Genomic DNA, 57,671 nt, shown 5'->3' with positions numbered 1-57,671 from the left:
GCGTTTATGAAGTATTGGGTTTGGGTACTCTATACCATTTTATTCATGTTTGTATCGGCGAATGCGGCGCTTACGTTGCATATTCAGTCTCCTTGGCGTGATGATGCCTCCAAGGCCGATTATTTCTTGCATGTTCTTGGGGGTGCTGGTGGCGGTTATAACCCCTCGTTTGGTGCAGGTTCCACGACAATCATGACTGACGAAGGTGACGGCTGGTTCAGCTACACCTGGAACAAGAATGTGTCCGATTTTCAGGACTGGGAATCCTTTACGGTAAGCATTTATCCGAATACAGCCGACAACAACTACAACAACAATAATGGCGAGCAGTGGAAGGCCGGTGGCGAATTCAAGATGGGTACGCTCTTCGGTACCGATGTAGAAGTCTGGCTTTATACTGATCTGTCCGACAAGAGCTATACCAAATCTTTTGTGGCTCCGGGTTCCAAGATGGTGTGGTTCAAGAGCCCGTGGGGTAATCATGCGCTTCCGCAGATGATTTTCGGGACCGATTCTGTGATGATGCGCTATGCAGTCGATGACAAGTCGAACTGCGGTTGGTTCTATGGTGCGATTTCGCCGGCGATGATTGCTCGCAATCCCGTGCAGTCTGCGCACTTTATTCGTTTGAATACGCCTTACATGGCATACCCCGCGCAGGGTGTAGTTGAACTTGGCAATTACTTTGCCGTCATGGATACCGTTTTTGTGGATGGTACGGTTGCAAATTCTGAAGTAGGCGACAAGCTCGGTTCGCTTGGCGAATGTTTTGATTCTACCCGCGTGCTGCACATTTACCATCCGTGGCGTACGAATTCCACGTTCAAGGACAGCACGATTTTTATTACGGTTGGCAACAATATTATCAATAATCCTGTTGCAACCGAAAAGGATGCGTACCCGTACTGGTACCATTATGATTTTGCGCCTGCAACGGTGAATTCGGCGAACTGGAATTCTACGATGGCCCAGTTTAACATTTACCGCCGTCAGAATGAATGGCCTCAGGTCACTTATTTTGCCGAAGACAAGCGTCCGCTTGCATCTAAGCTGTTCCCGACGGGTGTCTACGAGACTTGGCTGTTTACCAATAGCAATGGAGAGCTCGATCTTTCGTTCAGCCCGCTGGAACCGAAGACGATTCGCTTGATGAGCCCGTGGGACAATATGTCTCCTTCGATGATTGTGGCCGGCGAATTGGTGCGCATGGGCCCAATTTCGGCAAGTCCGTTTGATTCGACCCAGAGCGATACTTGCGGCTGGTACCAGGGCACGTATTACAAGCATACCGATGATTGGAGCGTTCAGTTCAGGCAGTCCTTCGGTACGGATTACTATAGCCTTGAGGGCCTGATGGGCGAAGGCAAGGAAGCCGGTACTCCGATTTCTCTCGATTCCATGGTCGCGCTTTATGACACGGTGTGGGTTTACCCCTACCCGCTTTCGAGCAGTACGCCCAAATTCAGCGAAACATTCCCAGGTCGCCTGGGGATTTGCCCGACTATGAAGATTTCGGCGATGATTCTTGATTGGGCGGGCGAATCGTATGCTGATGCAATCGATATTGACTTTGGCGGAATTTACGGCGGTAACGAATATACGACGGTTGTCCATAATGGTTCTGAATACAAGACTTGCGGCGGTCATGTGCTTGGCATGGTGCAGGATACCTTGAGTGAACTCGGGCTCCCGCTGCGTGTGGATTCGCTTGCTTTCCCGTGGGAACAGTGCTCTGCAGGCCGCGAAATCGACAAGTGGTTTATTCCCGAGGTCCTGGCGACCGATCCCGCTACTGGGCGCGAATACACGAATGCGACTTGCCGCGATATCGACTTGGTGCTCGATGCCGAAGGATTCTGGCTGGCCGATGTGACGGAATCTCCGAACGGCTGTAACGACCCCGTGAATCCGGGATTCTACCCGATTGATGACTTCCAGTATCTTGATTCGGCAAAGACTATCAAGAACCCGAAATACGACTGGGATATTCAGGGTTGCAAGCACAACTACAGTTTCTCGATGAAGATCAATGCGCAGTTCAAGTACGTGAAGGGACAGTTCTTCGAATTCCGCGGCGATGACGATGTGTGGGTGTTTATCAATAACCGACTGGTCGTCGACATTGGCGGCTGCCACAGCCCGGTGGAAGGAGCTGTCGACCTCGATACGCTTGGCCTTACCGAAGGCAAGGAATATCCGTTCCAGATTTTCTTCTCGGAACGTAACGCCACGGGTTCTAACTTCAAGATGCGCACTTCGATTAACTTGCAGACGCAAAAGACGTATTTCCCGGTCGAGAAACAGAATTCGAAGGGCGTTATCGAATACGAACTATTGCAGTTGCTTGTCGATGAATCCCTGAGCTGCGACGTGTCGAGTGTGTCCAAGATCGATACGACTTACGCGCAGTCCGTGTTCCGCCTGGTTGGTGGCGGACTCCCTGCCGACGGAGAGCTGCTTGAACCGGGCCTGAATTACGGTGGTATTTTCATTAGCGAAAACATGGCGGGTTTCACGATTGATACTTCGGCCTTCGTGAATTCGCGCACGCTTAGCCCGGGTCAGTATGTGCTGATTTGCTACTTGGCCGCAGATGAAAGCCAGTATCAGATGATTCCGTTTACGGTGCCTGAATACCCGCTTCCGGACATTGCGTTTGTCGATGTGTTCCATGTGACCGATTCATTGGTGTTTGACCCGAAGGGCTATACGCTGCGTGGCGATGTACTTGGGCTCGATGGCGGCAAGAACGACACATTGCTTGCGCATGTGACTTACCCGGATACGGTGCCGTTAAAAGTGGTGCTGTTGTATGGTTCGACGCCGTGTGGCAACATGCTTGCAAGCTCGAATGTCAATTGCTTGGCCACATTGAATTTGAAGACGAAGTATCCGCTCAGTTTCTTGGATGCCGACAACCAGCGAGTCACTTCGATTACGACCGATTCTACGGGGTATGCAAGTTTCTATGTAGTGGGTGATTCTGCAACAGTCGATGCCTTCTTTACCATTGAAGGCGAAGGCGTTGCAAACAAGATTCACTGGACTGATATTCATTTCAAGGAACCGCCTGTACCGTTTGCGGTAAAGGCTGCCATGTTCGATGTGAATGGCGACGGCATTCCGGATAGTCTTTCGGTTCCGTTCAGCAAGGCGTTTGACAAGGTCGTGCCCGATACGGTTTCGTGGGCGTTTGGCGGTACGCAATTCCATACGATAGCGGGTCAAGAAAATATCTGGCCGCTGGTAGAACAGGAATCGATTATCACCTTGTTCAATCCGGAAGGGCTTCGCGAAGATGTATTCACGGGTTTATCTGACCAAGTTTATTCGGGCTCGCTCTTGTACCACTACACTTATACCGACGAAGATTCTTTCGAAGAAGTCAAGCTTTCGATGAACACCTTGGTCGAGGACCATGTGGCTCCGATTATTCTGAGTGCATCGGTCGAGCCGAAATCCGAAGACGTGAGCGTGGTGACTATCAATTTGAGCGAAGGCTCGAACATCAAGGCGCTTGATGCGAAGAACGCCTTCGTGTTCTACCGCGATTCTGCAGTCTTTATGGATTCGCTCAATATCGTGAGCTGCGACAAGAATGCACAGGGCAATGTGTTCAGATTGTACTTCCAGCGTACAGCGCAGATGGCGCTTCCGGAAGTGGGCGATTACGTAAGGCTGTTGCCGGGCGAACTCAAGGACCGCAGCGAAAATGCGGCCCACGTGAACAACCCGAAGGTCCGTATTGTTGGCGACCAGAGAACCGATGTCAAGGCCCCTGGCGTGGTGACGATTTCGGGCGATGCCGAAGAATGGCCCTACAGTGAACCGGTCGTTCCTGTGGTGGTGCCGATGAACAAAACGGTCAAGGAAATCATCGACAGCATCGGTAAACCGGGCTTGTTGCTGAGCTTTAACCTGGGTGAACTCGCCACTTCGGCAATCATGAACTTGCCGAGCGGGGCCAACAAGGATTCCGCCCTTGCGCTGATCAAGATTAACTGGGAAAACTACTACTACTCGCACTTGGGTAGCTTTGTGAACAAGGCCGGCGGAAGCATTGCCTGTAACGATGCGACCGTGTTCTACAATGCCGCAGACCCGAGCAAATCGAACTGTTACGACAATCCGGGCAACCTGTTCTTCGAATGGGGCGCTCGTAGCGACAAGGGCCGCCTCGTAGGCACGGGTGCCTACATTTCCAAGATGAAGGTGAAAATCAGGAGTGGAAAAGAACAGGCCGGCAGTAGCGACAACACCTTCGTGATCGGCATTCGCCGCAGCAAGAATTAATTCTTGCTGGCGGAGTTGTACAGCTCAAGCGTTTCCTTGAGCTTGGTGGCAACGCCGTTGATGGTGTTGAAAATATCGCTCAGGTCTGCCTGAATCTTGTCGAAGATTTCGAGATTGCAGAACAGGTCGTTTCGGAAAGTCTTGTTCGACTGGTAAAGATCGCGCAGCGAGCGCAGAATCTTTGCCTGTTGTTCCATTTGCGTCTGCGCTTCTTTTTGGCAAGCCTCAAGCTCAATGCGTTTTTTCTTGGCGACTTCAGGGTCGTTTTCGCGAAGAATGTACGTCGGAAGAGTTGCGAAATCTTCGAACTTGGCCGGCGCGGAATTCTCGTTTCTGGAATTGTTGTTACGAAGGCCCACGCTCTTGACGGTGGAATTGATGGAGATTGTGCAGCTCGACGTTCCGTGGAAGTTGCAGCGCACGTTCTTTTCGATTTTGCGAAGTTCGTTGTACGGGTTGAAATCTTCGACGGTTTCTACATAATGCAACGGAACGTAGAGCGGAGTCTGTTCGCCTGCCACCGTAATGCGGTAACTGATGCAGGGCTCGCCGTTGAATTCCTTTGTTTCGTACAAATTATTTGAACTGTTCAGCATGCCCTTGACTTTGCGGTAAAGGGTGTCTGCATCGTAGGTCGTGGCGATGACGTTTGCAAGGTCTTTGAGGATTACGCTCTTGACAATATCGATAAAGCTTTCCATGATGGAGTTGTTCGATGTAGAACGGCCCCAAATCGGAGTGCCGAGGAAGAGCGTGTCAGAGAATGTCGTTTGGTTGCGCCCGTTAAAGAAGGCGATGGTGCGCGCGATATTGGCAAGCGAGAGCCACTTGCTGATAGGTACGTAGATGGCGCTTTGAATGCAGAGGTCCGAGAGTTTCCCGATGATTGCCATGGTTTCGGCGGAAAGGGCGACCTTCTGGATTTCATCTGCCCACTTTGTTTTTTCTTCTTCAGAAATGGTGTATTCTTCGGGAGCCTTGAAGTCTTCGCTTAAGCTGTAGTTTTGCAACAGCATGCACAGGGATTCCGAAGAAAGGTTGTCGGGCATACAAATGGTAAGCGTGATTTCGTCGACGATGTCGGCGCGGCCCATGGCGTTTTCGGGGCGAACGTCGCTGCTGAGAATCAGCGTGGTGTGCTTGCGCTTTTGCAAGGCGTTGCGTACGCATTCCTTGGTGGCGTCGTCAATCGGATTGAACCCCTTGAACAGGATTACGTCATAGTCATCGATAGAGCCGGGGATTTCTTGCGGGCGGCTGCCCATTTCGATAAAGCGGGGCTTTTTGAATGCCGCAAGCAAGCGGTTAATCATGAAATTCTTGCCCGAACCAGTGCGACCGTACAGGTAAAAAGGCTCGTCATTGATGGCGGCCAGGAATGCCAACTGGAGTCTGTCTTGTCTTTCAGGAAATTCCTGACAAAGGGCCTGCATCAAGTTCTGGATACGGTTTGTGAGCGTCATGATTTCATCCTTCTTTCTCCGAAATATAAAAACTGGGAAAGAATTATGAAAGGGGTCGGCGCGCTTAGAACAGATTTTGGGCGATTTCGGTTGAAATTTCTGTTGTCTGCGATGCAACGAAAATCTGCGATTTTTCGTTTTTTTGTATGAATTCGGCGGGTAGCCTGGCAGCGTCTTTTTCTGAAATCACGAGAGTTTCTTGCGGGCGGTTTTGAATGATTTTTTCAAATTGGGCCGCAAATGCTTTGCTGTGATCCTTGAAAAAGAACTTGTGGCCGATTTCGATTCCGAAATCTTGAAGGTCGCTGCGGAACCGCTCGGGATTTCCGAGGCCGCACACGATGTTTGCTTTAGCGTTTTTCTTGACAAATTCTTTGCCCGAATAAAAATGCAATACTTTATCTATAACGAATCGTACGGCCGGATTTCCGCCTTCACACCTCAGTATGCGGACCATAGGAGAACTCTTGTCGTGGTCTAGGTCGTGGTCTTTCGCGAGACTGCGCATGCCCCCGCAGGGCCAGAGTTCCGAAATTTTTGTTGGAATGCTTTCCCACTGCAAGAGGATGGTGGTTGCTCCGACTAAACGGCTGTCTTCGAATCCGTCGTCGCAGACGATACAATCGAACTTGCACGACTTGTCGAGTTCGTGGGCCAGGCGGTAACGGTTGCGGGTTGCAAAAACCTGGACGCTTTCGTTGCCTGCAAATTTCTGACGAAGCATTTTGATTTCGTCGAAGGCGTATTCGTGGGCGAGGAGTGCTACCGTCTTGCCTTGTGCAGCCAAGTGCTTACAAAGCCAGATGCAGAAAGGCGTCTTTCCGGCACCACCGGTGCGAAAGCTTCCGACGACGATTAGCTTGGAATGTTCTAGAGGTGCGCCTGGCCTAAGGCAGAGCGCGTGATGCAATTTGTATACGGCGCGGTAGCAGAGGGCGATGAATAAACGTGGAATGAACATTTTCATTCGGAGTTCGGAATTCGGAGTTCGGAACGGCAAAAAGGAAATTCCTAATTCTGAAATCTGAAATCTGAATTTATTCTAGGCAGTTTCTCTTCTGCTGCAAGAACAAGTCTGCTAGAACGAGGGCGGCCATGCTTTCGACAATCACCGGCGCGCGGACTGCGACGCAGGGGTCGTGGCGACCGCGGGCGGCAAGCGTTCCGTTTTCGCCACCGCGGCCAGCAGTCTTCTGTTCCTGCGAAATGGTGGCGGTCGGCTTGAATGCCATGCGGCAATAGATGGGTTCGCCGTTGCTGATTCCACCGAGGCTACCGCCTGCATTGTTGGTGCGGGTGTGGTAGGCGTGGCCGTCAAAATAAAGTTCGTCGTTGTGGAGGCTCCCGTGCATGCGGGCCGAGGCGAAACCGCTTCCGATTTCAAAACCCTTGCAGGCGGGAATCGACAGCATTGCCTGGGCGAGCAGCGCGTCCAGGCGGTCGAACACCGGTTCGCCCAGCGCCACCGGCGGATTCTTGACCAAGAGGCATACGGTGCCGCCAATGCTGTCGCCATTTGCGCGGGCGTCAAGCACGGCTTGTTCCATCTTGGCACTTGCGCCCAGGTCGGGGCAGCGCACGGGGGATTTTTCAATCTGTTCGAGCGTGAGGCTGTTCAGGTCCAGCGTGCCGCAATCGACTTCGCCGATGGAGTTCACCCAGGCGATGATTTCAGTGCCGTTCACCTGCTTCAGAAGTTTCTTGGCCACGGCACCTGCGGCAACGCGTCCGATAGTTTCGCGGGCGGAGCTGCGTCCACCGCCGCGGTAGTCCCTGAACCCGTACTTGAGGTCGTAGCACAGGTCGGCATGCCCAGGGCGGTACCATTTCTGGATTTCGGCGTAGTCGTGACTGCGCTGGTCTTCGTTAAATACGGCGAAAGAAATCGGGGTTCCGGTGGTTTTGCCTTCGAAAACGCCCGAAAGGATCTTGACCTGGTCCTTTTCGTCGCGGGCAGTGGTCATTTTGCCCTGCCCGGGGCGACGGCGGTTCAGTTCCGCCTGGATTTCTTCTTCGGTGATTTCGAGGCCTGCAGGGCAGCCATCCAGGACCGAGCCGACGGCCGGACCATGGGATTCACCCCAGGTAGTAACGCTAAAAATTTTGCCAAATGTGCTTGCCATGAGTCAAAATATAGATAATCGGCGTTTTTTCTAAGAAAATATCAGATAAGGACTTACCAACATGGCAAAGTTTACTATCTTTTACAAAGATTCTAGGAGAATCCTGTGAAACACTTTGGATTTATTATAACGATTTTGACCCTGCTGCTTTCTCTGGAAGCGGCCGCCCAGCGTTATAATGACTTTGCGGGTATTCCCTTCGGTGCCACCCGTGAGACCGTTATCGAAGAGGTGATGAAGCTCGGTTACGAGCCGTATGGTCAAAGTGGCGAAGGCGAACGTGTCGTCATTCCCGTATTCATGTTCGGTGAACTGCCGGTCCAGGTTGACTTTATCTTTAACAAGAATGACAAGTTCTATTCTTTTGAAATTCGTACCGGTCGTGTCGAACGCGCCCGTCTGAACAAGTCTTTTGAAGCGGTAGCCTACATGTCCGAACAGTTTACGCTCAAGTACGGCAAGCCCTCGGGCAACCCGGCTATCGACGAAACTTCGGCCCTCAAGGAAAGCATTTTGAACCTGTACCAGCAGTGGTTCTCCCAAAAGGTTCTGAATATTTACACTGGACTGGTCCAGAAGGACGGCCGTTACTTTGCTGTAGGTGCCGTGACGCACCGCAAGCTTGCAACCGAAAAGAATTCGAGCGCAAGCCGCTCCGCAGAACGCGCCACTTCCAACAAGCCTGTATTCTAGTTTATTTGAAATTAGTTCAGATAGAAAAAGCCGACGAATTTCGCCGGCTTTAAAATTTTGTGTTTGAGAGCCTGTTAGGCCTTGAGTTTGTCCAGGGCCTCGTTCGGGCCAATCACGAATAGCACGTCGTTTTCCTTGAGCACGTAGTCGGCGATGTTACCGATTTTGGGGGTGGGTTCCAGCGGGTCGCGGATAGCGATCACCTGGATGCCGTACTTGTGGGTGAGCGAGAGGTCCTTGAGCGTCTTGCCGAGGAAGGCGTCGGGGCATGCGATTTCGACGATGGAGAAGCCTTCCATGAACGGCAGGTAGTCGAGCATGTTCGGGCGGTTGAGACGCTCGGCCAAGGAAATGGCCATGTCGCGTTCCGGGTGGAAGATGTCTGCCACGCCGAGCTTTTCGAGGATAATCGTGTGTGCCGGGCTACTGGATTTGGCAATAATGTGCTTGACGCCCAGTTCCTTGAGATTCAGGACCGTGAGAAGCGATGCCTGCAGGTCTTCGCCGATACAGCAGATGACGCTGTCCACCTTGGAAAGCGGGAGCGACTGGAGCTGTTTTTTGCGGGTACCGTCGGCAACGACTGCCTGGGCCACCTGGTTCGAAATATCCTGGATTTTTTCGGGACTTGGGTCTACGACCATCACGTCGTGTCCGAGTGCGGTCAAATGGCGGGCCAAAAAGTAGCCCGTGTTACCCAGTCCGATTACTACAAATTGTTTAGAAGCCATAGGTTAAATTTAGAACTTAGAACTTAGAGCTTAGAACTTAGAGCCTAAAAAAAGTATGAAATGAACTGCTTATCGTGTTTTTATCTAAGTTCTACCGACTAAGCTCTGCCAACTGCGCCGTAGGCGCCTTAGCCCACCATGATGTCTTCTTCGGCATACCACATGCCCTGCTCCTGCTTTTTAGCCACTGCAGAAATCAGGAACAACGGGCCCATACGACCGACAAACATCACCGTACAGATCACAATTCGGCCAGGAATCGAAAGATCCGGGGTGAGCCCCATGGAAAGGCCGCAGGTGCTGTAGGCGCTTGCCACTTCGAAGAATACCTTGAGGAACGAAACTTGTTCGATGGAGTTGCCGGCAGCCTCGGTTTCGAGCAACACGAGCGTTGCAACGACCACGACGACGATGGCGACCACGAAGATTCGCACGGCCTTGTCGACCGTGGTTTCGGGAATGGTGCGACCCAGAATCTGTGTCTTGTTGCGGCCCAAAAGGCGGTTGAAACCCAACAGGAAAATCACGGCGGTCGTAGTCGTCTTGATACCGCCGCCGCAGCTACCGGGGTTTGCGCCGATGAGCATGATAATCACAAAGAAGAACAGCGAGCCCACGCTCAGGGCCGAGGTGTCGATGTTATTGAGGCCCGCGGTGCGGCTGGTAAATGCCATAAAGGCGCTGGATTCCAGCTTCTCTCCGAAGTTCAGGCCTGCAAAAGTATTGCTCCATTCGCTGAACATGAAGAAGGCTATACTCACGAGAACGATAATCAGGGTAAAGCCCGTGGCAATGTGGGTATGCAGCGACACCTTGCGGATAGCGCGCTTCTTGAAGTCGAACAGGTAACGGATTTCGGTAATGGCCAAGAAACCGAAACCGCCGGCGAGCGCGAGCACGCAGGTCGTGATGTTCATGAGCGGGTTCAGCTGGAAGCGCACCAGAGAATCAGGGAACAAGGTGAAGCCCACGTTACAGAAGGAGCTGACCGCCTGGAACAGGCTGCAGAATATGCGGTCGTAAAGTTCCATGCCGCTGAACTGCGTAAAGTAGATAACGGCGCCGATGGCTTCGAGCCCGAAGGTAAAGGGGAGCACAGCCTTTAGGATTCGGCCGGCATCGACGTTACCTTCCTGCGTGTAGTTGGCAAGGAGGGCCGACTGGTGGTTGAATCCCGGGTGCATGCCGGCAAGGAGGATTATCACGGTAGAAATCGTCATGATTCCAAGACCGCCCGCCTGCATGAGAATGACTAGAACCCAGTTGCCAAAAGTGGTAAAGCTTGCACTGATATCGATGGTAGAAAGACCCGTAACGCACACGGCAGACATGGCCGTAAAGAAGGCGTCGAGAACGCCTACCGGTTCACGCTGCGCAAACGGAAGCGACAACAGGAGTGCTCCCAAAGAAACCAGCGCGAGGTAGCCGGACACAATCATCAAAATCGGGTTGCCCGACTTTTTCTTGACTTCGGCCTTCTTTTCCACGAAGTCAAACGCTTCGTACCTTGAACGTAACATGGGCCACAATATAGAAATTAATCCCTATCTTGCCTAGGTTTGGGCGGTTTTCTACATTTGGCCGCGTATGAAGAACTTGCGTGCCATTTTGATGCCGATTGCGATTTTGCTCGGGATTTTGCTCCCGCAGGCACATGTGCTTTCGCCGTTGATGCCTTTTTTGATCGGCACCATGATGTTTTTGACGTTTGTGACTAAAATTCCGCCGCAGACGCATGGTTACACGTTTAAAATTGAAATTCGCGCCTTAATTGTGAGTTTGCTCTTGGTGGCAGTAATTGCGGGAATCGTGAAACTTTTCGACCTTCCGCGCGAGGTACTTTTGGGCGGTGCAATTATTGCGCTTTGCCCGCCTGCGAACGCGGCGCCTGCCATGGCGAAAATGCTCGGCGGTTCGGCCTCGCTTGCGTTAAAGATTTTCTTGAGCGGAAACCTGATTGCGTGTTTTTCGATTCCGCTGGTATTCGGTTACCTGACCGGCACCGATGCGGGTCTCTCCGAAATCGCGATGAAGATTTTCAATACGATTCAGCCCATTATTAGCATTCCGCTTGCGTTTGCGCTTGGCCTGCGGGCATTTTACCCGGAACTTGCCGACCGTGCTGCCAAATACCAGAAGTACACCATGTTCGTGTGGACGTTCTCGGTATTCGTGATTTTGGCGAAGGCGAGCTATGACATCCGCGAAATGGGATTTACGGAACTTTGGAATAGCGGTAAGCTCCCGATGATGGCGGGAATTTCGCTGGTACTTTGCGTGCTGCTCTTTTCGCTCGGCTGGTTTGTCGAAAGAAACCGTCGCCCCATCGAAAGCTCCCAAAGCATGGGCCAGAAGAATACGACGCTCGTCATCTGGATTGCCACTTTGTATGCGGGCCCCGTCGTGGCGCTCGCCCCCACGTGCTACGTGGTGTGGCAGAATCTGGTTCTCAGCTGGATGAGCGCAAGGATCAAGCCGAAGGAACCTACACAAACAGGAATCGCAAAATCGGAATAATTATATTTATTCCATGACTCCCGCCGAACTTGTCAAGCGCCTGTTGGCCGAACAGGATTTGAAGTACCGCGATTTTCACGCATCGCTGTTGCCGAACATCGACAAAAAATCGATTATCGGCGTGCGCGTGCCTACCATGCGGAAAATCACGAAGGAGTTTGCGGCGGCCGATGTCGCCAAGTTTTTGGACAAACTCCCGCACAAGTACTTCGAAGAAAACCAGGTGCACCTTTTTGTGGTCGAGCGCATCAAGGATTTTGACGAATGCCTGTACCGCATCGAACAGTTCTTGCCCTACATTGACAACTGGGCCGTATGCGACGGAAAAGCCCCGAAGGCATTGCTCAAGGACGAAAAGCGGTTCGTGTCGTGCATCGAAAAATGGCTCAAGTCAAAGCACCCTTACACGGTTCGCTTCGGCGTGAACATGCTCATGACGTTCTTTTTGGACGAGCGATTCGACCAGCGATTCTTAAAATGGGTCGCGGCTATCGATGAATCTCTGTTTAATGATGACGGCCGCGCGGAATGCCCCACCGACCGCTACTACGTGCAAATGGTTATTGCCTGGTACATGGCTACCGCCCTCGCCAAGCAATGGGACGCAACATACCCCTATATTAAGGGCCGCAAACTTTCCCCCTGGATTCACGCGAAATCCATCCAGAAAGCCTGCGAAAGCTACCGCATCACCGATGAACAGAAGAAAACCCTGCGCGGGTTGAAATAGAAATCGCGTGTAAAACAGTAATTCAAGAGTACCAACAATGAAAAAAATAAAAATCATATCGGCCATTATTTTATTTCTAGTTGTATTGGCTTATTTCCTTTTCTTTAACGCTACAACTTCGATGTATACATATGTATTCGAAACGAAGATTTCAAATAAAATTAACCGATATGATTATACAGATTTAGTTCATCATTATGGTTTTGCTTTAGATACTGCTTACGTAACAGAGGTAGGTTACTACTTTCTCGGAACTAGTGTTGATAACTACTTTTTTTTCTTGTGGTTTATAAAAAAGCCTGTTGTTGATCAAGAGTATACATTTAACCGATATGATTTGAGTAAATTCTCTGTTCTGTTAAACGACTCAATTAATGACAGGCATATTTATGCTTATTATTCATCAGATCTTATTGAGTATCCGGTGATTGTATATTGCAAAAACATTGTGATGGAAATATATCCAATGCACAGAATTGATTTGCCCAAAGCCTGGCGAAGGATACAGGAATTTATCCCCAAATGTCGGGCTGATGGAAACTTAGACTCCGACTATAATATACCATTGAAAAATGGAGAAGTTATCCCTAAATCAGAAGTTACGGGAATTCTTCATTTGGACTAACTAGGAATATATTAGGAAATTTTTGTGTTCCCGATAAAAAAGCCCCAAAAAGTCCACATTTGACATTTAGTCATTTTGGGGGTATATTTAGGGGTATGATGGGTATTGGTAAAGATTTTAAAGTCTCGGGCGTGGCCCTTGCCGCGTTCTGTTTAGCAGGTTTATTTGCCCCTGCGCATGCACAGACCAAGGTGGTCGTGGACCCCGGGAAAAAATACCAGGTTTTCGAGGGCTGGGGCACGAGCCTCTGCTGGTGGGCCGTAAAGGCGGGCGCCTGGAGCGAGACGAATCGCAGCAAGCTTCTGGGTGCGATTGCCGACCCCGATACGGGATTGGGCTACACGATTTTCCGCTACAATATCGGCGGCGGCGACCAGCCGGGCCATAATCACCTCACGAAGGGCGACGGCGGCGCGAACGTTCCCGGCTATAAGCCCACGGAAAAGGGCGATTTCGACTGGACGGCGGACCCGTACCAGCGTACGATTGCGATTGAACTTTCCAAGCGCGTGAAGAGCCCGATTTTCGAGGCGTTCAGCAATTCGCCCCCGTGGTGGATGACCAAGAGCGGCTGCGTTTCGGGCAGTAGCGACGGCAGCGACAACCTCAAGGAAGACTATTTCGACGACTTCGCGGACTACCTCTCCGAAGTGGCGCTGCACTTCAAGAAGGAATGGGGAATCACGTTCCGCACGGTGGAACCGTTCAACGAGCCGAGTGCCGGCTGGTGGAAATCGAACGGCGGGCAGGAAGGTTGCGGCTTCAAGAACAACCAGACGAAGATGATTGTGGAACTCGGCAAGGCGCTTCAGAAGAAGGGCCTGTTCCCGGAGACTTCGGTGAGTGCCGCCGACGAGACGAACATCGGCGATGCCCTGAACCAGTTCAACAAGTACAGTTCCGAAGCGCTTTCTTACATGTTCCAGGTGAACACGCACAGCTATTCCGGCGGCGACAACCGCGCCAAACTTTTCAATGCGGCTTTCGCGAAAGACAAGAAGGTTTGGCAGTCTGAAACGGGCCCGCTTCACAAGAGCGGCGACGAGAACATTGCGCTCTGGATGGCGGGCGTGATTCTTGCAGACCTGCGCGACATGAAGGCGAGCGCCTGGGTGGACTGGCAGATTGGCGACCCGGCCGAGAACTGGCGGAGTCTCGCGCTGAACCACAGCAAGCAGACATTCAGCCCGAACGCGCGCTACTACATGCACGCCGCATTCAGCCGCTACATCCGTCCGGGTTCGCGCATTATCGATAGCGACAACGGCAACACGCTCGCGGCGCTCACGCCCGAGGGAGCGCTGGTGCTTATCGTGCGCAACAGTGGCTCTAGCGACGTGAAGTATGAATTCGACCTGGGTGAATTCGTGAAGATTGGCACGAGCGCGAAGGTGGTGCGCTTTGAACTGCCGGGCAGCCTCACCAAGCAATCCGATATCGTGGTTTCGGGCAAGGCGCTTTCGATGACCGCGAAGTCCAACACGATTACCACGATGGTGATTGACGGCGCCGAAGGTGGCGTCTGCAAGCCGGATACCATAATACCGTATGTAAAAATCCACGATGGTGGCTGGAACGAGACGACCGACGTGAAGCTGAACAAGGGCGATTCACTTTCGATTGGCCCGCACCCGTGGGAAGGCGGTCGCTGGGTGTGGAGTGGTCCGGCGGAATTCAAGTCGACAAGTCGTGAAATCCGCTTCAAGAACATGGACGGCACCATGAGCGGCTACTACAAGGCGGTCCACACGAACGCCTCGGGCTGCGAAGGCTCCGTGACCTTCAAGGTGGTGGTGGACGATCCGGCGCACCCCTTCGTGGAACCGGATACCACCAAACAGGATTCAACCGACGAAGATTCTACGACAGCCATTGGTCAGCGCGGCATTGTCGGAATGCTACAGCCGTTGAATGCGGGCGAATCTATCCAGGTCTTTGATATGCAGGGCCGATTCTTGGGGCATTCTTTAAAGCAGGCTCCGGGAACTTACCTTGTCCGACAGGGTAAAAACTTGCGTCAGGTGCGAATCAAGTAGGTTTGACCGATTATTTTGCAAAATATTACAAAAAGCTTACCAAACAAGCGTGAATTTTGCTATCCTTTATTCATGCTTTTACAAACAACTGCTCAAAAAATCGTTTTTTCTGTCCTTGCTGTGTTCCTCCTCATTACGGCTGGCAAGGATTGGTTTGACTTCTATTCCTGCGGCGCGGTAAGCCAATGCCTGTCGGATTCTGGCACCCTGCAGCTTTACACCAAGTCGGTCATGACAACCATGCTGACGATTCTTGCCTTTATCACGGCATCAAGCGCATTCTCTGGCCGCGATGGCAAGCTGTTGCGTGCGGCGTTCGTGTTCTCGCTGTTGGCGGACTACAGCTTTAGCTTGATTAAGGCTTTTGCTCCCGATGCAGGAACCATAAGCACCGTTCTCGGTATCACCTTCTTCATGGTGTTCCAGACCATCTTGATTTACAGGCATTCCCGCAAGTCCGAAGCAGACAAGAGCCTCCCCAAGATTTACTGGTTGTTGGCCGTGGCTGTTATCGCAGGTGTCGCCCTGATCGCTACCGGCACCTTGGGCCTTACGGTGGCTGTTGTCGTGGTTTATGGCATATTTGTGATTACCTCTGTCGTAATGGGTATGCTTGCTCCGCGCAAGGGGTATTTCCCGGCGGCAAATGCAAAGCTTATCTGCTGGGGCATGGTCGCCTTCTTCTTCGGTGATGTGTGCGTCGGTCTTTCGATGGTCACGGGCGACGACCACAGCGCACTGCAGTCGGTTGCCGAAATTGCGAACAATATTATCTGGTGGCTGTACGTGCCGGCGCAGCTCATGCTGATTCGTGCAACGGTCAAGCCGCAGGCATAAAAGCGTAATTCAAAAAGTTTAAAGCAAAAAAAGAGCCCTGCTGAAAGGGCTCAAATTTTTTAGGTACAAAAAAGGCATCCCTCACGGTAGAACACTCGAAGCTACTCACTTAAAAATGATAGCAGTGCCTCGGGGCTTTGTTTTTCGCGTCGATGCGCGCCTAAACTGAACACCAAGAGCGACGAGCTTTAAAAATACTGTTAGATCGGGCGTTAATCCGTGGGATGCCTTAATCGTAATATAGACAACTTGAAGGGCAAAAGCAAGCGAAAAAACGAAAAATATTTTTTTGTCCTTTTAAAATAAATGATAAGTAAATAATTCTTATCCTTGCTTGGCGAAATTAGTTCATAAAGGTCGTTTTTATACAAACGAGCCCTACTCCATTTTGGAATATTCAGCCTTCTGAGTCTTTGTTGTCATCTAAACCGGATGGTCTGATAAAATCTGCACAATATTTTGCGACTTGGTCGCGTAGGTTGTTTCCGCGGACCTTGCCGAGCAGGATTTCGATGTCTTCGATGGGGGCTGCCATGAACGCTTCGGCGCTTCTGTACTTGCTCAAAATCTTGACGCGGGTCTCGTGACCCACACCTGGCATCTTGAGCCATTCGACTTCCAAGTCCTTTTTGCGCTTGCTGCGCTGATAGGTAATGGCGAATCGGTGCGCCTCGTCGCGGGCATTCTGCAAAAGCTTTAGTGCAGGGCTCGTGCGGTGCAGCACGATGCTCTTGCGGTCGTCGGGGAATACGATTTCTTCGAGGCGCTTGGCGAGCCCGATGAGCGGTAAATCCTGGTCGTGGCCGAGTTCCTTTAGAATCTGCATGGTGGCGTCTACTTGGCCTTTACCGCCGTCGCATACCCACAGGTCGGGCATGGGAACGCCCTCGTTTTCGAGCCTGCGAATGCGGCGGGTCATCACTTCGCGCATGCTGGCGAAGTCGTCGACGCCTTCTACCGTTTTAATGATAAACTTGCGGTAGTTGGCTTTATCGGGGCGCCCGTTCTTGAACGCCACGAGGCTTGCCACCGTATTCGTGCCCGAAAGGTGAGAAATATCCACGCACTCGATGCGGAACGGAGTCTTTTTAAGCCCGAGAACCTTTTGCAATTCAAAGACGCTCTGGTCGATTTCGCTGTACTTTTGCACTTCGGCGCGCATTTCAACGAGAATCATATCGGCGTTCGCGCCTGCAAGCTTCAGGAATCCGAGTTTTTCGCCGCGCTGGGGCGTGCTGAAAGAGACCTTTCTCCCTGCCTGTTTGCTTAAGGCTGCTTCGAGTTCCTTGCGGTCTTCCGGGAGCACGATGTCGGTTGCGATTTCGGCAGGGATCAGGGGCGCCTCCATGTACCACGGGAGCACCATCTGCCGGAATATTTCGGTCTCGTCGTCTTCGAGCTTGCATTCGAGCCGGTAATGTCTGCGCCCCATGAGCACGCCCTTGCGGTATTCGAGAATCACGGCCGCGGCCATGTCGCCGTTGCGGCGGAGCGTTACCACGTCGAGCGACAAGTTCGGGTCGGTGGTGTCGGTTTTCTGGTGCGTGCCGGAAGCTTGCAACGCCTGGATCGCGTCGCGCTTTTTCATGGCGGTTTCAAAATCCAGATTGGCGCTCGCCTCTTCCATTTCACGCTGCCATTTGTCGATCAAGTCGTCGCGCTTGCCTTCAAGCATCAGGCGCGTGCTTTCTACATCTTTGGCGTATTCCTCTTGCGTAATGAGCCCGGCACAAGGAGCGCTGCAGCGACCGATGTGGTAGTTGAGGCAAGGACGTACGGGGTGTTTGGCCGGCAGTTCCATGGAGCATTCGCGAATCTTGAACAACCTTGCCGCAATGTCGATGAGCTTGTCGATATAGCGCGAACTCATGTACGGGCCATAATACTGGCGGCCGTCCTTCTTGACGGAACGCGACAGCGAAAGCCGCGGGAAGGGCTCCTTGACCGAGAACGCGAGGTACGGAAAGTGCTTGTCGTCTTTCAAAAGTACGTTGTACTTGGGCGTGTGCTTGCGAATCAGGTTCGCCTCAAGAATCAGCGCCTCTTGCTCGCTTTCGGTAATGATCCATTCGATATCGCGAATGTAGGGAAGCATGAGCGTTGCCGCGCGGTGTCCGTTGTGCTCGGAGCCGTCGAAGTAGCTGCGCACGCGGTTCTTTAGAACTTTAGCCTTTCCGATGTAAATGATTTTCCCTTGGGCGTTTTTCATGATGTAAACGCCCGGCCGGTCCGGCAATTCCGTCAGTCGCCGCTGTATATGTTCATTTACAGAAATCATTTGGTTTTTATGAAAAAATTTAGTTATCTTAATAATGTTAAAGTTCTAAAACTCATTAGACGGAGCAGAAATGAATTTAGAAAAAATGAGTGTTTTATCTCAAAAAATCGAGGGTGTGCTGGGCACGGTCCGTACCCTCAAAGAAGAAAACGCCAAAATCAAACGCGAATTGTCGCAGGCTGTGGCCATGGCACAGGACAAGACCCTGTTGCTTGAATCGGCCAAGCACGACCTGGCAGACTGCAAGGCCGCCCTTGACGCCCGCGCCAACCAGGCAAATGCACAGCAAGAAATGCTGAACCAGAAAGATGCCGAAATTGCAAAATTTGTCGACCGGGTTACGGTATTCGGGCAGCAGCTTGTCGAAAAAGACGGTTGCATTGAAAGCTTGAACGACAAGATTCGCGAACTGACTGAAAAGTCCGACTTGCTGACCGGCCAGGTGAACGAAAAGGCGGAACTCTTGGGCGCCCTCAATACCCAGGTGGCCGAAAAGGATGCGACTATCGCGAACCTCATGGAACAGCTTTCCGAAAAGAATGCTCTTGTAGACAGCCTGAACGAACAGCTACAGGCCCAGAACGACGAAATTGCCGAAGCCCAGGAAAAGTTCAACCAGCTGGTGGCAACCATCGAAAACGAACTGGGTACAGACATTTCTATCGATCAGGATGAATCGGCCGAACAGCCCGCAGAAGAATCTGCTGAAGAAGTTGCAGAAGAAGCCCCGGAAGAACCTGCTGAAGAATCCACAGAACAGGGCGAAGCTGCAGACGACTTGGTACTTGAAGAAGTGCCCGCCGAAGAACCCGCAGAAGAAACGGCACAGGAACCCGAAGACGATGTTCCGACTATCGAAGTTCATGGGGCCGATGAAAAGGACAATGATCTGTTCGCGAGCAAGCAGGAGGGCTCGCAGACAAGTTTTTTCGGATAAGGATGCTGATGGACGATGATCCATTCGGCGTAGGGATTAAATAATGGCTAGTATCGAACCTTTGAAATCGGTAACCATTTCCGTTGCCCAGGAGTCCATTCAGATTCGCACCGACTTACCCGATGCGGAACTGAATGACATTGTGGAAAGCATCAACCAGCGTTTTGAACGCTCGGCGAAATTCCAGATGGACAATCGAAAGCGCATGGCATTGCTTGCCGTGGAGCTTATGTCCGAAATCATGGAACTCCGCAAGCAGCTGGGTCGCGCGAAAAACTACTACGACCAGATGGAAAAGGAAGTCCAGAACCTTACGCTCCTTTTGGACGAAGGCGTGGACAATATCGATCAGCTATAACAAGTCTTACAGATAAAAAGAAACCCGAGCGTGCGCCCGGGTTTTTGTTGTTAAAGGTTCAGTTTTATTCGATGTCGGCGCCTTCGACGCAGCGCACGTTGTAGGCTCGCGGGCCTTCGCTGGACTGGAAAGCCTTTTCCACCTCGTCGCCGGAATAGGCCTTGATTCTCCAAGAGGTGTTGCTTCCGTTTTGGATAATCCAGATGTAGCCTTGTCCGTCGTTCAGGCCGAATTCCGAGACCTTGCCCTCTTCGTCGAGCTTGAATCTTCCGCCAATGACCCACCAGCTATCGGGTTGGGCTGCGGCTGCGGCGGTGACTTCGTCTGCGGTCGGAAGTCGCCAACCCATGGGGCAGACTCTCTGTGCAACGCCGTAAGTGTAGTACACGCTCTTGTTCTTGGCGCATACGTCGTTGCCTTCCTTGTCTTCGCAGAAGCTTCCGTTTTCGGTCTTGTACCTCAGGTTTTCGGCCATCCAGCGGACGCCAGCGACTGTTTCCAGTTTATAGGATTGGCTGTCGCGCATGTCCGTCATGGTGCTGCCGCTGATGGTCGGCGGAACCTTTGCTTCTTCGGACATGCCGATGTCGATGCTGAGAGCAGACGACGAGGACTGGAGATCCGGGTTGGAAGTCATTCCGGCATACTTGGTTTCGCACTCCTGGCTCCAGCAGAAAACGCCACTGCTGTAGTTCGGGGTTTCGATCTTGCTCAAGTCAATGTCTTGCTTGACGATGGAATCACGGGTAATCGTTACCGGGCCGGGTTTTCCATCGCTGGACGACGGAGTCGGGTTCGAATTACCATTAATAGAGGAAGAGCTTGTTGCAGGAGCATCCGTTAATGATGAAGAAGATGACGCGACCGGAGATTCTTTTGCGGAAGAAATAGCAGGTTCTTCAGCAATAGGTCCGTTCGGGGTCAGGATATCATTGTCGGAACACCCCCAGAATAAGCACACCACACCCACACATCCCAAAAATGTAGTGATCTTTTTCATGCCAGTAAATATAGTTTACATTTTGGGACTTAACGAGAAAAAAGAAATTTACTATGTTTGAACTCACTATGTCGAACGTTGAAATCTTTGATACTACTTTTGCGATGACCATTCTCGTGGTCCTTGCACTCGTTGTTCCCACTGCCCTTTTGGTGGCAAACTGGTTCCTGCACCCTGGGAAAATCAAGGGGACCTCGATCAAAGGTACGTCCTACGAATGCGGTGTCGCGCATGTTTCCGGTACTTCGGGTGAACGATATCCCGTAAAGTATTACATGGTCGCCATGTTGTTCCTGGTCTTTGACCTCGAAGTGGCGTTCCTCTACCCCTGGACCGTTCAGTTCCTCAAGGGCGGCTGGGACTTGTTGTTCGTGTTGCTCGGATTCCTCGTGATTCTTGAAGCAGGCTATATCTACCTGGTCAAGAAGGGAATCCTCAACTGGACTCGAATCCAAGACTAAGATTCGAGAAAGAGTATTCTATCTCAACTAAACGAGCGCGGTCCCATGGGGCCGCGCTTGTTTTATGAACAAAACATTTTTCTAACTTATTCACTATGAATAACGCAACGCCTGACTTTAATTCGCAACATTTTGAAGTTGCCGGTTTTATTCGCGAAGTGTTCGGTTATATGGAACGCTTCAAGGGCCAGCTGTTTGTGCTGAAAATCGAGGATGACTTGATGAGTCACCCGCTTTTCCCGGTGCTCATGCGTGACATTGCGCTTTTGCACAAGGCGGGTATCCGCATCATTATCGTGCCGGGTACGCGTAACAGCATCGATGCCCAGCTCAAGGCGTGGGAACTGGAATCCAGCTTCCATGCCGGCGTGCGTCTTACAAGCGAAGAGGCCCTGCCGCACATCGAGCAGGCGTCTCTGGGCGTTGCACAGCATATCATGAGTCACCTCACAGCAAGCGGCCTCAGGGGCATTCAGGGCAACTGGGTGCTGGCTCGCAGCATGGGTGTGATTGATGGCGTTGACTACATGCGTACCGGCCGTATCGAACGCATTCAACGCGATATTCTGGAACAGCTTTTAGACGAAAAGTTCGTGCCGATTATTCCGCCGATTGGTTGGAACAAACTTGGGCACGCCTACAATATCAGTTCTACCGAACTGGCGACCGAACTCTGCAAGTACATGAAGGTGGGCAAGCTCTTCTTTATCGGAAACCAGAACGGTATCAAACTCGAAGGCCTTGTGACCGGCCGGAACACCAAGTACCTGGAACCCACGGATTCGGGCGTTATCTCGGCTATGGACGTGGACCAGGCAAAGGAACTGTTGGAACTCAATTCCGATCAGCTCGACTTTGCGCAGATGGACTACCTGATGAATGCTATTCGGGCCTGCGAGGCGGGTGCGAATCGTGTTCACTTGCTGAGCGGTGAATTCCAGGGCAGCGTGCTGCAAGAAGTATTCAGCGCCCGCGGTGACGGTACCATGGTGTACGCCAACCAGTACTCGAGCATTAGGCCTGCAAACATCGAAGATATTCCCGACATTTTGCGCATTATGCAGGACTACATCGACAAGGGATTCTTGGTGCCGCGTACGCAGGAAAGCATTTCCGAAAAGCTCAACGATTACGTTGTCTACAGCATCGACAACAGTATTCACGGCTGTGGCGCCTTGCATGCATTCGAAGACGGAATGGCCGAAGTCGCAGGCATTGCCGTGGGCGCGAACTACCGCAAGTCGGGCATTGGCGACGCCATCGTTCGCCACCTGATTTCGGTCGGCCGCATGAAGGGCTACAAGAAGCTGTTCTTGCTTACCACGCAGGCTCTCGACTGGTTCTACCATTTCGGATTCGAAGATGGTACAGTCAGCGATTTGCCCAAGAGCAAGCGCGACCATTACAACCAGAAACGTAAATCGCGTATTTTGATTATGCCGCTGGATAAGTGACACGCAAGTGTCATCCTGAGCGGAGTGCGAAGCACGAAGTCGAAGGATCTATTTTTCATTCGTCATCCTGAGCGAGATGCCGCGATTCCTCATTTGTCATCCCCGCGAAGGCGGGCGGACAGCACTTAGCACTTTTATACGATACTTGGCAACTTGTTGCCATAGTAGAGTTATCCTCTTTGGGGAAGTGCTTAGTGCGCATGGCCACCAAGGTGGGGATCATGGAGGCTGTAATTTTACGGATTTCACAAGTCTTTTTATCCGCTTTATTTGTATTCCAATCGCCTAGTCCTCGCTAGGCAGTGTTTTTTTATTGATCAGGATGTATATTTTATTGCATGCTAAAAATTCTTTGGAATGTTTTAAAATTGTATTGCGTCGCTTTGACGACGGTGTTTCTTATAGCATGTGAATATGATGTGCATTCCAAGGCTTCGGACTTTAAATACATTGATGAAGAAAATCCGTATTCTCCTGGTGATGATACTGTAAAAACGAATATTGCCGGCGATTTTCGTTTGATTGATTCTCTTGTCCCTATAAAATTGTCAGTTGTTTTTGTTGATGAAGATTTGCGGGCTTTGGATACCGTTACGGCTGTTATTTCAAAGAATTCAAAAGGGTATCACTTTTCTGTAGATTCTATGGATGTGCCTTCGCGTTATGCTCGCTTTGATTTCGTTTGCGTTCATGGTGATGACGGCAACTTCAAAATGAAATTTTCGGTGTACAATTATGTTAATGTGGCTTATTTGGATTTATTTGGTGCTATATCTGCGCATCGTGTGGAAGAATTGATTAAGAATGAAAACTTTTATATGGGAATAGCAAATAAAAAAGCCCTACGAGAGATTTATCATTTTTTGGGCTATGAGGGCTCAATTAATAGTGATATAGAAGAAAAGATGCTTGTTGCTTTACCTTATTTGGTGCTTGGATATGGAGAAAAATCGGATAGTGCTTTCTATGAAAATTTTAAGGATTTAAGATCAAAAATTGGAACAGAGGTCAAGTTGGACGATTATGCTACAAAGACTGCTATTGCAGATGCTGCGTTACAGAGTACGTTGAGCGGGGCTGCGCTTTCAATTATTTTGGAAGATGCGTATGGTTTTTCGAAATGTGATGCCGACAGTCGTTATGATTCCGTCAGCAACAAAGTTAAGGATAGTAGGTATTTTGAACAAAAATATGTTTGCCGAATGGACTCCGGCGATTCAAGTTTTGCTTGGGTTCCGTTCTCTGAAATTGAAGTAGAGAATGGCTTGTGCTGGGCCGACAGAAAAGATACGGTAATTTTTAAAGACGGGTTGTATTATTGTGATGGAAACTTATTGTGGAAAGCCGCTGGTGTTGCTCAGTCCATGAATATTTTGTATCGCAGTTGCGATGAAAAAACGATGGGTTTAATTAGACCTTATGTTGGCGAATTGTTTATATGCGAAAAAAATTCATATAATAATTATTATAAATGGAATGATGAAATGCCTGACTCTTCTACTATACAAAACAATCTGCGGGAATATAACGTGTGGAAACAGTATGGAGAATGTGATTCCGTTATTTCAAAGAAAAAGGTCTATGTGGATTCATCTTATTATCAGTGTCAAGGAGTCCGTTGGACCTCTATTAGCGCGATTGATTACATAGATAAATTTTGCACTTCGGAAAATGAAGGTGAGACTGTGGAAGTTCCGTTGCATAAATATTATCAATGTCATTATGGCAATTGGAGAGAGGTTGCGGCGCCAGTTTTTTATGGAGATACCTGTGATTCCTATAACAGGGATATTGTGGTAAAACGAGATGATAAATATTATATGTGTGGGGAAGAATGGCGGGAAATTTCCGAAAAAGAAGTCTTGCCTGTTATATTGAATGAAGATGTTTGCGATTCTCTCACGGAGGGTTCAATAAAAAAATATGACGGTACGTATTATATTTGCGAAGCCGTCTTAAAAACGGGTCGTTTCTATGTGGGCAAGTGGAGGACGATGACAGGAATAGAGTCCTTGATATATGAAAAAAATCTGTATAAACCCTGTCCTTCGAGTACTTTAGGTACGTCGCTTGAATATGATTCGACGTATAACGAATTGTTAAGTTGTGCTTGTCCTTCTGAAGGATCTGCCTGCAAATGGCAAATTGCATACCATTATAAAGTACTCGATGATATGACTATGACTAGTGGAAAGTATGTTGAGGATTCTACATATATTGTGGATTATAAAGGCGTTACCTATGTTTTTAAACGGAAAGAAAAAAGTTTAGATTGCAAAAAGGTGATTGCGGAAGGAAAAGAATATTCAGCATGGGCCTATAACAAGGAATATTCTGGGTCTTTGCCTATTCCGGTTCATGATTTATTTGTTTTTCCTGTAAGCAAGGAGGATTCTTTTGTCAGCTATGATGTGATTGTAAATAAAAGCGATAGTTATGATTCATTTGTCGCAGACTGGAATGCCTCCTTTGATTATTCTATTAGGTCGCTCAAAATGTATGGATATAATACTGATAATTTCTCTGATTATCAATCTGCCCGAAATTTTTGTCCAGAAGGCTTTCACATTCCTGATACAACGGAATGGAGACGTTATCAGGTTTGGCGACTTACTCCAATACAATTTTCTGGCGATCTTTATAGAACCTATGACGTATCTTCGGAATCTAAAGACTTTAAGGAGTATAGATTGATGTGGACATCCACTGAAAAAAATAATGACATTGAATATTGCGTTGAACTTAGTAAAGGTAGTTATGTGTTTGATACTTCAGCAAAAGATGTTCGTATGATTGAATGCCCGAAAGATTTATACCCGCTAGTTGTCCCAGTTTGTGTCAAGGATAGGTAAGGTGAAGATGATTTTATATAAGAATGTGTTTCATTTGTTGCTTTTGGGGGTAGTGTTTTTTTTATGTGCTTGCGTGGGCTATGACTACGAGGAACGGGAGGAATATTTTATTTGGTCCTATGAAGGTTTGATAGATGACACCACAGCCGTAGTTTCTGTTGTTGATGAAATTTACGGCTATAAGAATGATAATCACTTTATGGGTTGGGATGATGATTCTTATACAGAGGTGGTGTCAAAATATTATTATCCCGTGGGGATGCAATCCCGATGGGTAGGCAAGAAAAAGAAATCTCTAGAAGAATTAGTTGCTGTGGGAAAAGAGGATTCGTCCGCCCTTGAGAAGTGGATGGAAAACTGCTTTGCCATGGGTGAAATTGATGGACAATTTCTTTGCCTTGATGCGGTGACGTTCCCTGAATTTAGAGAAAATACGGGTCTTATTCTTGTGGATAAAGATAAGAAGGACTTAGATACGTTGGAACTTGAAAATTGGGTGAATTTAGATGAATCGGTTTCCTTTCTTCAACATTATTTAAAAGTCGATAATAACTTATATGAAATTCGCAATGGAAAATTTATTTCTCAACGCCCTAAGTTTAGAATTGTGAAAGATGGTCGAAAGATTGTCTTTATTGATGAAAATGGTGACTTTACTTGGTATGGAGGAAAACCGTAGATGAGATGGATTTTTGCTATACTGCTGTTGCTTGTAATGGCTTGTTCTATAGATACGGTCAGCTCGTTGGACGAAAATATTGCTGCGGAAACAGATGATCTTTGGACTGAAAATGATGTTGTTCGGGATACCATCACGGACTCTCGCGATGGTAAGAAATACGAAGTTGTTAAGATTGGCAATCAATGGTGGATGGCTGAAAATTTGGATTATGTCTTGGATTCTAGTTTCTGCTACAACGATGAACTGGATTCCTGCGAGATTTATGGTCGTCTGTACACTTGGGATGTTGCTATGAATTTGGATAGACGGTATTTGACTGATAATGCTTTTTATTATGAACAGGTGGATTCTGTTCATCAGGGGATATGCCCTGACAATTGGCATATTCCCACAAAAAGTGAATGGAGAAAACTAATTGAATTTATGGAATTTCACAATGGTGACGAGGGAAGTGGAGCGAGCATAAGAACGCCCTACGGCTGGGTTACGGGAATGGGTGAGTGGGCTGATGATTATTCTCATAAAGTTCCAGTTGAGTCTGTAAATCGATTTGGTTTTGCGGCGCTGCCTGGTGGTGCTCGTGCCACAAGGAGCCTTACTTCGTGCAATTGCTATAGCTACGAGGATTCTCGCAACAATCTTTTTTGTGGACATGCCTATTTTTCCTTTTTTTGGAGTGCTACTGAAGATTATTCATATAGAAACAATACGAATTATGCCGCGTTTGTAACGGTCAATGGCATGATGAATTCTGGTGGAGTTTATATTTATGATAACCCAGATAAGTCTAAGGATTGGGCAATGTCTGTTCGTTGTGTAAAAAACTAGGTTTTCAAAATCCGCGAAGGAGTTTGATATGAACACACTCGAAGCCATTAAGACACGCCGCAGCACGCGCAAGTTCAAGGCGCAGCCGGTGGAACTTGAAAAGTTGCAGACCATCGTGGATGCGGGCCGATTCGGCCCCACCGGCGGTAATGCTCAGAGCAATCACTTCTTCGTGATTTCGGATGCCGTGGTGATTGCAAAACTCAAGGAACTTGTACAGGCCGCCTTTGCGAAGATGGAACTCCGCGACGACCTCTACAAGAGTCTCAAGAATTCGATCATGCTTTCGCAGAAGGGAAATTATTCCTTCAGCTACAATGCTCCCGTTCTGATTGTGGTCGCAAACAAAAAAGATTACGGCAACAACATGGCCGATGTCGCCTGCGCTGTCGAAAACATGATGCTTGCCGCCAACGAATTGGACCTTGGCAGTTGCTATATCAATCAGCTCAAGTGGCTTAATGAAGACCCGACGCTCCTCGAATACCTGCGCGGTTTTGGCTTGCGCGAGGACGAGCGCGTGTACGCCTCCGTCGCTATTGGCTATGCCGACACCGAAAGCGGACTCCCGAACCGCACTGAATCTCCGCGTACCGGGAACCTGGTGGAGTATTTATAGCGCTTCCTGTGTAGATTGTGACATTTTGTCAACGGAAAAAACTGGATGTTCTGTAACGTCCGGCTTTTTTTGATATATATTTTGTATGAGATATAAGGAGGAGACATGTTATACTCATTTTTCAGGGGTTTTAGCCTTTTGGCGTTTGTGCTTGTCGCCGCAATTTCGGCGCAGGCCTACACAATCACGTACAACTTGATGGGTGGCGTTAACCATCCGGACAATCCGGCGAGTTACGAACGTGATACGACCAAGCTTATTCTGAAAGCACCTTCAAAGGAAGGCTATGCCTTCTTAGGGTGGTATGTTGTGTCTGCAAGCGGCAAGGACTCCAGCTATTATAAAGGGGAAAATTTTGCTCGTTTCAGGAATCTCTCAAGAAGCTGGCTCGTGAGTGATATTGAAAATTTTACGGTGGAAGCAAGGTGGGGTCTTGTTCCTGAAATTCCGCAGCAAGATGAACGAGGCTGTTACTTGATCCGAACCGCCAGGGAATTGTATGGTATTGCTTCGGTTTCTAAACAGGATTATGAATACAGTCCCGAGTATCGATTTGAAGGTTGTATTTCTCTCTTGAATGATATTGTCGTTAACAAGAACTTGCTTGATAAAGACAAGAATCTGTCTTTGGAAGAATTTGTGTACTGGATTCCGGTTCTTTTCAAGGGGACGTTCGAAGGCAACGGTTTCAAGATTTCGGGCCTGCGCGGAAACTACGGCCTTTTTATGGAACTCGGAAATATTTATGGTGGAAACGTAGCGCCTACTTTTGTCAAGAACTTGGGCGTTACGGATTCCTACTTTTCTGGTAAAGTTGTCGGCGGTATCGCGGCGACAATTGGCGGGCCGGTTCAAATGAATAATGTATATACGGACGTGTCGGTCCATGCGGAAGATTATGCCGGTGGCCTGATCGGTAGTGTATTCTTGGCTCCAGATGAATGTGTGACGGCTATGAGGCCGGCCTTGAATGCCCCACAGTACGCCGGTAAAAGTACCGCTGATTATTCGCGTGCAGCCTTCATTGAAAATTCCTACAGTTTAGGGCTTGTTGAAGGCGCTTATGCGGGCGGCATTGTTGGCGAAATGGATGTCGCCGTTTTAAGGAATGTCTCTTTCGCGGGCCAAGTGAAAGGGACTTCTACAGACTGCATTGTGGCAAAAAAGGGCAATGCCTGCTCTACAAGCAGTATCATATTTGAGGTGGAAAACTCCAAGTGTATCGATAATGGTGACACGGCGGCGTACCCTGTCTTTAAAGAAAACGCGTTCTCGATTGATTATGTCTTGTATGGCGGTGTAAACAGTGAGCAAAATCCGGCTAGTTATATCAAGGGCGATTCCGCCATTGTGTTGGGCGACCCGCAAAAAGAAAACGATGTGTTCGAGGGTTGGTTCCTGGATAGCAACTTTGTCCAAAAAATCGATACCATAAAGACGCAATATTATGGCGATTGGAAACTTTATGCAAAGTGGAAAAGCTTCTTTGTCATTCATTTCGAAATGAATAAAGGCCAAACTTACAACGGGCGCACCTTCTATTTACCTTTGGAATTCAGGTGGTCGGCAGATTCTGCTGCATTTGTGCTAGGTACGGCTAGCCGGGGATCCGGATTTGAATTTGACGGCTGGTATGCGGATTCGCTTTTCACGAAAAAGATTACGGAAATTCCTGCCGGGAATACCGAGGATGTTACGGTGTACGCCAAATGGAGACCGAAGACATATACGATAACGTATCACTTGAATGGCGGTACAAACCATCCGGACAATCCGAGTACTTTTACAGGAGAAGATGACGGTTTTAAGTTCAAGGCGCCGACCCGTGAGGGTGCGGATTTTTACCGTTGGACTTATGGTGAACTGGGCGGCGTAGCAGAAAAAATTTCCAGGATGCAAAATATTGATTTGTATGCGGAATGGTTCCCTAAGCCGCAGAAGCCCAAACAGAATTCGAAAGGCTGTTATCTCATTGGCACAAGGGAAGAATTGTACTGGTTTGCTGAAATGGTCAATGGGCGGCTAGAAGGTGTTGAACGCAATGCAGAAGCGTGTGCATCACTAGAAGCAGACATTGTCGTCAATGACAGTATAGCGAAGGATGATGTTTTGGACCTTGCCGGAAAGGATTATTTTGTGTGGCAACCCATTGAATATTTTGATGGCAGTTTTAACGGGAACGGGCATTCTATTTCAGGATTGCTGATGCACAATCGTTATTCTGATTTTGAAACGTATGGCGGAATGTTCTATGTCGTAAGGTCTTATAAGCAGGTTGTTGATATTTTGATTAAGGATTCGTACCTTCGTGACGTTGGTTTTATAAAGTCGTTTTACATTACAGGAAACCGTATGGCCCTTTCGAATGTTGAGGCAAAAAGCGATTGGCAAGCCTCTGTTCGCGGCAATAGCGTTACTTTGTCTGGACTCGTGCCTGGGCGTACGCTTCTTGTAATGGATGTACAGGGCCGTGTTATCTGCCGTATGACAACGCAGTCTTCGATGGAGATCGATATTCCTATGGCGGGGCGGTACTTGATTCGCTATGGTAAACAAATGAAAACAATATCGGTCCGTTAATTTGTAAAATTACGTTTAATGTCCAAGGAAAATCCAGGTTCCGTGAGAATCTGGATTTTTTTGATATATATTCACTTTGTCACTTTGAGTGATGAAGAGAATACATGTTTCGTTCAGTTTACGCAGTGTTAGGGTACTTAATGCTGTTAGCCGCGGTGTCGGCTAACGCCTACACGATCAATTATAATCTGAACGGCGGCGTGAACCATCCTGAAAATCCCGAAAGCTACGACGAGGCGGCGGGCCGTTTCGATTTAAAAGAACCGACGCGCGAAGGGTATTCCTTTTTAGGCTGGTATATTGAATTTGCTGAAGGGGTGGACGTTCCGCCCAACATGTATTATGGCGAGTATCAAGATTACTCCATGTTCGTGCTTGCAAACTACCTGGGCAGTTTTAGCGTGTATGCACGCTGGGGCCTTGTACCGCAAACGCCCAAGCAAGATGAACGCGGCTGCTATTTGATTTATACCGCCGAAGAACTTTACGGTATCGCCACGGTTTCGATTGCCGATTCTACCGCCTTCTCCAAAAAGGACGATTATAAATTCGAAGGCTGCATCTCGCTCCAGAACGATATCGTGGTGAACGAAAATCTTCTGGATTCTACCGGCAACTTGTCCAGGGAAGATTACGTGTGGTGGGTACCTTTGAAGTTCAAGGGAACTTTTGAAGGTAACGGTTTCAAGATTTCTGGCCTGCGCGGAAACGACGGCTTGTTCGTGACCCTCGGCGACGAAAACGATGTGTGGGGCAAGAATGTCACGGTCGTAAGGAACCTGGGCGTTACGGATTCTTATTTCTCGGGCAGCGATGCTAGCGGAATTGTAGGCAAAGTCGTAGGCCTTGTCCAGATGACGAATGTCTATGCCGATGTCTCTATTCAAGGCTTGCGTTCTACGGTCGCAAGCAGCACTCCCGCAGCCGACAGCGTCCAGTTTGAAATTCACTACGTCTTGAACGGAGGCGAAAACAGCGAACTGAATCCGGCGGGGTATGCCAAGGGTGATTCTGCCATCGTTCTTGCCGACCCGCAAAAAGAAAACGACGAATTCGAAGGCTGGTTCCTGGACGAAGACTTTACGCAAAGAATCGATACCATCAAGACGGAACATTACGGCGATTGGACTCTCTACGCCAAATGGAAGAGCTACTTTGTCGTCGATATCGAAATGAACGGCGGCCAGTTCTATAACGGTACCGAATTCTACAAGCCGCATGTAGTCAAGTGGTCGGCGGATTCTGCGGCCTATGTGCTCGGTAAGGCTTACTGGTCCGGCTTTGAATTTGCGGGCTGGTATGCGGACTCGCTATTGGAACAGGAAATCACGGAAATCCCTGCGGGCAATACCGAAGACCTTACTGTTTATGCCAAGTGGAATACGACGGAATATACGATTACGTACCACATGAACGGTGGCGAAAACAGTCTGGAAAACTTGACTGCGTTCAATGCCGCCGATGTCGGTTTTGAATTCAAGGCTCCCGCTCGCGAAGGTGCGAAATTCTACCGCTGGACGCCGGAAAAGCTCAGCTACTATTCGGCAGTCCAGTTGACGGAAAAGAAAAGCATCGATCTGTTTGCGGAATGGACTCCGGCCCCGCAAATGCCCGAACAGGATACAGCGGGCTGTTACCACTTGAAGAACAAGGAAGAACTCTACTGGTTCGCGGGCCTTGTCAACGGCACCTTGGACAGCACCGAGCGCAACCCCAAGGCATGCGCTACGCTTGATTCCGACATTGTCATCAACGAAAACATGTGGCAAGATTCCGTTTTGAATCTCGACGATTCGCTGACCTATTTCGTGTGGGACGCCATCTGGGATTACGAAGGAACTTTCCTGGGTAACGGGCACACCATTACGGGCTTGCTTGCAAATAGTAGCTGCGGTGACGAACACCTGTTCGCGGGCCTGTTCTGCAATGCGAGCAGCTACAAGAATGTCGTGAATGTCAAGGTGAATGGCTCGTATGTCCAGGAATTTGGCTACATCGACAACTTTGTCATTACCGGCGGCACCATGCCTGCTCAGCCCGGAACGCTTCAGGGCGAATGGCGCGCCGTAGTGGGCGGCAAGAGCGTAAGCCTGTTCGGGCTTGCTCCGGGCAAGATGCTTTTCGTGTACGACCTGCAGGGCCGCCTGCTTCGCCGCGAAAGGACGGAACCGACGATGCTTATGGATTTTATGGATGCGGGCAAGTTCCTGATCCGCTACGGAAACGAAACTCGCGCTGTCACGATTCGCTGATTTTGCTATCTTTGGCCCCATGATGGATTTCAAGAAAATGGAAGACGGCTTCCGGATGATTCTGGAAGGCATGGGCGAAAACCCGAATCGCGAAGGTCTTATCGATACGCCCAAGCGTGTCGCCAAGATGTACGCCGAACTCATGACGGGCCTTTCGGGCGAAACCCGCGCCGAAGATATCCTCAAGACTCGCTTTCACGAGAAGTACGATGAAATGATTATCGTGCCGGATATCCAGTTTGCCAGTATGTGCGAACACCATTTTCTTCCGTTCACGGGCAAGGCTCACGTGGCCTACATTCCGGGCGATTGCGTGGTCGGTCTTTCCAAGATTCCGCGCGTCGTGGAATTCTATGCGCGATTCCCGCAGATCCAGGAACGCATGACCCGCCAGATTGCAGAGCTCATCCAGAAGGAACTGAATCCGAAGGGTGTTGCTGTGGTTTTGGAAGCGTCCCACATGTGCATGACCATGCGCGGGGTGAAAAAGCCGGGGGCCACCATGGTGACGACTCAGCTTTTGGGTCGATTCAAGACCGACGAAAAGACCCGCGCCGAATTCATGTCCAGGATTTACGCTCCTAGGTAAGTTGTTTTTTAAATTGTGTTATTTTTTCCTGAGAGTTTTCCTCCGATTTGATCGGGGGATTTTTTTTTTTAGGACAAATAAGCGGAATAATGGATTTTTGCGTGTGTAAGAATAACCTTATCCATTATGGATAAATTTTGTATAAATTAAAACGTAAAAATCTCGCTTTTTGAGCTAATTTCGCCATTTTTGGCTCCTTTTGACTATGGACTTATTGTCCATGGAAACTCGTTTCGGACTGTTTTTTTCGCTTGTTTTTCAAGGTATCTTTAGAATGGTGTTAAGGGAAAGGTATAAAAGGAGTCACAATGAAATCGAAATATTTCAAGAATTTGGCAAAGGGCCTGGTGGTTGCAGGCGCTGCTTTTGCTTTGGTCAACTGCGGCGATGCTGCGGATCAAGTCAATAACGCCGTTGCTGATGCCCAGCAACAGTACCAAGAACAGCAACAGGGCGGTGACGTGGTCACTGATCCGGCTACAAATCCCTCACAGACGGTGACTGACCCTGCACAACAGGGGACCGTTACTCCTGTGGATCCGGCAGACCCGAATGCGACTCCGACAGATCCGAATCAGGGCGTGACTGACCCCACTCAGCCTGCAGATCCTTCGCAGACTGTTCAGCCCGCAGACACGACTGCTCAGGTTACCGAACCTGTGGTTGGACCTGGCGGTGAACAGCAGCCTATCGATACGACGGCAACGAATCCTCCTGCAATCTCTAGCAGCTCTGCCGCTGGTTCCGATCCCGTTCCGACTTCTAGCTCTGCCGAGGATTCCCCCAAGTCCAGCTCCAGCGAAGCCGTAAAGCCGGCCAGCTCTTCTAGCGAAGTGAAGGCCGATGACGGCATCTTCCTCGTTGATGGCAAGGAAGAAGAAAAGAACTACCTGGAAGTCGAATATATCAAGAATACGGCCGACAACGGCGGTGGCGTCCTTTGCTACCCGAAGCAGCTTTCCAATACCAAGAAGCATGGTGTTATCTTGTGGGGCCCGGGTGGCGGCTCTAGCCCCAACGATTACGAAGGTATCATTCGTCGTCTCGCCTCTCACGGTTTCGTGGTGGTGGCTACCAGCGAATCTCCGGATGGTACGAACCGCGGTATCCCCGCACTCGACTGGCTCGCCAAGAAGAATTCTACCCAGGGCGATGTGCTGTACGGCAAGCTCGACATGACGAAGGTGGGCGCTTCTGGCCACTCCATGGGCGGTCTCCAGTCCGAAAAGATGCTTATCAACGACAAGCGCGTGATTACGGCTGTCCTCAACAACAGCGGTGCATTCAACCATGCTGAACTAGCGAATGTCCCTGCCGGAAAGACTGCTGCAATCGTCTACGGTGAAGGCGGTATGGAACGCCCGAACGCCGAAGGCGACTACAACAACAATAACGTCAAGATTCCGGCTTGCCTCCTCAAGATGACTGGTGGTCAGGGCAATGAATGCCAGAACGGCGAATGCGGCTGGGGCCATGGTTCCGGTCCGTGGGGCGGCATGGCAGCGACCGTTGCTTGGATGCGTTGGCACCTCGGTGGCGAAACATTCCGCAAAGATGATTTTGTAGGTTCTTCTGGCAAGTACATTAATGGCGCTATCCTTGGCCAGCCGGGCAAGTGGAAAGGCCAGTGCAAGAACTTCTAAGAAACTCCACACTCACTCCTTACATCCCGTCCGAATGGGCGGGGTGTTTTTGTTATAATGAAAGCTCGGGGGCGAAACTGAGATTGTATTGGCGTAAGCCAGCGCCCCCTCGCCGGCATACTCAGCTCCAGACTAATGTCTGGGGCTTCGTTTATGCCGCAGAAATTAAAAGAATACACCTACATTTTTATTACAGATTTGTCCGGTAGGCAAAACAAAGCTATCTTAATACAGTAAACGGAGTTTGTTTTATGAACGCTGCAATTTTGACGAATGAATTCCCTCCAGAAATTTATGGTGGTGCTGGTATCCATGTTAAGTTCCTTACGCAGGAACTTGCAAAGCTTTGTCATGTGGAAGCACGTTGCTTTGGCGTGCAAGACGAGGACAAGGACAATATCCGTGCAATCGGATTTTCGCGCAAGCTGGGCTTGAACCCGCATGATGATCGTTTTCAGAAGATTTTCAAGCCGCTGGACATCAATTTGCAGTGGGCTGCCGCGCTCGACAATATCGACGTCATTCACTGTCATACATGGTACAGCCATTTTGGCGGCGTGCTCGCTAGCCGCCTTTTGCAGTGCCCGCTAATTCTCACGACGCATTCGCTCGAACCGCACCGTCCGTGGAAGGCCGAACAGTTGGGCGACGGCGGTTACGCCATGAGCTGCTGGATCGAACGCACCGCTTACGAGGCTGCCGACGGCGTGATTGCCGTAAGCCAGGGCATGAAGCGCGACGTGATGAAACTTTACGGCGTTCCCGAGGATCGCGTGAAGGTGATTTACAACGGTATCGATCCGGACTTTTATGCTCCGACTTTCGACGAAAGCATTCTCACCAAGTGGGGTGTCGATCCGAAGCGTCCGTATGTGCTGTTCGTGGGTCGCATTACGCGACAGAAGGGCATCAGCCAGCTGATTCAGGCGATTCCGCAAATCGACAAGAGTGCCCAGGTGGTGCTCTGCGCCGGTGCTCCCGATACCATCGAGCTTGCCGACGAATGCAAGGCTCTCATCGAAGAGGTGCAGAAGACGCGCGACGGTGTCGTGTGGATTCAAGAAGCGGTTCCGCACGAAGAACTCCGCGTGCTTTACAGCCATGCGACTGTGTTTGCAACGCCCTCGCTCTACGAACCGTTCGGTATCATCAACCTTGAAGCCATGAGCTGCGGTACTCCGGTGGTGGGCTCTGCAGTGGGTGGAATTCCCGAAATCATCGTGGACGGCGAAACCGGATTCCTGGTTCCGTTGAAACATGTATCCGAAACGGATTTTGAACCGGCTGACCCGAAGGCTTTCCAGACTGATTTTGCGAACAAGCTCAACAAGATTCTCGGAAATCCGGAACTTGCAAAGAAAATGGGCGAAGTCAGCCGCAAGCGCGCCATTGACGTATTCAGCTGGAAGTCGATTGCCAAGCAGACTTACGACTTCTACCAGGAATGCATTGACCGCTACAAGAAAGAAGGAAAGAGATAGAATAGTAGACAGTAGATGGTAAACAGTATGAGGTCTGTTGCAGAAAAATTCTTCTAACTTCCTACTTCCTACTTCCTACTTCCTACAATATTCTCTACGATCGCTGCTGTCGTGAGCAATTCCGGCAGCACGATTTTTTTAGTGGCATCGCCTGCGGGGTAAATCGCGTAAGCGGGTACGCCCGACTTTCCCATGCTGCGTAATAATGCATTCACTTCAGGCGTTTCGCGAGTCCAGTCGGCTTTTACAAGCGCCACATTCAAGCTGTCCATGGCGCGGCGGAATTCGTCACGGTTGAGGACTGCGGCTTCGTTTGTCTTGCAGGTGAGACACCAGTCGGCGGTCGCGTCGATGAATATGGTGCGCTTCGCTTTTGCAAATTCTTCGATTAGGGCGGGGCTGTAGCGGTACCAACCGTCTGCAGTCATCTGTTCTTGCATGCGGGCGTTGAACTTTTCGCTGGCAGCGCTTTCGTAGCGTGGCGAAATGACGGCGAACCAGAGTGCTGCAATGACGATGACGCTCAATCCAAATCCAGCAACTTCGCGCTTGAAGGCGACTCCCGGAGGCGCGAACTTGCCAAGCAGAACACTGCAGGCAACGCTTGCCACGACGACAATAGCGAACATCCTGACGCCTGCGGTGCCGGCCTGTTCGTTCACAATCCACAATAGCCATGCGACGCTTGCAAGGAGCAATACGCCCATCACCTTTTGCAGCTTGACCATCCAAGGGCCCGGTTTCGGGAATACCTTGAGGATTTTCGGGAAGGCGCTAACGAGCATGTAGGGGAGAGCAAGGCCTAGCCCAGCCGCGGTAAAGAACAAGAAGAGTACGGGGGTCGTTTGCGCAAAGGCGAATCCCATCGCGGTTCCGAGGAAGGGGGCCGAACACGGTGTACTTAAGAGAACGAGGAGCGCGCCGGTAAAGAAGGCGCCCGCAAAGCCCGCCTTATGGCCGGCTTCGTCCATCTTGGTGGTGGCACCCCACGGGAGCCACACTTCGAATACGCCAAAGAAGCTCATGGCAAATGCGGTCAGAATCACGACCATGAAGGCGATGAATCCGGCACTTTGGAATTGCATGCCCCAGCCCGCGGACCCGCCGCCGGCCTTGACGGCGGCGACAACGGCGGCGAGCACCCAGAAACTTGCCAGAATGCCCGCCGTTGTGGCTCCTCCCAAAGCGAGGAGCCGTCCGCGACTTTCGCCTGCCTGCTTAATCAGGCTAAAGAGCTTGAGCGAAAGCACCGGCAGCACGCACGGCATCAAGTTCAGAATGATTCCGCCGAGGAATGCAAAAAACAAAAGTGCGATAATTCCGGCCGAAGCGGCGCTGTTCTCCGCTGCTTCCGTGGTGCTTGCTTCCAAGTTTTCGTTGCCGCGCTTATTAGCGGCTACTTCATTTTCGGAATCGTTTTTTTTTGCGCTGCTATTCACGTTGCTGGATTTTGCGCCAGCCGCATTTTCGCTGAGCGAAATCGTCTTGCTCGCAGGTGCCAGGCAAATGGAATTGTCACAAGCCTGGTAATGGAAGGTCGCCTCGGTTCCAAGGCTATCGTACTTGTCGGCGACTGCCTTCACCGGGATTTCAATCTTGAATTCTCCGCGGAAGGTCAGAATCTCGAGTTCCAGCGCCTCGTTATATTCTTTAATCGGCTTGGGCCACACCACATCGCCGAATTCAATTCCCTCGGCCTTCACTTCGATCGAAGAGGGCTTCAAGAATTCGTCGGTGACTTCGTTCGCGTTCACGTGCCACTTTTCGGGAATGGTAACCCATACGGTCAGTTTTCCACTGTCTTTCAAGGCGCCCGCGCTGTACTGCATCTGCATTTCCGGGGGTGGCATGGAGTTCATATTGAACTCCTGTGCGTTAACAGATTGTGGATAAATTACCAAAAATGAAGCCAAACTAAAAAAAACTGTTGATAGCTGCAAACAATAGTTTGCAAAAATTCCAAAAATCCGTTTTTTCGCTTTTATTTTCATAAATTTTATCGCAACTGAAAGTTCGCTGTCAAAATTCCGATAGGCTTATGGCTAAATCCAGAATTTTAACAGAAGAACCTCCCAAATGGGTTGAAAAGGTGTGGCGTAAGAACGCTTCACAAATTTACAAACTCTGTCAGTTTCAGAGTAGCGACCCCGACGGCGCAAAAGACCTTTTTCAGGAGGTTGCGCTCCGTTTGTGCCGGTCTGCGTATACTTTGGACTTGAATAAGCCGATGACCCCATGGTTTCGGGCTGTTATCCATAACGCTTTTCATGACATGAACAGAAGATTGCCCCCGGTAACTCCGTTTTCGCAGCTGGCAGACAATTTTGTCGCTTACGATGCTTCGGGAACGGACGCTGTTGCCTGCGAAGTCTATGAACAACGCCGCAGGCGTGTCATCCGCCGGGAACTGGACCGCTTGATGGAGGGACTCACCTCTGCCGAGAAAATGGCAGTGGAATATTCCTATATCGGCGAAATTCGGGCCTCCGAGGCGTGTCTTTATTGTGGCGTGAATCGCAGTACATTCCAAAAAAGAAAAACCGATGCAATCAAGAAGATGCGTAGATCGAAGAATGTATATATGTCCAAGTATAAAAATAATGAAAGTTCTTGCATGAATTTGGACGATTTGCTAACGCGGGCGAGTGAATTTTCGTAATTTTAGGGGGTGAAGTTCAAATCTCTAGTTTTTTGTTTGCTGCTTTGGGCAGCGTATGTGGGCGCCTACGATAAATGGGGTGCGTTTTCGGACCCGTTTCCGATACATGATGTGACGCCTTTTGCTAACGGAGTTCTTTTGGCAACCGATGGTGGCCTGCGTTTCCGTTCCATTTACGAAAATGTCGTGTATCATTCGGAACATGGCCTTGAAACATCCAGGTTTCATTCCGTTGTTTCTTCGAACAATGCGGTCTACGCCGTTTCGGAATACGGTCTTGTGGCTGTGTTTGCCGATGGCAGTATCCCTTGGCGCATTATCAACCGCTCCTATGTCAAGAACAATGTCCGTGCGGTACCCCACGGCACCGTTATGAGCGGTCATATCATGACGATTGCATTCGAGGACCGTCTTGCGTTCTTTGACGCCTTCCAAGGCCGTTCGTTATTGACGATTGATCGTATCGGTTCGAGGTCCCTTTCCATTACTCCTGTTCGCGAACTTTTGATCCGTGGCGATTCCCTGTACGCCAAGATGGACAAGGAAACCTATGTCCGTAAAATGGATTGGGCAAACCTGGCTTCTGACAAGCGCCTGAGCGACCCGAATTCGTGGTCCCTCGTTCCTGCGGGCACTGTTGTAGAAGGCTTTGACGAACCGGTCAAGAAGGTGACGGTAGATTCTCAAGTTTTGACTGATGAGCAACTCTATCACGACGATGGCTCTAGCAAGGTCAAGTGGCAGGTTAAAACGGCAGATGGAACGTATCTCGTCGGTTCTGAATACGTCTTCTTTAACAAGACTGGCGAAAAAACCGTTACGGATCTTACCGGATTCAATGGATATAGTCCCGGTGAAGTGTACGAAGTGAAGGCGACTCCCGAAGGGGGCGTCTTGGCGATGTCTGTCGATGGCAAGTTGAGCTACGGTAGCATCGGTGGCTGGGGCGAACCCCATTACGCTTATTCAACTTTGTCAAACGGACCGAATGGCTATTCTGCAAGAATGAAAACCTTGTCCTATTTGCCCGATGGTTCCATGTTCTACCATATTTGGGGCTTTGTGTATTTGATGTATTCGAAATGGGGCGCCCATCTTGAATATGATTTTAAGGCCGAAGACAATCATTGTTTTGACAAGTACCTTCCCAATTACGCAATCTCTGTTGCAACCATTGCGGCTCCCGACAATTCCGGCTTCTTGACGTCAACAGGAAAGAATCCCAATTACGGAGTCGTCTACTTTACCAAAGATGGCGAAGTACATTGTGCAAACGGAATCGGCAGTAACCCGGTACCTGGCGTGATGCATTCTAAAATCGACGAAGACGGCAAATGGGTTGTATATATCGCTAACAAGGACGGTACGGCTCTTGCAAGCGAAGGCGGCCTCGACGTAATCACGTTCCCTTCGCCGAAAGCCAATGGCGGCGAACTCGTTAACGGCCAAGTCAAATATTATGGCGGCATGAACCCCGCCCCGGTCGACATGGTATACGACCCTGTGGGTGACAGGTTGTGGCTGGTCACGATGTCGTCACTGGCTTATCTGGATGAAGAAGCGGATACGATCATGACGCCTGCTTCGACAAATGGTATGCTCGGTGCCGAATTTACGTCGATCGATGTGGATAGTCATGGCAACTTGTGGGTCGGAACGACAAACCAGGGTGTATATCGCTTGACACCCAAGAATGGTTCTCCCGATACGTTGAAGATCTTGCACTTTACCACAAAAGACGGCTTGCTTGACAACAATGTCGCTGACCTCGCCATTGACCCGGTTGTGGGGGCAGCCTGGTTTGCCCACGAAAAGGGCGTGAGCTACTACCGCCGTAACGACCTTAAGGACGCCCATAAGAATATGACCGATTCCGCCGAGGTGAAGGTTCATGCCTATCCGGTTCCGTTTAGGCCCAAGACTCAAGCCTTCCTCACGATCGATGGCATTGCCGAAAAGTCTACGGTGAGCATTTATAACCGTGGAGGCGCCCTGATCAAATATTTCCGCAACGAAGAAGTTGCGGGTGGCAAGGTGGAATGGAACGGTCGCGAGGATTCCGGCAAGTTGGTAACACCGGGAGTCTACTACTACGTCGTGAAAAAAGGCTCCAAGGTCAAGAAGGGCAAGTTTATTATTGCCCATTAATGGGCGCAGAGGTTTTTATGAATCGTGTTGCTGTGTGGATGCTTTTTGGCATTGCCATGCTTTTGGTTAGTTGTGCGGGCGAGCGTCAAGGACTGGTGTGCGAAGAAATGGAATACCGCCTAAACACCATGACCTATTCGCCTGACCAGCGCGCCTATGCCGAAGAAGAATTGCGCGTTTGCCGCGAAGAAGAGGCGCTGAAGAAGGCCGAAGCGGCCGCCACCCGCAAGAGCATTTATGACCGCTTTGCCGCATCGGATACGACAAAGTCCAAGTTGACCGATTCGACAAAGGCCGGTGAAGATGGCGAAGTGTCCGTGACCAAGGCGCTTCATGATTCGTCGGATGTAAAGACGACCAGTATTTATGACCGCTACAAGTCTGCCGAAGAGACAGCCGAAACTCCGGAACCGGATACCTCCACTGCAGATGCAGGGAATTTCCAGTAAGGCGGTCCTTGTAGATGGCTAAATTGCAGACACTTGCAGGTGAGTGGTTCGAACCGGATTTGCCGGGGCGCCTTCTCAAGATTGCGGGCGATATCCGCGAAGCGGGCGGCCGTGCGTTTTTAGTAGGCGGCTGGGTCCGCGATGCGCTTTTAGGCAAGTCCTGCCGCGACTACGATGTCGAAGTCTACGATATGGCGCAAGACGCGCTTGTTCCGATTCTTTCCAAGTACGGCCGCACGAATTTGGTGGGCAAGGCTTTCGGCGTGATTCACTTGGCCATGAAGGGCCTCTCGCTCGATTTTTCGTTCCCGCGTACCGAAAGCAAGGTGGGCTATGGCCACCGCGGCTTCGTGGTGCATACCGACGAAAAACTCTCCTTCAAGGAAGCTGCCCTCCGCCGCGACTTTACGATTAATGCCATGGGCATGGAACTGCCGGAACTCACGCTATGCGACCCTTACGGCGGTATTGATGACTTGAAGTCGCATACGCTGCGTCATGTGGGCCCGGCCTTTGCCGAAGATTCCTTGCGTATTTTGCGCGGGGTGCAGTTTGCCAGCCGTTTCGGTTGCACGCTTGCTCCCTCTACGGTAGAACTTTGCCGCACGCTTTCGCTCGACGACTTGAGCGTAGAACGCCTGTTCGAAGAATTCAAGAAGTGGCTTTTGAAGCCCGGCAAACCTTCGCTCGGCCTCAAGGCTTTCTTGGATATCAAACTCGACGAATATTTTCCCGAAATTTATCCGTTCAAGAATTCCTGGGAAACGCTTGGAATCGTTCTCGACAACATGGTAGCCTTGCGCGACACCTTGCCCGAGGCGCAGGCGATGGAATTTGCCTTTGCCGCCCTCTTGTGTGGCTCCGCTGAAACTTCGCTCAAGTTCCTGGAACGCATCACGAACGAAACGCATTTGCTCAAGATTGTGCCTCCGCTTTTGAAGGCTTACCAAGAGCTGGATATGGCAATCGTAAACGACGCTCCGGCACTCCGCCGCCTCGCTGTAAAACTCGGCGGTTTAAAGTTGCTCGGCTTGCTCGTAAAATGCACTCCCCGCGAATTCTATGCGGGCTCCACAGCCGATGGCGAATGCTTTGCCGACAAGTTCTGGAATGCATCAAACGGACTGGATTTGATTGAAAACGCCCCGCAACCTTACCTGATGGGTAAAATGCTCATGGATATGGGCGTCAAGCCGGGCAAGCAGATGGGCGAAATTATCAAGAAGAGTTTCGAACTCCAGCTCGACGGCAAAATCAAGAATGCCGAAGAGGCAATCGCTTGGGCGAAAAAGATGTGTAATGTTTAATGTGGAATGTGTGAGATTAATTACACACTTCACATTTCACATTGGATTATTTCCACCTGAACATGCCGGTAATCCCTGCGGGCACGGCAAACACAATCATCGGAACCTGGATGATTTCGGTGGGCAAGAACGCAAGCATCTTGCGCTTGGCGTGTAATTTCCACGAAGCAATCATCAGGAATACAAAGTCCACCAGAATCTTGGGCAGAATGCTGAAAATGCACCACTGCCAGGGGCAATCCAAAAAGAGCACGCACCACGGGCTAATGAACATCCAGATGTAGTAGGTGTAAATCAGCGTGAGCATCAAGACGTACGCCTTGCTTTCGTAGTTGGTGCCGTTGCTGCTCCAACGGGCGCGTTGGTTAAAGAGTTGCTTCCAGGTATGCACCGGGGCAGTTTCAATGACCGCGTCTTTATCGAGGTTGTAGCAAACTTTGGTGCCCGGGATTTTCATCATCTTGTGGATGAGCATGTCGTCGTCGCCGCTCGAAAGGTTCACCAAGTCGCCGAAACCGCCCACGGCAAAGAACAAATCCTTTTTGTAGGCAAGGCAGGCCGCGCTCGCCACAATGGGGTGTCCCCAGCTGAATCCGGCGGCTTCCATGGCGGTGTAGCCCAAGGTTTCGAGTTTCTGGTACAGGTGCGGCATGGTACGGCTGCCGTTATTCTGCTTGGGGCCCTGCACAATGCAAATGCCGTCGTTAAAGCGGCCTGCCATGGCGGTAATCCAGCTCTTGCGCGGAATGCAGTCGGCGTCCATGGTCAAAAGCACTTCGTACTTTGCAATCTTGAATGCGCTTTCTAGGGCGCGCTTCTTGGGGCTTGCGATTTGCGGTAAATCAGGCGAAAGGCTGAGTACCCTGAATTTCGGGTGGGTGGCCGCGAACTTTTCGAGAATTTCCTTGGTGGAATCGGTCGAACGGTCATCGACACAAATCACTTCCCACTCACCAACGTAATCCTGCTCGGCGAGAGCTTCCAGCGTGCGCTGCGCGAATTCTTCTTCGTTGCGCATGGGCACGACTACGGTGACGCTCGGGGTGGCCTTGGGCCCTCTGTAACGGTGTGTGCGAATCACTCCTATTATGAAAAATAGGAACAACAATACGTACAGCGCAGTAAGGCATGCAATGATAATACCACCCATGTGCTTAAAGTTAGAAAAATCGGAATTCGGATTTCGGAATTCGGAATTGTATTTTCTAATTTTTAACTCTGAACTCCGAATTCTGAATTCATAAGTATGATCCATCCTTCTGCATTTGTAAGCCCGCAAGCCAAAGTTCACGATTCTGCCGTTATTGGTCCGTGGTGTTTGGTAGATGCCGGTGCCGAAATTGCCGAAGGAGTCATCTTGGAGTCCCGCGTGCATGTGTACGGCGGGGTATCGGTCGGCAAAAATACGCATGTCTATGACGGTGCCATTTTGGGCGGCCCTCCGCAAGATCTAAAATATGCGGGCGAACCCACCCGGCTCGAAATTGGCGAAAACTGCACCATACGCGAATATTGTACGCTCAACCGTGGCACGGTACAGGGCGGCGGTTGCACACGCGTCGCAGACCATGTCTTGGTGATGGCCTACTCGCATATCGCCCATGACTGCGACATTCGAACAGGAGTCGTCATTGCGAACAGTTGCCAGTTGGGCGGCCACGTGCGCATCGGCGAATATGCGACCATCGGTGGCGTGACTGCAATCCAGCAGCGCAATCAAGTCGGCGCCTACGCTTTTGTGGGTGGCACGCACAAGGTGGACCGCGACGTTCCCCCATGCACCAAGGCGTCGGGGAACCCCATCCGCTACGGCGCCTTGAACCTGCACGCCCTGCGCCTGCATCCCGAAAGTTTCCCCGAAGAGCGTGTCCAGAATTTGCAGCGCGCCTACCGCGAACTGTATCGCGGCACGCGCCCCACTGCCGAAGTTATCGAAGAACTCAAAAAAGGCCCGGAACCTTTGTTCCAAGCCTTCTTTGACGAGCATTGGGGCGGCACTCTCGTTCGCCCGTAAAAAGCCTTATTAAAGTCCGAATGCTGCAGGGAAACCTTCGTACCAGGTGGCTTCATTGCGGTCGTAGGCTTCGAATCCGCCGACCTTCGTAAAGCCCCAGTAGTGCCAAGACATGTCCAGGCTTTCGGCAATTTCAATCGACTTTTCTGCCCACTGGGCCTTCATTCTTGCAGACGGGAGAACGCCGTCGGCGTCGCATTCCCTGGAGTTTGCGAAGTCGCCACCGCCCGAAATACCGAATTCACCCATGTTCATGGGAATGTGCCCGCCATTTACGTCTGGATAAAGAGCCGTTGCCTGCTTGACATAAGTCTGAAGGTCGTACATGGCGTTGTTGGCGTAGGCGGCGTCGCCCTTGCAGGGGTAGCTGTGCCCTTGGTGGCTATAGCCGAAGGGTTCGTAATAATGGCCGGAATAAATGATGTTGCCGTCTTGCGGCAAGTGCAGTATATTCAAGTCGGCAAATTTGGCGGCGTGGTAAGATTCGAACATGATTGTCTTTCCGGGTGCCGTAGCGCGAATTACTTTGTATGCGTCGTTCAGGAGTTCGTCCACCATTTGTGCGTTTGCGATGGTGGGTTCGTTCAGGATCTCGAAAACAAGCATGGAGTCCGGAGCGATAGCGTCCAGCTCGGCTGCGACTTGTGCCCACAACTGCAAGAAATGTTCCTTTTCGGCGTTGTAGGCAGCCGGATCAGAACTGAACTTGTTACCGGCGTTGTTCAATTCCACGTAGTGGTGGAAGTTCACGACGACAGCGAGGCCTTGCGCCAAGGCGAGCTTGATATCTTCTTTTACGCCTTCAAGACGTTCGGGATCGACGGTATGCGTGCTGTAGTCGGAATTCTGCTGCCAACGAACCGGGAGACGGACGGAGTTGAAACCCGTTTTCTTGATTACGGCAAAATCATTGTCTTCGATGCAGTTGCCCCAGCTGCAATCCAGCGAGTTGCCCTGAGAATCCCAGGAGTTTCCCAAGTTGATTCCCTTGCCGAGGCGCTTGTTCATGGCGCGGCCTTTGGAATAGTCAACGGCGATTACCTGGTGTTCAGGTTCTTCTGGAGTCGGCTCCACGGCTTTGTGGCTGCTTTCGCTAGAACAGGCGGAAAATAGAACGCTGCCTGCGAGCGCAAGAGCTAACGAATAGGAGTGCGGAAATTTCATAAAGACCTCTATATTAGGCAATATCTTGGTTGTAAAATAAAATTACACTTTTTTTACGGATTGGACAATCTGTAGTAAAAATAATGTGTTTACTTACGAAAACGCGAAAAATAGCGAAAAATAAGAAATTTGGGGAGAATTTACCCCACTTCAACCTTTTTTTTGCAAAACAGCGCCTCCGAACCCCTCAAAAACAAGTTATATTGTACCCGTCCGTATCTGGAGAATTTTAGATATTATGAAAGCAAATCCGCATAAAGCAAGCTGGGTGTGCGCCTTGGGCGTACTCCTTTTAGCGTCTTTCTCTTTTGCTGGTTATGGTTTTAGCGACTATCGCGACCGCGACCAGTCCCGTTTTGTCACTAAACAGGCGAAGCCGTTCCGACCCGACAAAGATGTCGTGTCCGTCGTGATGCGTGAAGCTATTCCGCGTGGTGGTGGATATACCTACCAGTACCCGCGTGAAAACCCCGAACCGGTACTTACGGACAAGTATGCCATGGAAGGAGCCCTTTCCATGGAAATTGAACTTATCGCAAGCGACTATTCCGGTGTGGCTATTTGTATTGCCGGTTCTGTCGACTTGACTCCGTATTTCGAAGAAGGTGTCCTGGAATTCTGGATCAAGGGTGCCCAGGGCGGCGAAAACGCCTTGTTCGTGCTCGTTGATGACGGCGTGAAGAGCGGTGGCGAATCCCTGCAGGTGAAGCTCCGTTCCAAGAGCCTTGGCGAAATCACTACGGAATGGAAACACTTTAGCATTCCCCTCAAGTTGTTCGGTACGACTGGTGTGTACTGGGATGCCAAGAATACCCGCGAAGTCATGTTGCCGTTTAGCTGGAGCAACTTCAAGGGATTCCGTCTCGAAGTCCGTAAAGACGAAAACGAGTCCTTCAAGGTCTGGATTGACGATATCGTGATCAAGAAGCACGGTAAGGCTTACGAAGGTCCGATGAACTATCCGTTCCGCAACGAGATTTAAGAGGATTTTATGCGCAAATTACCTACACTATTTACGACTCTGCTTTGCTGCACGTCTTTGGCCCTGGCCCAGATGGACGACGAAGTGTCTTCTACCGAAGAATTCGAAGAATCCGCTCCGGCCGTAGAAGAATCCGCTCCCGCTGCTGAAGAAAGCTCCGAAGAATCTGTTGCGGAAGCATCCGAATCTGAACCGGCCGCAGACGAATCTGCTGTCGAAGAAGCTCCGGCAGAAGAACCTGTCGAAGAAGCCGCTGCCGAACCTGAACCGGCAGCTGAACCCGAACCGGTAGCCGAAGAACCTGCCGCTCCCGCTCGCGACCTTGCGACTCCGGCCGAAAAGGCTCCCTACCAGCCGCTCGTCGTGAACGCCTCCTCGCATCTTGATCCCAAGACGCAGATGGCCAACGTGGAAGAAGGTCTCGATACCCTTGCCAACAACATGGAATCGACCATTATGGGTAAGGACGATCTTCCGATGGCGGTTTCCGGTTACTTGGCCTTCCGCTTGAAGAACTTCCACTATTCCGATGTTAGCCCGTGGGCCAAGAACGACATGGCCCGTACCTCGGTGGACGCCGTGCTCAACATGAACATTGTGGCCATGCCGAACTCGTACATGACCCTCTGGACGAACATGAGCTTCCCGTTCGACCTGTCCGGTCTCTATGGCAACAACCTTGCCAAGCACCCGACTCAGGTTCCTGGCAACAAGGACGAACATGTCCTGTATGACCACTCCACGGACTACTACTCCACGACCGTGAACGAAGAAATGAACTTCGGCGTGGACATTCGTGCAGGCGTCTTTGGCGCTTACGTGACCGCCGGTGGTGTTATCTGGGCAAACGCTTCTCCGCTCACTATGTGGGAACGTGAAACCAACCCGCGCTTCGCTTGGCAGTATGAACTGTTCGAAGACGAAAAGACTGTTTCTACCTACTATAAGGAAAAGGTGTTCAAGCCCGTCAAGGAAGGTGGCCGTGCATTCTGGACCAACCGCAGCTTCGGTGGTGTGTTTGCCAACGTCTACCAGCTCCCGTTCAACATGAAGGCCCAGTTCCTCGTGTCCCAGCCGGCCGACGCCGACATCGGTACCCGTGACGGTCTGCGCATGTACGGTGGCCAGCCTGGCGTACTTGAAATGTCCGGTACTTACGACTTCCGCGGTTCCATTTACCATGGCCGTATCGCCAAGGAAAAAATTGCGGACAACCTGACTCTCGGCTTGAACTACATGGGCGTCATCTTTGACGACGACATCATTTACGAAGACGAATTCCGTAACCAGTGGATTAAGTTCTCCGATGTCGGCCCCACGATCCTCAATACGCATGTCGCTTCTATCGACGTCAAGGGTAACGTTACTCCGAAACTCTACTTGATGGCCGATGTGGCCCTCAGCATGACGGACTCTGTCCGCTTCTACCAGACTGCCGATGCCGCTAACTACAGCGAAGCAAACGTCAGTAGTGGTTACCTCCCGGATGCTAACGAATCCAAGATGAATACCCCGCAGGTGGGTGTTTACGTGAAGGCCCAGTCCAAGTATGTCGAAGGCTGGCCCATGACGGTCGAAGCGATCTTCCTCCCGAAGGATTTCTACTCTCCGTATTCTTTGAGCAACCCGTCCCGCTTCAACAGCTGGCGTAAGGACGAAGCCTACCTGAACGGTGGTTCTCTCCGCTACACCCCGAACATGGCCGGCCTCAACTTCAAGTTGGAACCGACCTTCAACCGTGGCTACTTTGACTTGCAGTACGGTTTGCATCGCCAGATCGAAGACGGTCAGGATGTCATTTTCTTCAACTACCGCTTGAACGGTCGTAACATGTGGGAATCCACGAATTCCTGGACCAAGCACAAGCCTCTGTTCGTGGCTGACTCCGGTAACGCCGATGGCGCTGCCTACGTGGCCCGTACCGGTACCATGGTTGGTTCCGACAGGGGTATCAAGCAGTATCGCCAGCAGGGCGGTCTCTATGGTGGAACTTGGGAACTCTGGGAATCTTTCGTTGCCTACGAAAGCACCGAACAGATTGAAAAGGGTGAAGTTCCGTCTCACACCAAGTGGTCTTCTTACCTCTCCTTCATGGGTGGCTATGATATCGGTGGCTGGTTCGGTACCGACCGCACGATCATGATGACGGGCTACGCCGCAATCTCCGGTCTCTCTACGACGATCGCCCCGATTGCCTACAGCGAATCCCAGAAGGACATGCTCTTGTGGAGCTTCTACGGTCACTTTGAACCGTCTGTCGCTGTGACCCCGACCTTCCACATGGTGGGTGTTCTCGGTCTTGAAACCTTCCGCGCCGAAAACGCTTATACGGCCAAGGAAGTATCCCCGAACATTTCCAAGACCTCTAGCCTGATCAACAGCTTTACTTCTCTGTACTACGAAAAGGCCCCGATCAACTACCTCGAAACCGCAATCGGTATCGGCTTTGACTGGGACTTCGCCGATCGCGCTGGTCTGCACGTTCGCTATAAGTGGATGACTCATTCCGACGAAGCGATTTCGGTTAATGACTGGCATTCCCACTACATTTCTGCCGAAGCTAAGGCTTGGTTCTAATAGGGGGTGCAGAACATGAAAAAGATTATGAATATGAAAAAGACTTTTGCCGCCATTCTTGCCGCCTCCATGGCCGCTTCTGCAGCTACGGCTGTAGAAAATCAGGAATTGCTCGAGAGCAAGGTAGATTCCATCAACGCCAAGCGCGGTCTTGAAATCACCGGTGCCATTCGCGCGGTTGCCCAGTCGTCCAGGTTCGAAACCGACAACGATTATTCGGGTCTCAACCACATGCCGAGTGTCGAAAAAGACGAATTCGTGACTGCTGACATTAACTTCGGTTTCCGCCCCTGGGAAAATGTGCGTGCAAACGCAATGGTACGCCTGGGCGCCGGCATGCAGGAATACTTCGCTTCTGCCGCAAAGACCGTCTCGGTCGCATGGCTCAATGTCGAAGGCAATCTGGATGATTCCTTCTACTGGGTCGTCGGTGATTTCCGCCAGCAGTACTCTCCGCTGACGTTGTTCTTGCCGAGCCTCGATATCATGTACGAACCGCAGATCTTTGCCCGCAAGCGTTACATGGCCGAACACGAACAGATGATCGAAGGCAACCAGCGTAACCTGCAGGGTGTCAACCTCCAGTTCCGTAAGGATCTCGGTTCTGCCCTTGGTCAGGTCCGTGCCGAAGGTTTGTTCGCCCGTATCAACCGTACCGCGGTCTTGGACCTCGGCGGTGCCGAAGGCAACATCATGCCTAACGAACATGTCTGGGGCGCCTCCCAGGCAGCCAACATGGACAAGTTCCTCTTGGCCGGTAACTTCGAACTCCTGCCTGTCAATCGCAATGTCTACGTGGGTGTGACTCCCATGTACATCTTCGATAACGAAGACAGCTATTCCTACACTTACCGTCATCCGAAAAATAACTACACGAACCCGTATGAACGCGAATCGATCAACCCCTACGAACTCAACCCGCAGAAGACTTTGGTCGTAAGCGGTCGCTTGGGTGCCGACGTGGCCTCGCTTATGGGGAACAACAACCTGATTCTCGATGTGACTGGCGAATTCGCGATGTCCAACGACAAGGTTTATACGGCCGACTCTTCTTACGCTCTCCAGTACGACGAAATGGGTAACCTGGTCGGACTCGCCTTGAACGAAGATGAAAAACCTTATGTCGCTCTCGACAGCTTCCATACCGAAGACCTGAGCGGTACGGCTCTCTTGGTCAATGCGAACGTGGGCTACAAGAACGAAACCTTCGGTGCCCGCCTTGGTGTCGACTTCGTGATGAACGACAGCAACTGGTTCAATAACCTCGCTCAGTCTCCGCGATTCTTTGCCCAACGCATCCAGAACTCCGATAAGGACGGTCAGACGGTCAAGTTCGGCGTGAACTCTCCGCTGTATTCTTCCTTTGACGCTCTCTATAATTTCGACCCGAAGTTCAGCCCGGTGGCAACGACTCTCGGTACCGACGATAACGCATTTGCCGGTTCCGATGTCGAAAGCTACAGCATCGCTAACTACAACAAGAATTCCTGGACGACCAACGTCTTCACGCGCAACCAGCTCGCTTTGATGGAAACGCTCTATGACCCGGCTCTCCAGCTTGCCTTGCCTAACGGCCTTGCTACTCCGAACCGCATGGGTGCCCGTGCTACCTTGACCGGCAATTTCAAGGACTTTGCCGAAGTCCAGGGTATGTTCAGCATGTTCAACCAGGTCAAGGGCCTGAAGGTTGTGAAAGACGACCATATGGGCAACGTTTCGACCATCAGCTACAAGGCTGCAAACTACATGGAATTCGGCGGCGGCGCCAAGGTCGACATCTTCAAGATGATTGGTTTCACGAAGCCGCTTGAAATCTCCGGTTCCTACAAGCATTCCGAACGTTCCTTGGAAACCGATTTCATGGCAGCGCTTGGCGCAGCTGAGCTGAAGTCCGAAGTAAAGTCCGACTTCATCAACGGCGGCCTCTACGTGCAGTACCTGCCGCGTCTCGGCGTGAATCTCGGCGTGCAGATGATCAATACGGAATACACGAATACGTCTAATGCGATTACGCAGAATGCTCCCTTGCTGAAGGGTATGCAGATGCAGTGGATGGTCGGCCTCGACTACAACATTGCTCCTAACGCATGGCTCGCCGTGAACTTTGGTATGATCAATGTCGAAAACGAATACAATACCGGTCTCCTTGTCGCCGGCGCCGTCGACGGCTCCCCGAACCTGCCGGATTATTACGATGTAAAGAAGGATGCGACTGGAATGTTCAAGCATGAATTCTCGCAGATGCTCCTTGAAGCCTCCATTAACGTGGAATTTTAATGGGAGGGTGTAAGTATGATGTTCAATAAGAAAATTTCCGCTTTCGGTCTTACTTCCGCAATCCTCTTCTCTGCTGCAACGGCCTTTGCCGAAGGCGAGAGCGTGGAAGCCCAGCAGACTTCTTTGCTGCAGAAGCTTGACTCTCTGAACGCCGCAGTTTTGGGACTTAAACTCAACGGAAACATCAAGGCAGGAGGCCTTACCTCCATGGCCAAGTCCGACCAGTTCAGCGATGATTCTCCGACTCAGGAAAACCAGGCTTATACAGACGCTAACCTGGTGCTCACGGCACGCCCGAGCTCTGAAACCCAGATCCACTTGGAACTCCGCCTGCACAAGGATTGGCAGAACGCTTTTGACGAAAACAACAATCCGGTGATTGGCCACTGGTTCAGCTACGATGGCTCTATCTTGAACAAGCACCTGGATTTCAACCTGGGTTACATGCGCGTAGGCTTTACTCCCTACACCTTGTACACTCCGCAGCAGAAACTGCTCCAGGAACCCGAAATCTTTGCCCAGAAGCGAGTCGAAGCTTTGGCCATGCGTAACCTCGATACCACGAGCAACCGCCTGATGCAGGGCTTGAACGCCGACTTCCATAGCGGCAATGTCGGCCCCTTCAGCGATATTCATGCTCAGGCAACGGGCGCCCGTATGCGCAACACTGCCAAGAAGTATGACCAGGTGTTCTTCGACTTCGATTTCTCTGACCGCTACTTCTACGGCCTGCGTCTCGGTGCCGACGCCTTTGGCGCACACTTGGGCGTGAACTACACCGATGTGTTTGACCGCGAAAAGAGCCGTCGCTCCCGCGCTATCGCTAAGTCCGACACCGTGTACTACGAAGACAACGCAGTGGTTTCTGCTGAAATCGGTTTTGATTCCAAGGAACTGCTTTCAAATCTTCCGGTTTCCTTCGGCTTGAACGGCGAACTTGCCAAGAGCTGGTGGAGCGTTGACCGCGACTACGTCAGGGACTACAAGAAGCAGGAATACGCTCTTACCGAATTCACCAGCAAGATGGATCCGGCTATCACGAACCCGATGGATACGTCCTTCATTTACATCAAGGTTTCTGAAAGCACCAAGCAGGAAGAAGTCCATGAAGAAGAAATTTTCAAGGACGACGGAATGGCCTTCTATGTGGAACCGTTCGTGAACCTGGATATTGCTGGTATCGAAGGTTCCATCAAGGTGATGTACTTGCAGAACGATGAAAAGTTCTGGAGCGAAATGGCTTCTAGCCCGGTATACCGTGGCGGCACCTCGGTGCTGAACGCTAATGCCCTGTTCAAGGACGCCAACTACACTAGCCTGGTTGATGAATTCGGCATGGCTAGCCTCGAAAACATGTACCTGGCCGTGTACAATTCCAATCCGCTCAACGCAACGAACCTCATGACGTCTTATTCCAAGAACGCCTTGACCGACGATGCGGAATCCAACAACATGTACTCTCGCCTGTTCAACAACTACAAGAGCGCCCACTTCTATCGCAACGGCTACAATGCCGATGTCCTGAAGCGTCTTGAACTTGCTGACCAGAACAAGGCCTTGTTCCTGATGGATCCGGCAAATGACATGTCCCTGCCTATGGGTGTTGCAACTCCCGACCGCAAGGGTTTGAATGTCAATGTCGACCTCAACTGGAACAGCGCAGTTGAACTGAATGCGATCTTCGGCATGATTTCGACGGTCTCTTCCGATGTCGAAGAAATCAAGTACACGCGTTATGGCGCAGGCCTCGGCGTGGATGTCGGCCGCATTGCGGGTCTCGATCGCAAAATCAAGGTCCAGGGCTCCTACGACCACAGCGAAGAAGACAAGGGTTTCCAGCGTAAGAACGACCGCATCATGGCCGGCTTGAACGTAGATGTCGTTGGTCCTCTCGCTCTCCTTGCCGGTTACCAGATGTCTACTCGCGAATTCGGCATCGCTTACCCGGTGTCCGGTTCCGCCTTAATCAACAAGGCCGAAGAATCCTTGCTCCTGGCTGGTCCTCGAGTCAAGATCGCTCCGAACTCCTACCTTTCTGTCCAGTACGGTTTGCTGACGGACAAGGTGACGTTCCAAACAATCGACCTTGCTACCGGCGCTCCTGCTAATCAAGAACTTTCTATCGACAAGAACGTTATCATCGCCGACGTGACGGTGAACTTCTAAGAGGTGTGCAATGAAAAATTTTAAGCTTTTATTCTCTGCTGCGGTTGCCTCTGCTCTTATCGGCTGCTCCTCTATGGATGTTGACGACGAAGAGGCCTTGGCCGGAAACTTCCCCGCAGATTTCAGCGATGCTGCTTACATTCAGCTGCACCCTGAATTGGTCCGTGTCCAGATTAAGGATTTTGTGGCAAGCTACAATTCGAAACTTGCCGATGCCGCCAAGGCAAATGGCACTCAGGCTGTTTTTGATTCTACAAAGGAAGCTGACGTTGCCAAGTATGCCGACAATACGGAAATGCTCCACACGATCATGGTCTCTACCCAGCTTGGCGGCTTTACCGAAGCTGACTGGGAAAAGGACTGGGCCGGTGGCACTAAGGATTCCGTTTTCGCAAGCGAAACGAAAAGGGACACCTTGATACTTGCGATTGACGACTCTACCGACGCTGCGGCCCCTGTTGTAACCCTTGTTTACTTTGGCGTAAAGAAGGGTGCTGTAACCGGTAAGATCGACTATGCAGAAGATGGCACGACCATTACTGCAGTTCATGGCTACAAGACATGTGACAAGACCGCTTGCTCTGATACTGTGGATATTGAAATCACCGAAAAGATGAGCTTCAATAAAAAGGGTACCAAGGCTGAAACGGATACCTTGAAGATGGACACCATCTCGGTGCCGACTGCAGGTGCGATTTCCACCGCACACATGAAGGTTTTGAACCAGTTGAACTTCTACGGTGTTGACGACGACTTGACGATGCTGCAGAGTGTTGCTATCGATACGTTCGCCATTTCTTACCAGTACGTCATGTTCGGTAAGGCTCATGGCTGGGCTTATCGCGCCTGTACCGAAGCTGAAAAGGCCAACCCGGTGAAAACCGAGGTTTATCCGGCAACCAAGCTTTACTGCGACGACAATGGTCAGATCCGTGAAATTAACTAGGGCGAGGTGAAATTATGAACATTAAATCGATTCTTTTGACTTTTGCTCTTGGAGCTGCGGTTACTGCCCAGGCTGCCGCCGACAAGGTGGTTGGATTCTACCCTTACTGGAGCCAGTATTCTCAGTTCTATCCGAAGGATATCCGCTACAACTTTGTGACCGACATTCACTATGTCGGCCTCGCAGCCGGTGAAGACGGCTCGGTCGCCTTTGCTGACGAAAACGACGCCGAAAACTTCAAGACGCTTGTGCAGATGTCCAAAGACAACAACGTGAAGTTGATTGTCTCCGTGGGTGGTATCGAAAACGAAGGCAACTTGAAGGCTATCGCTTCTTCCGAAGAACTTTTGCCGACTTTCGTTTCGAATGTCTCTAGCTGGCTTTCTGCAAACGGCGGCGACGGCGTGGAAGTGGACTGGCAGAACCTTACGGCAGAAGATGCCGAAGATTACGCCAAGTTGCTGAATGCCTTGGTCGATGGCCTTTCGGGCTCTACGGTGACCGCCGTGATTTATCCGGCTGCCGGCATGGATGCCTACAAGGCAGACGCTCTGAACCGCCTCGCTTACGTGGACGTGTTCATGGCCGACCAGATGACCGAAGACAATTCCTCCGTGGTCCCGAACCAGAGTGCTAAATCTGTCGAAGAAACCTTGGATGCAGTGAAGGGCGCCGGCGTGAACGGCGACTTGCTCGTGCCGGTAATCTTCCTTTATGGCAAGACTTGGAGCGGTGCCAAGGGCCTCGGAACTTCTCACCAGGGTACGGGTAGCGGTAACGAAGGTTATGTGTCCTACGCCGAACTCATGGGCAAGTTTGATTCTCCGGAATACAAGGTGACCTTCGATGCTTCTTCCAAGTCCGAAGTGGCCGTGAGCGATGCAGAAACCATCGTGTTCATGGGCATCCCTTCTGTGAAGGCAGTGGCCGAACAGGTCAAGAGCGAAGGCATGGCCGGTGTTGCGGTCTATGACCTCTCCCAAGACCATCACGAACCGATCGTCTCGCTCCTCGTGACCATCGGCTTGCAGCTCCGCCCCGAAGTCAACTACAAGGCTAAGAAGAAGTAATCCTTAGTTCGCTGGGAAAGTTCTTTAGGACCTCGCTCGAAGCGGGGTCTTTTTTTATGCGGTAGTAGCCGGGTACAGTAATCTTCTTGGCAACACGTCGTTCTTCTGGTATATGCCTGCGCTACGCTGCTTATTCGATGTGTTGCGTGGGCAAGAACCCTTGTCATAAATCGCCTGCAATCGCCGTCTATGAGTGAATGGTTAGGGCTTCGTGTTGTTTGTTGCGTTGCGCCTGCTATAATTGCAGACTGTCATGGCACAGTATGGTTGCCGGCAATATGCGTTTAGGCAATATGCGCTTGCTGTATGCAGCAATACAATGTGCGTAAAAATGAGGGCAAAAAAAATACAGGCTAATTGCTTAGCCTGTATTTAAAATGTACTGTGCTTTAGTTCGCGGGAACTGGATTATTCAGCCTTGTTCCACTTGACGTTCAGCTGCTTGATGTCCTGGGTAATCACGATCAGGTAGGAACCGGTCGGGACATTGGCGAGAGACATCGTTGCGTTGTTGCGCATGGTCTTGGAGAGAACCTTCTGGCCCGTCACCGAGAATACGTCCACGTTGATGTCGCCAGCATCGCGAGAGCCTACGCTCAGCATGGACTTGGCGATAGTGGCGTGCAGAGGCAGGACCTTGTTCGTCTTGAGAATGCCAACGCCAGTATCCGGCGGAACGACGACCGGTTCAGAGCTGTAGTATTCGTCCTTGTTCACAGCCTGAGAGCTGTCGCCCACGATTACCGTAATGCTCTGGTGGAATTCCTGGTAGTTGTCTGCTTCTGGGGCGTTGGCGGTAATGCGCACGATAGCGTTCTGGTTGCCGGCGGTAAGGCCGTTACCACTCTTGGTCACGTAAGGAGAGGACTCCTTGCCGTTGAAGGTGTAGGTAACCTTGGTGTGGTACATCGTGGTGTCCGGGACCAACTTGGGTGCGCTTGCTCCGAAGGCGAGCGTAGTGTTCTTGAAGTTGTTGGTCATCTTGTTGGTAGCCTTGGTGAAGGTCACCGTGATGGTGTCGTTCAGAGCGCCAAAACCGGTGGCTGCCGGAGCGGTTCCGACAATCTTTGCCGTACCGAAGCCCTTGAACTCGAACATGGTGACCTGCTTGCCGCTCTGTGTGTTAGAGCAGGAAGAAGAAACGCAGGAGGCCTTCTTGACCGTGACGATTTCAGGGTTGAGAGAGGTGATGGTGAAGGTGGATCCTTCAAGAGTCTTGGTTTCCGTTGTCAGAATCCATTCCTTGAGGGTCTTGTCGTCTTTCTTCGAGTAAGAGATTGCGCGGTTGACGTTGCAGGTACCACTGTAGTTGCAAGACAGATCCTGGAAGTTCGGAATAGTCTGCTTGGGAATAGCCGTCACCTGCACCACGGATTGCGAACCGTCGTTAGCGGTCATGATGACGTAACCAGCGCTCTTGACATCGCCGGTAGAGGTCACGACGCCTTCGTTGCTGGACGAGTAAGTACAACCGGACTTGAAGGCGCTTGCGACGCTAGATTCGGATTCCTTGACCGTCGTAGCGTTAAAGGAGCAGGACCCGCTCTTCAGGGTTTTGGCAAGCATGCTCGCCCAGTCGCGTTTGTGCTTTGCAAGGTACGGCTGGACCAACTTGCCGGATGCACTGTAGCTTGCGCTATTGAGCTTGCCGATAGTGTTTAAATCTCCGTCGGAGCCTCCATCGAATATGGCTGAAGTTTCTTTCTTGCCATCGGTTGCGTATTGGCTACCGACAGCGCGCAGACTCCAGTTACAGTTACTGATGTTGTTCTGGTCCATGAAGCTCATCCATTCCTGGGTGCTGCCGCTGCTCGGGCTGCCAGCACCGTCGGCATTGGTGGTGCCCCATT

Annotated in this window: 42 protein-coding genes (1 of these 42 only partly in view); 31 read left to right on the top strand and 11 right to left on the bottom strand. The window is 50.7% G+C overall.

The window, feature by feature from the left end; translation table 11 throughout:
* Window positions 1-6: 6 nt before the first annotated feature.
* A complete protein-coding gene (locus B7988_RS10865; protein ID WP_088657920.1) occupies window positions 7-4,293 on the top strand; it encodes a fibro-slime domain-containing protein in 4,287 nt (1,428 codons plus the stop codon).
* On the opposite strand, the gene B7988_RS10860 is transcribed toward B7988_RS10865, so the two are convergent.
* From B7988_RS10860 to aroC, 3 genes are all read right to left on the bottom strand, one after another.
* The gene (locus B7988_RS10860; protein ID WP_088657919.1) at window positions 4,290-5,756 is read right to left on the bottom strand and encodes a hypothetical protein; all 1,467 of its coding nucleotides are present in this window, start codon (window positions 5,754-5,756) and stop codon (window positions 4,290-4,292) included. The genes B7988_RS10865 and B7988_RS10860 overlap by 4 nt on opposite strands.
* Window positions 5,757-5,820: 64 nt before the next feature.
* Window positions 5,821-6,717, bottom strand: a complete 897-nt coding sequence (locus tag B7988_RS10855) for a tetraacyldisaccharide 4'-kinase (RefSeq protein WP_170930636.1) — start codon at window positions 6,715-6,717, stop codon at window positions 5,821-5,823.
* A 76-nt stretch (window positions 6,718-6,793) separates the two neighbouring features.
* Window positions 6,794-7,879, bottom strand: coding sequence for a chorismate synthase (gene aroC, locus B7988_RS10850; RefSeq protein ID WP_088657917.1), 1,086 nt, complete (start codon window positions 7,877-7,879; stop codon window positions 6,794-6,796).
* A gap of 105 nt (window positions 7,880-7,984) precedes the next feature.
* On the opposite strand from aroC, the gene B7988_RS10845 reads away from it, so the two are divergent.
* Window positions 7,985-8,572, top strand: coding sequence for a hypothetical protein (locus B7988_RS10845; protein ID WP_073318982.1), 588 nt, complete (start codon window positions 7,985-7,987; stop codon window positions 8,570-8,572).
* Window positions 8,573-8,646: 74 nt separating this feature from the next.
* Here the strand turns inward: B7988_RS10845 and B7988_RS10840 are convergent, their stop codons facing one another.
* Both B7988_RS10840 and B7988_RS10835 read right to left on the bottom strand, forming a co-directional pair.
* The gene (locus B7988_RS10840) at window positions 8,647-9,303 is read right to left on the bottom strand and encodes a TrkA family potassium uptake protein (protein ID WP_073058332.1); all 657 of its coding nucleotides are present in this window, start codon (window positions 9,301-9,303) and stop codon (window positions 8,647-8,649) included.
* Between the two features lie 128 nt (window positions 9,304-9,431).
* The gene (locus B7988_RS10835; protein WP_073318985.1) at window positions 9,432-10,823 is read right to left on the bottom strand and encodes a potassium transporter TrkG; all 1,392 of its coding nucleotides are present in this window, start codon (window positions 10,821-10,823) and stop codon (window positions 9,432-9,434) included.
* A gap of 67 nt (window positions 10,824-10,890) precedes the next feature.
* Here B7988_RS10835 and B7988_RS10830 point away from each other — a divergent pair, with 67 nt between their 5' ends.
* The 5 genes from B7988_RS10830 (at window position 10,891) to B7988_RS10810 (ending at window position 16,048) form a co-directional block, all read left to right on the top strand.
* Window positions 10,891-11,820: a hypothetical protein gene (locus B7988_RS10830; RefSeq protein ID WP_088657916.1), complete on the top strand. Its 930-nt coding sequence runs from the start codon at window positions 10,891-10,893 to the stop codon at window positions 11,818-11,820.
* Window positions 11,821-11,833: 13 nt separating this feature from the next.
* The gene (locus B7988_RS10825) at window positions 11,834-12,550 is read left to right on the top strand and encodes a DNA alkylation repair protein (protein WP_088657915.1); all 717 of its coding nucleotides are present in this window, start codon (window positions 11,834-11,836) and stop codon (window positions 12,548-12,550) included.
* A gap of 37 nt (window positions 12,551-12,587) precedes the next feature.
* Entirely contained in the window at window positions 12,588-13,175 is a 588-nt protein-coding gene (locus tag B7988_RS10820) for a hypothetical protein (RefSeq protein WP_088657914.1), read from the top strand.
* A gap of 95 nt (window positions 13,176-13,270) precedes the next feature.
* Entirely contained in the window at window positions 13,271-15,211 is a 1,941-nt protein-coding gene (locus B7988_RS10815; RefSeq protein WP_249268966.1) for a glycoside hydrolase, read from the top strand.
* 72 nt (window positions 15,212-15,283) lie between these two features.
* Entirely contained in the window at window positions 15,284-16,048 is a 765-nt protein-coding gene (locus B7988_RS10810; RefSeq protein ID WP_141225643.1) for a hypothetical protein, read from the top strand.
* A gap of 397 nt (window positions 16,049-16,445) precedes the next feature.
* On the opposite strand, the gene uvrC is transcribed toward B7988_RS10810, so the two are convergent.
* Entirely contained in the window at window positions 16,446-18,326 is a 1,881-nt protein-coding gene (gene uvrC, locus B7988_RS10805; protein WP_088657912.1) for an excinuclease ABC subunit UvrC, read from the bottom strand.
* A gap of 70 nt (window positions 18,327-18,396) precedes the next feature.
* On the opposite strand from uvrC, the gene B7988_RS10800 reads away from it, so the two are divergent.
* On the top strand, window positions 18,397-19,263 hold the full coding sequence (locus B7988_RS10800) for a hypothetical protein (RefSeq protein WP_205503829.1): 867 nt from the start codon (window positions 18,397-18,399) through the stop codon (window positions 19,261-19,263).
* 43 nt (window positions 19,264-19,306) lie between these two features.
* Window positions 19,307-19,621, top strand: a complete 315-nt coding sequence (locus B7988_RS10795; protein WP_073319009.1) for a hypothetical protein — start codon at window positions 19,307-19,309, stop codon at window positions 19,619-19,621.
* Window positions 19,622-19,685: 64 nt separating this feature from the next.
* Here B7988_RS10795 and B7988_RS10790 read toward each other — a convergent pair whose 3' ends face one another.
* On the bottom strand, window positions 19,686-20,621 hold the full coding sequence (locus tag B7988_RS10790) for an FISUMP domain-containing protein (protein WP_088657911.1): 936 nt from the start codon (window positions 20,619-20,621) through the stop codon (window positions 19,686-19,688).
* Between the two features lie 53 nt (window positions 20,622-20,674).
* Here B7988_RS10790 and B7988_RS10785 point away from each other — a divergent pair, with 53 nt between their 5' ends.
* From B7988_RS10785 to glgA, 11 genes are all read left to right on the top strand, one after another.
* Window positions 20,675-21,082 carry an NADH-quinone oxidoreductase subunit A gene (locus tag B7988_RS10785; RefSeq protein WP_249268965.1) on the top strand — a complete coding sequence of 136 codons (408 nt, stop codon included), beginning with the start codon at window positions 20,675-20,677 and terminating at the stop codon, window positions 21,080-21,082.
* 95 nt (window positions 21,083-21,177) lie between these two features.
* A complete protein-coding gene (argA, locus tag B7988_RS10780; RefSeq protein ID WP_088657910.1) occupies window positions 21,178-22,536 on the top strand; it encodes an amino-acid N-acetyltransferase in 1,359 nt (452 codons plus the stop codon).
* 338 nt (window positions 22,537-22,874) lie between these two features.
* Window positions 22,875-25,388, top strand: coding sequence for a hypothetical protein (locus B7988_RS10775; protein ID WP_141225642.1), 2,514 nt, complete (start codon window positions 22,875-22,877; stop codon window positions 25,386-25,388).
* A gap of 1 nt (window position 25,389) precedes the next feature.
* Window positions 25,390-26,067 (top strand): hypothetical protein, encoded by a 678-nt coding sequence (locus B7988_RS10770; RefSeq protein WP_141225641.1) that lies wholly within the window; start codon window positions 25,390-25,392, stop codon window positions 26,065-26,067.
* Window positions 26,068-26,898 (top strand): FISUMP domain-containing protein, encoded by an 831-nt coding sequence (locus B7988_RS10765; RefSeq protein ID WP_088657907.1) that lies wholly within the window; start codon window positions 26,068-26,070, stop codon window positions 26,896-26,898.
* Between the two features lie 28 nt (window positions 26,899-26,926).
* On the top strand, window positions 26,927-27,517 hold the full coding sequence (locus B7988_RS10760) for a nitroreductase (protein ID WP_088657906.1): 591 nt from the start codon (window positions 26,927-26,929) through the stop codon (window positions 27,515-27,517).
* A gap of 105 nt (window positions 27,518-27,622) precedes the next feature.
* Window positions 27,623-30,097: an InlB B-repeat-containing protein gene (locus tag B7988_RS10755; RefSeq protein WP_088657905.1), complete on the top strand. Its 2,475-nt coding sequence runs from the start codon at window positions 27,623-27,625 to the stop codon at window positions 30,095-30,097.
* 140 nt (window positions 30,098-30,237) lie between these two features.
* Window positions 30,238-32,349, top strand: coding sequence for an InlB B-repeat-containing protein (locus B7988_RS10750; RefSeq protein WP_249268964.1), 2,112 nt, complete (start codon window positions 30,238-30,240; stop codon window positions 32,347-32,349).
* A 19-nt stretch (window positions 32,350-32,368) separates the two neighbouring features.
* Window positions 32,369-32,938 (top strand): GTP cyclohydrolase I FolE, encoded by a 570-nt coding sequence (gene folE, locus B7988_RS10745; protein WP_088657903.1) that lies wholly within the window; start codon window positions 32,369-32,371, stop codon window positions 32,936-32,938.
* Between the two features lie 308 nt (window positions 32,939-33,246).
* Window positions 33,247-34,581, top strand: a complete 1,335-nt coding sequence (locus tag B7988_RS10740; RefSeq protein WP_088657902.1) for an esterase — start codon at window positions 33,247-33,249, stop codon at window positions 34,579-34,581.
* A 251-nt stretch (window positions 34,582-34,832) separates the two neighbouring features.
* A complete protein-coding gene (glgA, locus tag B7988_RS10735; protein ID WP_088657901.1) occupies window positions 34,833-36,062 on the top strand; it encodes a glycogen synthase in 1,230 nt (409 codons plus the stop codon).
* Window positions 36,063-36,130: 68 nt separating this feature from the next.
* Here the strand turns inward: glgA and B7988_RS10730 are convergent, their stop codons facing one another.
* Window positions 36,131-37,921 carry a thioredoxin family protein gene (locus B7988_RS10730; RefSeq protein WP_088657900.1) on the bottom strand — a complete coding sequence of 597 codons (1,791 nt, stop codon included), beginning with the start codon at window positions 37,919-37,921 and terminating at the stop codon, window positions 36,131-36,133.
* Window positions 37,922-38,100: 179 nt separating this feature from the next.
* On the opposite strand from B7988_RS10730, the gene B7988_RS10725 reads away from it, so the two are divergent.
* Genes B7988_RS10725 through B7988_RS10710 form a run of 4 tightly spaced genes read left to right on the top strand, consistent with a single transcriptional unit; the run spans window position 38,101 to window position 42,625 of the window.
* Window positions 38,101-38,721 (top strand): sigma-70 family RNA polymerase sigma factor, encoded by a 621-nt coding sequence (locus B7988_RS10725; RefSeq protein ID WP_073319040.1) that lies wholly within the window; start codon window positions 38,101-38,103, stop codon window positions 38,719-38,721.
* A gap of 36 nt (window positions 38,722-38,757) precedes the next feature.
* A complete protein-coding gene (locus tag B7988_RS10720; protein ID WP_088657899.1) occupies window positions 38,758-40,869 on the top strand; it encodes a gliding motility-associated C-terminal domain-containing protein in 2,112 nt (703 codons plus the stop codon).
* 17 nt (window positions 40,870-40,886) lie between these two features.
* Window positions 40,887-41,318: a hypothetical protein gene (locus tag B7988_RS10715; protein WP_088657924.1), complete on the top strand. Its 432-nt coding sequence runs from the start codon at window positions 40,887-40,889 to the stop codon at window positions 41,316-41,318.
* A gap of 14 nt (window positions 41,319-41,332) precedes the next feature.
* The gene (locus B7988_RS10710; protein ID WP_088657898.1) at window positions 41,333-42,625 is read left to right on the top strand and encodes a CCA tRNA nucleotidyltransferase; all 1,293 of its coding nucleotides are present in this window, start codon (window positions 41,333-41,335) and stop codon (window positions 42,623-42,625) included.
* Between the two features lie 46 nt (window positions 42,626-42,671).
* On the opposite strand, the gene B7988_RS10705 is transcribed toward B7988_RS10710, so the two are convergent.
* On the bottom strand, window positions 42,672-43,706 hold the full coding sequence (locus tag B7988_RS10705) for a glycosyltransferase (RefSeq protein ID WP_249268963.1): 1,035 nt from the start codon (window positions 43,704-43,706) through the stop codon (window positions 42,672-42,674).
* 165 nt (window positions 43,707-43,871) lie between these two features.
* Between B7988_RS10705 and lpxA the strand changes: the two genes are divergently transcribed.
* A complete protein-coding gene (lpxA, locus tag B7988_RS10700) occupies window positions 43,872-44,639 on the top strand; it encodes an acyl-ACP--UDP-N-acetylglucosamine O-acyltransferase (RefSeq protein WP_088657896.1) in 768 nt (255 codons plus the stop codon).
* A gap of 9 nt (window positions 44,640-44,648) precedes the next feature.
* Here the strand turns inward: lpxA and B7988_RS10695 are convergent, their stop codons facing one another.
* Window positions 44,649-45,803, bottom strand: a complete 1,155-nt coding sequence (locus B7988_RS10695; protein WP_088657895.1) for a cellulase family glycosylhydrolase — start codon at window positions 45,801-45,803, stop codon at window positions 44,649-44,651.
* A gap of 238 nt (window positions 45,804-46,041) precedes the next feature.
* On the opposite strand from B7988_RS10695, the gene B7988_RS10690 reads away from it, so the two are divergent.
* The 6 genes from B7988_RS10690 to B7988_RS10665 are packed head-to-tail and all read left to right on the top strand — an operon-like array spanning window position 46,042 to window position 55,821.
* Window positions 46,042-46,785, top strand: coding sequence for a carbohydrate binding domain-containing protein (locus B7988_RS10690; RefSeq protein ID WP_073319062.1), 744 nt, complete (start codon window positions 46,042-46,044; stop codon window positions 46,783-46,785).
* A 9-nt stretch (window positions 46,786-46,794) separates the two neighbouring features.
* Window positions 46,795-49,362: a hypothetical protein gene (locus tag B7988_RS10685; RefSeq protein ID WP_249268962.1), complete on the top strand. Its 2,568-nt coding sequence runs from the start codon at window positions 46,795-46,797 to the stop codon at window positions 49,360-49,362.
* 15 nt (window positions 49,363-49,377) lie between these two features.
* The gene (locus tag B7988_RS10680; protein WP_249268961.1) at window positions 49,378-51,639 is read left to right on the top strand and encodes a hypothetical protein; all 2,262 of its coding nucleotides are present in this window, start codon (window positions 49,378-49,380) and stop codon (window positions 51,637-51,639) included.
* Window positions 51,640-51,654: 15 nt separating this feature from the next.
* A complete protein-coding gene (locus B7988_RS10675; protein WP_088657894.1) occupies window positions 51,655-53,805 on the top strand; it encodes a hypothetical protein in 2,151 nt (716 codons plus the stop codon).
* A 10-nt stretch (window positions 53,806-53,815) separates the two neighbouring features.
* Window positions 53,816-54,751 (top strand): hypothetical protein, encoded by a 936-nt coding sequence (locus B7988_RS10670; RefSeq protein WP_088657893.1) that lies wholly within the window; start codon window positions 53,816-53,818, stop codon window positions 54,749-54,751.
* A gap of 14 nt (window positions 54,752-54,765) precedes the next feature.
* A complete protein-coding gene (locus tag B7988_RS10665; protein ID WP_073319072.1) occupies window positions 54,766-55,821 on the top strand; it encodes a glycoside hydrolase family 18 protein in 1,056 nt (351 codons plus the stop codon).
* 408 nt (window positions 55,822-56,229) lie between these two features.
* On the opposite strand, the gene B7988_RS10660 is transcribed toward B7988_RS10665, so the two are convergent.
* Window positions 56,230-57,671, bottom strand: the 3' portion of a protein-coding gene (locus tag B7988_RS10660) for a cellulase family glycosylhydrolase (RefSeq protein ID WP_088657921.1). The gene runs 787 nt beyond the window's last position; only the last 1,442 of its 2,229 coding nucleotides appear in the window; the start codon falls outside the window, past its right edge; the stop codon is at window positions 56,230-56,232.

This window comes from Fibrobacter sp. UWB1, assembly GCF_002210325.1.
Lineage (GTDB): Bacteria > Fibrobacterota > Fibrobacteria > Fibrobacterales > Fibrobacteraceae > Fibrobacter.
Note: the sequence above shows the minus strand (reverse complement) of the source record. Positions and strands in the feature narration are given on the sequence as shown.

Coding starts and splice junctions, on each gene's coding strand:
- B7988_RS10865 (WP_088657920.1), top strand. CDS start 7: ATGAAGTATTGGGTTTGGGTACTCTATACCATTTTATTCATGTTTGTA.
- B7988_RS10860 (WP_088657919.1), bottom strand. CDS start 5,756: ATGACGCTCACAAACCGTATCCAGAACTTGATGCAGGCCCTTTGTCAG.
- B7988_RS10855 (WP_170930636.1), bottom strand. CDS start 6,717: ATGTTCATTCCACGTTTATTCATCGCCCTCTGCTACCGCGCCGTATAC.
- aroC (WP_088657917.1), bottom strand. CDS start 7,879: ATGGCAAGCACATTTGGCAAAATTTTTAGCGTTACTACCTGGGGTGAA.
- B7988_RS10840 (WP_073058332.1), bottom strand. CDS start 9,303: ATGGCTTCTAAACAATTTGTAGTAATCGGACTGGGTAACACGGGCTAC.
- B7988_RS10835 (WP_073318985.1), bottom strand. CDS start 10,823: ATGTTACGTTCAAGGTACGAAGCGTTTGACTTCGTGGAAAAGAAGGCC.
- B7988_RS10830 (WP_088657916.1), top strand. CDS start 10,891: ATGAAGAACTTGCGTGCCATTTTGATGCCGATTGCGATTTTGCTCGGG.
- B7988_RS10825 (WP_088657915.1), top strand. CDS start 11,834: ATGACTCCCGCCGAACTTGTCAAGCGCCTGTTGGCCGAACAGGATTTG.
- B7988_RS10820 (WP_088657914.1), top strand. CDS start 12,588: ATGAAAAAAATAAAAATCATATCGGCCATTATTTTATTTCTAGTTGTA.
- B7988_RS10815 (WP_249268966.1), top strand. CDS start 13,271: ATGATGGGTATTGGTAAAGATTTTAAAGTCTCGGGCGTGGCCCTTGCC.
- B7988_RS10810 (WP_141225643.1), top strand. CDS start 15,284: ATGCTTTTACAAACAACTGCTCAAAAAATCGTTTTTTCTGTCCTTGCT.
- uvrC (WP_088657912.1), bottom strand. CDS start 18,326: ATGATTTCTGTAAATGAACATATACAGCGGCGACTGACGGAATTGCCG.
- B7988_RS10800 (WP_205503829.1), top strand. CDS start 18,397: ATGAATTTAGAAAAAATGAGTGTTTTATCTCAAAAAATCGAGGGTGTG.
- B7988_RS10795 (WP_073319009.1), top strand. CDS start 19,307: ATGGCTAGTATCGAACCTTTGAAATCGGTAACCATTTCCGTTGCCCAG.
- B7988_RS10790 (WP_088657911.1), bottom strand. CDS start 20,621: ATGAAAAAGATCACTACATTTTTGGGATGTGTGGGTGTGGTGTGCTTA.
- B7988_RS10785 (WP_249268965.1), top strand. CDS start 20,675: ATGTTTGAACTCACTATGTCGAACGTTGAAATCTTTGATACTACTTTT.
- argA (WP_088657910.1), top strand. CDS start 21,178: ATGAATAACGCAACGCCTGACTTTAATTCGCAACATTTTGAAGTTGCC.
- B7988_RS10775 (WP_141225642.1), top strand. CDS start 22,875: ATGCTAAAAATTCTTTGGAATGTTTTAAAATTGTATTGCGTCGCTTTG.
- B7988_RS10765 (WP_088657907.1), top strand. CDS start 26,068: ATGAGATGGATTTTTGCTATACTGCTGTTGCTTGTAATGGCTTGTTCT.
- B7988_RS10760 (WP_088657906.1), top strand. CDS start 26,927: ATGAACACACTCGAAGCCATTAAGACACGCCGCAGCACGCGCAAGTTC.
- B7988_RS10755 (WP_088657905.1), top strand. CDS start 27,623: ATGTTATACTCATTTTTCAGGGGTTTTAGCCTTTTGGCGTTTGTGCTT.
- B7988_RS10750 (WP_249268964.1), top strand. CDS start 30,238: ATGCTGTTAGCCGCGGTGTCGGCTAACGCCTACACGATCAATTATAAT.
- folE (WP_088657903.1), top strand. CDS start 32,369: ATGATGGATTTCAAGAAAATGGAAGACGGCTTCCGGATGATTCTGGAA.
- B7988_RS10740 (WP_088657902.1), top strand. CDS start 33,247: ATGAAATCGAAATATTTCAAGAATTTGGCAAAGGGCCTGGTGGTTGCA.
- glgA (WP_088657901.1), top strand. CDS start 34,833: ATGAACGCTGCAATTTTGACGAATGAATTCCCTCCAGAAATTTATGGT.
- B7988_RS10730 (WP_088657900.1), bottom strand. CDS start 37,921: ATGAACTCCATGCCACCCCCGGAAATGCAGATGCAGTACAGCGCGGGC.
- B7988_RS10725 (WP_073319040.1), top strand. CDS start 38,101: ATGGCTAAATCCAGAATTTTAACAGAAGAACCTCCCAAATGGGTTGAA.
- B7988_RS10715 (WP_088657924.1), top strand. CDS start 40,887: ATGAATCGTGTTGCTGTGTGGATGCTTTTTGGCATTGCCATGCTTTTG.
- B7988_RS10710 (WP_088657898.1), top strand. CDS start 41,333: ATGGCTAAATTGCAGACACTTGCAGGTGAGTGGTTCGAACCGGATTTG.
- lpxA (WP_088657896.1), top strand. CDS start 43,872: ATGATCCATCCTTCTGCATTTGTAAGCCCGCAAGCCAAAGTTCACGAT.
- B7988_RS10695 (WP_088657895.1), bottom strand. CDS start 45,803: ATGAAATTTCCGCACTCCTATTCGTTAGCTCTTGCGCTCGCAGGCAGC.
- B7988_RS10690 (WP_073319062.1), top strand. CDS start 46,042: ATGAAAGCAAATCCGCATAAAGCAAGCTGGGTGTGCGCCTTGGGCGTA.
- B7988_RS10685 (WP_249268962.1), top strand. CDS start 46,795: ATGCGCAAATTACCTACACTATTTACGACTCTGCTTTGCTGCACGTCT.
- B7988_RS10680 (WP_249268961.1), top strand. CDS start 49,378: ATGAAAAAGATTATGAATATGAAAAAGACTTTTGCCGCCATTCTTGCC.
- B7988_RS10675 (WP_088657894.1), top strand. CDS start 51,655: ATGATGTTCAATAAGAAAATTTCCGCTTTCGGTCTTACTTCCGCAATC.
- B7988_RS10670 (WP_088657893.1), top strand. CDS start 53,816: ATGAAAAATTTTAAGCTTTTATTCTCTGCTGCGGTTGCCTCTGCTCTT.
- B7988_RS10665 (WP_073319072.1), top strand. CDS start 54,766: ATGAACATTAAATCGATTCTTTTGACTTTTGCTCTTGGAGCTGCGGTT.